This window comes from Pseudomonas sp. GCM10022186, from assembly GCF_042656385.1.
Taxonomy (GTDB): domain Bacteria; phylum Pseudomonadota; class Gammaproteobacteria; order Pseudomonadales; family Pseudomonadaceae; genus Metapseudomonas.
Genome location: NZ_JBHSOU010000009.1, coordinates 1 through 56,462, shown reverse-complemented (window position 1 = coordinate 56,462; position 56,462 = coordinate 1). Strand labels below are relative to the sequence as shown.

Annotated in this window: 50 protein-coding genes and 5 tRNA genes; 9 read left to right on the top strand and 46 right to left on the bottom strand. The window is 66.5% G+C overall.

What is annotated here, in order from left to right; genetic code table 11:
• Positions 1-362: 362 nt before the first annotated feature.
• The 6 genes from pepN to ACFPU0_RS06060 form a co-directional block, all read right to left on the bottom strand.
• Positions 363-3,020, bottom strand: coding sequence for an aminopeptidase N (pepN, locus tag ACFPU0_RS06085; protein WP_377691911.1), 2,658 nt, complete (start codon positions 3,018-3,020; stop codon positions 363-365).
• A 105-nt stretch (positions 3,021-3,125) separates the two neighbouring features.
• Entirely contained in the window at positions 3,126-3,956 is an 831-nt protein-coding gene (locus ACFPU0_RS06080) for a DUF2797 domain-containing protein (RefSeq protein ID WP_377691910.1), read from the bottom strand.
• The gene (locus tag ACFPU0_RS06075; RefSeq protein ID WP_377691909.1) at positions 3,956-4,216 is read right to left on the bottom strand and encodes a YeaC family protein; all 261 of its coding nucleotides are present in this window, start codon (positions 4,214-4,216) and stop codon (positions 3,956-3,958) included. Before ACFPU0_RS06075 ends, ACFPU0_RS06080 begins: the two co-directional genes overlap by 1 nt.
• Before the next feature lie 36 nt (positions 4,217-4,252).
• Positions 4,253-5,119, bottom strand: coding sequence for a rhomboid family intramembrane serine protease (locus tag ACFPU0_RS06070; RefSeq protein ID WP_377691907.1), 867 nt, complete (start codon positions 5,117-5,119; stop codon positions 4,253-4,255).
• Positions 5,116-6,090: a metallophosphoesterase gene (locus tag ACFPU0_RS06065; RefSeq protein ID WP_377691906.1), complete on the bottom strand. Its 975-nt coding sequence runs from the start codon at positions 6,088-6,090 to the stop codon at positions 5,116-5,118. Before ACFPU0_RS06065 ends, ACFPU0_RS06070 begins: the two co-directional genes overlap by 4 nt.
• A complete protein-coding gene (locus ACFPU0_RS06060; RefSeq protein ID WP_377691904.1) occupies positions 6,090-6,977 on the bottom strand; it encodes an NAD(+) kinase in 888 nt (295 codons plus the stop codon). The genes ACFPU0_RS06065 and ACFPU0_RS06060 overlap by 1 nt, the downstream gene beginning before the upstream one ends.
• Positions 6,978-7,070: 93 nt before the next feature.
• Between ACFPU0_RS06060 and ACFPU0_RS06055 the strand changes: the two genes are divergently transcribed.
• Positions 7,071-8,021: a DUF1853 family protein gene (locus tag ACFPU0_RS06055; RefSeq protein WP_377691903.1), complete on the top strand. Its 951-nt coding sequence runs from the start codon at positions 7,071-7,073 to the stop codon at positions 8,019-8,021.
• 30 nt (positions 8,022-8,051) lie between these two features.
• On the opposite strand, the gene ACFPU0_RS06050 is transcribed toward ACFPU0_RS06055, so the two are convergent.
• The 4 genes from ACFPU0_RS06050 to ACFPU0_RS06035 all read right to left on the bottom strand — a co-directional run bounded on the left by ACFPU0_RS06050 (position 8,052) and on the right by ACFPU0_RS06035 (position 13,855).
• The gene (locus ACFPU0_RS06050) at positions 8,052-9,158 is read right to left on the bottom strand and encodes a cyclic nucleotide-binding domain-containing protein (RefSeq protein ID WP_377691902.1); all 1,107 of its coding nucleotides are present in this window, start codon (positions 9,156-9,158) and stop codon (positions 8,052-8,054) included.
• A gap of 4 nt (positions 9,159-9,162) precedes the next feature.
• Positions 9,163-10,134, bottom strand: coding sequence for a 1-aminocyclopropane-1-carboxylate deaminase/D-cysteine desulfhydrase (locus ACFPU0_RS06045; RefSeq protein WP_377691901.1), 972 nt, complete (start codon positions 10,132-10,134; stop codon positions 9,163-9,165).
• A 66-nt stretch (positions 10,135-10,200) separates the two neighbouring features.
• Positions 10,201-11,571: a chromosome partitioning protein ParA gene (locus ACFPU0_RS06040; RefSeq protein WP_377691900.1), complete on the bottom strand. Its 1,371-nt coding sequence runs from the start codon at positions 11,569-11,571 to the stop codon at positions 10,201-10,203.
• 247 nt (positions 11,572-11,818) lie between these two features.
• Complete coding sequence (locus ACFPU0_RS06035) at positions 11,819-13,855, bottom strand: FAD-dependent oxidoreductase (protein WP_377691898.1); 2,037 nt, start codon at positions 13,853-13,855, stop codon at positions 11,819-11,821.
• 201 nt (positions 13,856-14,056) lie between these two features.
• Here ACFPU0_RS06035 and ACFPU0_RS06030 point away from each other — a divergent pair, with 201 nt between their 5' ends.
• Both ACFPU0_RS06030 and ACFPU0_RS06025 read left to right on the top strand, forming a co-directional pair.
• On the top strand, positions 14,057-14,989 hold the full coding sequence (locus ACFPU0_RS06030) for a hydrolase (RefSeq protein ID WP_377691897.1): 933 nt from the start codon (positions 14,057-14,059) through the stop codon (positions 14,987-14,989).
• Positions 14,986-16,023 carry an AraC family transcriptional regulator gene (locus ACFPU0_RS06025; RefSeq protein ID WP_377691895.1) on the top strand — a complete coding sequence of 346 codons (1,038 nt, stop codon included), beginning with the start codon at positions 14,986-14,988 and terminating at the stop codon, positions 16,021-16,023. Before ACFPU0_RS06030 ends, ACFPU0_RS06025 begins: the two co-directional genes overlap by 4 nt.
• A gap of 334 nt (positions 16,024-16,357) precedes the next feature.
• Here the strand turns inward: ACFPU0_RS06025 and ACFPU0_RS06020 are convergent.
• From ACFPU0_RS06020 to gspE, 12 genes are all read right to left on the bottom strand, one after another.
• Positions 16,358-16,434, bottom strand: a tRNA-Asp gene (locus tag ACFPU0_RS06020).
• A 102-nt stretch (positions 16,435-16,536) separates the two neighbouring features.
• A tRNA-Asp gene (locus tag ACFPU0_RS06015) sits at positions 16,537-16,613 on the bottom strand.
• A gap of 38 nt (positions 16,614-16,651) precedes the next feature.
• Positions 16,652-16,727, bottom strand: a tRNA-Val gene (locus tag ACFPU0_RS06010).
• 140 nt (positions 16,728-16,867) lie between these two features.
• Positions 16,868-17,386, bottom strand: coding sequence for a type II secretion system protein M (locus ACFPU0_RS06005; RefSeq protein ID WP_377691893.1), 519 nt, complete (start codon positions 17,384-17,386; stop codon positions 16,868-16,870).
• A gap of 2 nt (positions 17,387-17,388) precedes the next feature.
• Positions 17,389-18,531 carry a type II secretion system protein GspL gene (gene gspL / locus ACFPU0_RS06000; RefSeq protein ID WP_377691892.1) on the bottom strand — a complete coding sequence of 381 codons (1,143 nt, stop codon included), beginning with the start codon at positions 18,529-18,531 and terminating at the stop codon, positions 17,389-17,391.
• Entirely contained in the window at positions 18,528-19,499 is a 972-nt protein-coding gene (gspK, locus tag ACFPU0_RS05995; protein WP_377691890.1) for a type II secretion system minor pseudopilin GspK, read from the bottom strand. The genes gspL and gspK overlap by 4 nt, the downstream gene beginning before the upstream one ends.
• Entirely contained in the window at positions 19,496-20,194 is a 699-nt protein-coding gene (gene gspJ / locus ACFPU0_RS05990) for a type II secretion system minor pseudopilin GspJ (protein WP_377691889.1), read from the bottom strand. Before gspJ ends, gspK begins: the two co-directional genes overlap by 4 nt.
• Positions 20,191-20,580, bottom strand: coding sequence for a type II secretion system minor pseudopilin GspI (gspI, locus tag ACFPU0_RS05985; RefSeq protein ID WP_377691888.1), 390 nt, complete (start codon positions 20,578-20,580; stop codon positions 20,191-20,193). Before gspI ends, gspJ begins: the two co-directional genes overlap by 4 nt.
• The gene (gene gspH / locus ACFPU0_RS05980; RefSeq protein ID WP_377691887.1) at positions 20,577-21,158 is read right to left on the bottom strand and encodes a type II secretion system minor pseudopilin GspH; all 582 of its coding nucleotides are present in this window, start codon (positions 21,156-21,158) and stop codon (positions 20,577-20,579) included. The genes gspI and gspH overlap by 4 nt, the downstream gene beginning before the upstream one ends.
• Positions 21,158-21,544 (bottom strand): type II secretion system major pseudopilin GspG, encoded by a 387-nt coding sequence (gene gspG, locus ACFPU0_RS05975; RefSeq protein ID WP_377692005.1) that lies wholly within the window; start codon positions 21,542-21,544, stop codon positions 21,158-21,160. The genes gspH and gspG overlap by 1 nt, the downstream gene beginning before the upstream one ends.
• A 49-nt stretch (positions 21,545-21,593) precedes the next feature.
• On the bottom strand, positions 21,594-22,808 hold the full coding sequence (gene xcpS, locus ACFPU0_RS05970; protein WP_377691886.1) for a GspF family T2SS innner membrane protein variant XcpS: 1,215 nt from the start codon (positions 22,806-22,808) through the stop codon (positions 21,594-21,596).
• Positions 22,808-24,295 (bottom strand): type II secretion system ATPase GspE, encoded by a 1,488-nt coding sequence (gspE, locus tag ACFPU0_RS05965; RefSeq protein ID WP_377691885.1) that lies wholly within the window; start codon positions 24,293-24,295, stop codon positions 22,808-22,810. The genes xcpS and gspE overlap by 1 nt, the downstream gene beginning before the upstream one ends.
• Positions 24,296-24,560: 265 nt before the next feature.
• On the opposite strand from gspE, the gene ACFPU0_RS05960 reads away from it, so the two are divergent.
• Both ACFPU0_RS05960 and gspD read left to right on the top strand, forming a co-directional pair.
• A complete protein-coding gene (locus ACFPU0_RS05960; RefSeq protein ID WP_377691884.1) occupies positions 24,561-25,205 on the top strand; it encodes a type II secretion system protein N in 645 nt (214 codons plus the stop codon).
• A gap of 4 nt (positions 25,206-25,209) precedes the next feature.
• Positions 25,210-27,177: a type II secretion system secretin GspD gene (gene gspD / locus ACFPU0_RS05955; RefSeq protein ID WP_377691883.1), complete on the top strand. Its 1,968-nt coding sequence runs from the start codon at positions 25,210-25,212 to the stop codon at positions 27,175-27,177.
• A 132-nt stretch (positions 27,178-27,309) separates the two neighbouring features.
• Here gspD and ACFPU0_RS05950 read toward each other — a convergent pair whose 3' ends face one another.
• The 16 genes from ACFPU0_RS05950 to leuC form a co-directional block, all read right to left on the bottom strand.
• Positions 27,310-28,074, bottom strand: coding sequence for an SDR family oxidoreductase (locus ACFPU0_RS05950; protein WP_377692004.1), 765 nt, complete (start codon positions 28,072-28,074; stop codon positions 27,310-27,312).
• 11 nt (positions 28,075-28,085) lie between these two features.
• The gene (locus tag ACFPU0_RS05945) at positions 28,086-29,297 is read right to left on the bottom strand and encodes an O-succinylhomoserine sulfhydrylase (RefSeq protein WP_377691882.1); all 1,212 of its coding nucleotides are present in this window, start codon (positions 29,295-29,297) and stop codon (positions 28,086-28,088) included.
• 70 nt (positions 29,298-29,367) lie between these two features.
• Positions 29,368-30,873 (bottom strand): amidophosphoribosyltransferase, encoded by a 1,506-nt coding sequence (purF, locus tag ACFPU0_RS05940; RefSeq protein WP_377691881.1) that lies wholly within the window; start codon positions 30,871-30,873, stop codon positions 29,368-29,370.
• Between the two features lie 89 nt (positions 30,874-30,962).
• Positions 30,963-31,475 carry a CvpA family protein gene (locus ACFPU0_RS05935; RefSeq protein WP_077525450.1) on the bottom strand — a complete coding sequence of 171 codons (513 nt, stop codon included), beginning with the start codon at positions 31,473-31,475 and terminating at the stop codon, positions 30,963-30,965.
• Positions 31,476-31,570: 95 nt separating this feature from the next.
• Positions 31,571-32,266, bottom strand: a complete 696-nt coding sequence (locus ACFPU0_RS05930) for an SPOR domain-containing protein (RefSeq protein WP_377691880.1) — start codon at positions 32,264-32,266, stop codon at positions 31,571-31,573.
• Between the two features lie 5 nt (positions 32,267-32,271).
• The gene (folC, locus tag ACFPU0_RS05925) at positions 32,272-33,558 is read right to left on the bottom strand and encodes a bifunctional tetrahydrofolate synthase/dihydrofolate synthase (RefSeq protein ID WP_377691879.1); all 1,287 of its coding nucleotides are present in this window, start codon (positions 33,556-33,558) and stop codon (positions 32,272-32,274) included.
• Positions 33,555-34,427, bottom strand: a complete 873-nt coding sequence (gene accD, locus ACFPU0_RS05920; protein ID WP_377691878.1) for an acetyl-CoA carboxylase, carboxyltransferase subunit beta — start codon at positions 34,425-34,427, stop codon at positions 33,555-33,557. The genes folC and accD overlap by 4 nt, the downstream gene beginning before the upstream one ends.
• 302 nt (positions 34,428-34,729) lie before the next feature.
• Complete coding sequence (locus ACFPU0_RS05915; RefSeq protein ID WP_377691877.1) at positions 34,730-35,347, bottom strand: phosphoribosylanthranilate isomerase; 618 nt, start codon at positions 35,345-35,347, stop codon at positions 34,730-34,732.
• Between the two features lie 56 nt (positions 35,348-35,403).
• Positions 35,404-36,264: a tRNA pseudouridine(38-40) synthase TruA gene (gene truA, locus ACFPU0_RS05910; protein WP_377691876.1), complete on the bottom strand. Its 861-nt coding sequence runs from the start codon at positions 36,262-36,264 to the stop codon at positions 35,404-35,406.
• 3 nt (positions 36,265-36,267) lie between these two features.
• Positions 36,268-39,171: a FimV/HubP family polar landmark protein gene (locus ACFPU0_RS05905; RefSeq protein ID WP_377691874.1), complete on the bottom strand. Its 2,904-nt coding sequence runs from the start codon at positions 39,169-39,171 to the stop codon at positions 36,268-36,270.
• Between the two features lie 133 nt (positions 39,172-39,304).
• A complete protein-coding gene (locus ACFPU0_RS05900) occupies positions 39,305-40,330 on the bottom strand; it encodes an aspartate-semialdehyde dehydrogenase (RefSeq protein WP_377691873.1) in 1,026 nt (341 codons plus the stop codon).
• Between the two features lie 110 nt (positions 40,331-40,440).
• The gene (gene asd / locus ACFPU0_RS05895) at positions 40,441-41,553 is read right to left on the bottom strand and encodes an aspartate-semialdehyde dehydrogenase (RefSeq protein WP_377691871.1); all 1,113 of its coding nucleotides are present in this window, start codon (positions 41,551-41,553) and stop codon (positions 40,441-40,443) included.
• A gap of 57 nt (positions 41,554-41,610) precedes the next feature.
• Positions 41,611-42,693, bottom strand: coding sequence for a 3-isopropylmalate dehydrogenase (gene leuB, locus ACFPU0_RS05890; protein ID WP_377691870.1), 1,083 nt, complete (start codon positions 42,691-42,693; stop codon positions 41,611-41,613).
• A gap of 42 nt (positions 42,694-42,735) precedes the next feature.
• On the bottom strand, positions 42,736-43,500 hold the full coding sequence (locus ACFPU0_RS05885; RefSeq protein WP_377691869.1) for a class I SAM-dependent methyltransferase: 765 nt from the start codon (positions 43,498-43,500) through the stop codon (positions 42,736-42,738).
• 18 nt (positions 43,501-43,518) lie between these two features.
• A complete protein-coding gene (leuD, locus tag ACFPU0_RS05880; protein WP_377691868.1) occupies positions 43,519-44,163 on the bottom strand; it encodes a 3-isopropylmalate dehydratase small subunit in 645 nt (214 codons plus the stop codon).
• Between the two features lie 15 nt (positions 44,164-44,178).
• The gene (gene leuC / locus ACFPU0_RS05875; RefSeq protein WP_377691867.1) at positions 44,179-45,603 is read right to left on the bottom strand and encodes a 3-isopropylmalate dehydratase large subunit; all 1,425 of its coding nucleotides are present in this window, start codon (positions 45,601-45,603) and stop codon (positions 44,179-44,181) included.
• Positions 45,604-45,822: 219 nt separating this feature from the next.
• Between leuC and ACFPU0_RS05870 the strand changes: the two genes are divergently transcribed.
• Together ACFPU0_RS05870 and ACFPU0_RS05865 are read left to right on the top strand one after the other, a co-directional pair.
• Positions 45,823-46,710: a LysR family transcriptional regulator gene (locus ACFPU0_RS05870; RefSeq protein WP_377691866.1), complete on the top strand. Its 888-nt coding sequence runs from the start codon at positions 45,823-45,825 to the stop codon at positions 46,708-46,710.
• Positions 46,711-46,822: 112 nt separating this feature from the next.
• On the top strand, positions 46,823-50,503 hold the full coding sequence (locus ACFPU0_RS05865; RefSeq protein WP_377691865.1) for an EAL and GGDEF domain-containing protein: 3,681 nt from the start codon (positions 46,823-46,825) through the stop codon (positions 50,501-50,503).
• A gap of 148 nt (positions 50,504-50,651) precedes the next feature.
• On the opposite strand, the gene ACFPU0_RS05860 is transcribed toward ACFPU0_RS05865, so the two are convergent.
• A complete protein-coding gene (locus ACFPU0_RS05860; RefSeq protein WP_377691863.1) occupies positions 50,652-51,098 on the bottom strand; it encodes an Hsp20 family protein in 447 nt (148 codons plus the stop codon).
• A gap of 112 nt (positions 51,099-51,210) precedes the next feature.
• Between ACFPU0_RS05860 and ACFPU0_RS05855 the strand changes: the two genes are divergently transcribed.
• Positions 51,211-51,957 carry an SDR family oxidoreductase gene (locus ACFPU0_RS05855; RefSeq protein ID WP_377691862.1) on the top strand — a complete coding sequence of 249 codons (747 nt, stop codon included), beginning with the start codon at positions 51,211-51,213 and terminating at the stop codon, positions 51,955-51,957.
• A gap of 21 nt (positions 51,958-51,978) precedes the next feature.
• Here ACFPU0_RS05855 and ACFPU0_RS05850 read toward each other — a convergent pair whose 3' ends face one another.
• On the bottom strand, positions 51,979-52,953 hold the full coding sequence (locus ACFPU0_RS05850) for a tRNA dihydrouridine synthase (protein ID WP_377691861.1): 975 nt from the start codon (positions 52,951-52,953) through the stop codon (positions 51,979-51,981).
• 127 nt (positions 52,954-53,080) lie between these two features.
• On the opposite strand from ACFPU0_RS05850, the gene ACFPU0_RS05845 reads away from it, so the two are divergent.
• Entirely contained in the window at positions 53,081-53,473 is a 393-nt protein-coding gene (locus ACFPU0_RS05845) for a hypothetical protein (RefSeq protein ID WP_377691860.1), read from the top strand.
• A gap of 3 nt (positions 53,474-53,476) precedes the next feature.
• Here ACFPU0_RS05845 and ACFPU0_RS05840 read toward each other — a convergent pair whose 3' ends face one another.
• From ACFPU0_RS05840 to ACFPU0_RS05815, 6 genes are all read right to left on the bottom strand, one after another.
• Complete coding sequence (locus ACFPU0_RS05840) at positions 53,477-53,926, bottom strand: acyl-CoA thioesterase (protein WP_377691858.1); 450 nt, start codon at positions 53,924-53,926, stop codon at positions 53,477-53,479.
• Entirely contained in the window at positions 53,923-54,573 is a 651-nt protein-coding gene (locus tag ACFPU0_RS05835) for a bifunctional 4-hydroxy-2-oxoglutarate aldolase/2-dehydro-3-deoxy-phosphogluconate aldolase (RefSeq protein ID WP_377691857.1), read from the bottom strand. The genes ACFPU0_RS05840 and ACFPU0_RS05835 overlap by 4 nt, the downstream gene beginning before the upstream one ends.
• Before the next feature lie 100 nt (positions 54,574-54,673).
• Positions 54,674-55,516, bottom strand: coding sequence for an alpha/beta hydrolase (locus ACFPU0_RS05830; RefSeq protein WP_377691856.1), 843 nt, complete (start codon positions 55,514-55,516; stop codon positions 54,674-54,676).
• An 11-nt stretch (positions 55,517-55,527) separates the two neighbouring features.
• Positions 55,528-56,067, bottom strand: a complete 540-nt coding sequence (locus ACFPU0_RS05825; RefSeq protein WP_377691855.1) for a TetR/AcrR family transcriptional regulator — start codon at positions 56,065-56,067, stop codon at positions 55,528-55,530.
• 169 nt (positions 56,068-56,236) lie between these two features.
• Positions 56,237-56,312 (bottom strand) — tRNA-Glu (locus ACFPU0_RS05820).
• A gap of 61 nt (positions 56,313-56,373) precedes the next feature.
• A tRNA-Ala gene (locus ACFPU0_RS05815) sits at positions 56,374-56,449 on the bottom strand.
• Positions 56,450-56,462: the final 13 nt, after the last annotated feature.

The window sequence follows — 56,462 nt, the reverse complement described above, 5'->3', positions numbered from 1 at the left end:
GCGTTGCAACCATGGTGCCAATTCGGAACTGAGCGTCAGAAAAATCCGAGGGACTGCGTGACGGAAAATTGTCAAACAAGTGACTGATCATCCACTGATCATTTTCAATTTTTCTGTCCGATCTTGTCGGACGATCTGGCTCGATTTGTCACTCAAGATCACACTTTCCGGGTATGCACGCTCATACCAAAAGCTGTCTAGTCAAGCCTTTTCTGGGCTATCAAGACTTTTCGCGCATAAAGGCAGCCACGATTATTTCTTTGAGTAACAAAAAAGTGTTACCAGAACTAACCGGTAACACTTGATGAAGGGAGGAATCTCGGAGGGATGACAGCCCGCCCGCGCGGGCTGTCGGAGGGGACTCAGGCGAGGCTCTTGCTGACCACCTCGAAAACATCGCTGGACAGCTCGCCGGAGGCGAGGATCCGCTCCAGCTCGGCCTTCATCAGCGCCTGGCGCGCCGCGTCGTACTTGCGCCAGCGGGTGAGCGGCGCCAGCTGGCGCGAGGCGATCTGCGGGTTGAGGGCATTCAGGGTGATCACGTGGTCGGCGAGGAAGCGATAGCCCGCGCCGTCCGCCCGGTGGAAGTTGATCAGGTTCTGGTTGGCGAAGGCGCCGATCAGCGCGCGCACCTTGTTCGGGTTCTTCAGGGTGAAGGCCGAATGCTGCATCAGCGCCTGGACCCGCTCCAGCCCGCCCGGCAGGCCGCAGCCGGCCTGCACGCTGAACCACTGGTCCATCACCAGCGGGTCGTCCTTGAAGTACTCGGCGAATCGCGCGAGGGCGTCGGCCTTTTCCTTCTCGAAGCCGGAATTCACCAGCACCGCCAGGGCCGACAGGCGTTCGGTCATGTTGTCGCAGTCGTTGAACTGCTCCAGGCAGGCCTCCAGCACTTCAGCCTTGCCGCTCTGCATCAGGTAGGACAGGGCGATGTTCTGCAGGGTGCGGCGGGCGATGTGCGCGGCCTCGGCCACATAGGCGGTCTCGCGGGAGGCCGCGCGGTTGGCCTGGTAGCGCGCCAGCAGCTGCTGGAACAGGGATTCGCCGATGGTCTGGCGGGCGAATTCGCGAGCGGCATGGATGGCGTCCACATCGGCCACCTCGCTGATCTCGGTGAGGTAGGCCTCGCTCGGCAGCGACAGCATCTCGGCGACCATGGCCTGGTCCAGCGACTCGTCCTCCAGCAGGGTGCGGAAGGCCTGGATCAGGCGCGGGTCCAGTACCAGTTGCTCACCGCGCTGGCGCTGGCCGATCAGCTCCTGCAGCACCTGCACCGACAGCTGCTGGCCGGCTTCCCAGCGGTTGAAGCCGTCGGAGTCGTGCTGCATGAGGAACATCAGCTGGTCGCGGCTGTAGGGGAAGCTCAGCTTCACCGGCGCCGAGAAGCCGCGCAGCAGCGAGGGCAGCGGGCGCTCGGGGATGTCGACGAAGGTGAAGGTCTGCTCCGCTTCGGTCAGGGCCAGCACGCGGCTGCCGCCCTGGGCCGCCGCCTCGCCCGAGAGGCGCAGCGGCAGTTCGCGGCCCTGGGCATCCAGCAAGCCCAGGGCCACGGGAATGACGAAGGGCTGCTTGTCCTTCTGGCCCGGGGTGGGCGGGCAGCTCTGGCGGAAGGTCAGGCTATAGGTCTTCGCCCCGGCATCGTAGCTGTCTTCCACGGCAAGGCGGGGCGTACCGCCCTGGCTGTACCAGCGCTTGAACTGGCTCAGGTCGACGCCGTTGGCGTCCTCCATGGCCTTGACGAAGTCGTCGCAGGTCACGGCCTGGCCGTCATGGCGCTCGAAGTAGAGGTCGGTGCCCTTGCGGAAGCCCTCGGCGCCCAGCAGGGTATGGATCATGCGCACCACTTCCGAGCCCTTCTCGTAGACGGTCAGGGTGTAGAAGTTGGAAATCTCGATGAAGGAGTCCGGGCGCACCGGGTGGGCCATGGGGCCGGCGTCCTCGGCGAACTGGTTGGTGCGCAGGAAGGCCACGTCCTCGACGCGCTTGACGGTGCGCGAGTTCATGTCGGCGGAGAACTCGGCGTCGCGGAAAACGGTGAAGCCTTCCTTGAGGGACAGCTGGAACCAGTCGCGGCAGGTCACGCGGTTGCCCGACCAGTTGTGGAAGTACTCGTGGGCCACCACCGCCTCGACCCGCTGGTGGGCGGCGTCGGTCGCGGTCTCGGCCTTGGCCAGCACGCAGCTGGAGTTGAAGATGTTGAGCCCCTTGTTCTCCATGGCGCCCATGTTGAAGTCGTTCACCGCGACGATCATGAAGATGTCCAGGTCGTACTCGCGGCCATAGACCTCCTCGTCCCAGCGCATGGACTTCTTCAGGCTGTCCATGGCGTGCTGGACCTTGTCGATGTTCTCCGGCTCGACGTAGATGCGCAGCGCCACCTCGCGCTGGGCCATGGTGGTGAAGCTGTCCTCCACGCACCAGAGGTCACCGGCCACCAGGGCGAACAAGTAGGCGGGCTTCTTGAACGGGTCCTCCCAGGTGGCCCAGTGCCGACCACCCTCCTCCGCCCCGCTGGCCACCGGGTTGCCGTTGGACAGCAGCACCGGGTAGCGGTGCTGCTCGGCGCTCACCGTGGTGGTGAACCTGCTCATCACGTCCGGGCGGTCGAGGTAGTAGGTGATCTTGCGGAAGCCCTCGGCCTCGCACTGGGTGCAGAACATCTTGCCGGACTTGTACAGGCCTTCCAGCGCGGTGTTGCTTTCCGGATGGATGCGCACGGTGCTGTCGAGGGTGAAAGATTTAGCCAGCGGCTGCAGGGTCAGGTGGCTGTCGTCCAGTTGGTAGTCGGAGGCGGTCAGCGCGCGGTCGTCCATGGACAGCGACAGCAGCTCCAGCTGCTGGCCGTCCAGTACCAGGGGCGGCAGGCCCTCGCCGCGCTGCGGATTGCGACGCATGACCAGCTGGGCATGGACCAGGGTGTGATCCTCGTACAGCTCGAAGGTCAGGTTGGTCTCGTCGATCAGGTAGTCAGGGGCCTGATAGTCCTTGAGGTAGATGACTTTCGGTTGCTCGGTGCGCATGGTCGTCTCTTCGATTGCGAGGCGGCCCCGAAACCCTGGGCCGCTCCAGATGAATGGGTCAAGGTCGGAGTATGGACTATTCCCCAGCCGACCTGACGGATTGGGCTACGCGGCGCTGATGGCCAACTGGTAGGCAGTGTACTTGCGCAGGTTGATCACGCCGGTGTCGAGGATCAGGTACTGACCCTTGATGCCCCGCAGCGTACCCTCGACCACCGGCGTCTTGTCCAGATCGAAGCTGACGACCTTGGTCGGATAGGCATCCACCGGGTAGCTGATCTCGATGGGCGCGAGGTCGGTGACCGGCTGGATCGCCTGCAGGCCGAATCGGTCCTGCAGGGCGCGCATGCCCTCGGCGCAGGTGTCGAACAGCTCGTCGCGGATGGCCGCCAGGTCCAGTGGCGGCGCCTCGCCTTTCAGCATGGCGCGCCAGTTGGTGCGGTCCGCCACCTGGCTGCGCAGCAGGTCTTCGACGAAGCCGGATTGCTGGCGGGTGGCCACGCGCACGATCGGCAGCGCCTGGCTGGCGCCCTGGTCGATCCAGCGGGTCGGTACCTGGCTGGCACGGGTGATGCCGACCTTGATGCCGGAGGAATTGGCCAGGTAGACGACGTGGTCGGTCATGCAGAAACGCTCGCCCCACTCGGGCTCGCGGCAGGTGCCCTGGTCGTAGTGGCATTTTTCCGGGCTGACGATGCAGCTGTCGCATTGCGCCAGCTTGGTGAAGCACGGGTAGCAGTAGCCCTGGCTGAAGCTCTTCTTCGTCTTGCGCCCGCAGTGGATGCAATGGATGGCGCCGAGGAATTCGAGGCGCAGCGGTTTGCCGATCAGCGGATTGGCCGGCACCTCGGTCTCGCCGAGGCGAAAGCTGTACTGCACGGGAGCTTCAAGGCGCACCGACATCTTCGACAGTGTGCCGCGACCTAATTCCAGCATCAGTGAACCGAATTCGACTTGAACAGGAGGTTGGGGATGGGTTCGGACTTGGAGCTGCACTCCTGCGGGCCCATGTAGCCGGTGCGCTCTTCCTCGGGCAGGTTCTTCAGCTCCCAGGCGATCACCGCCTGCAGCGACAGCTCCTTCTGCTCCTGGGTCAGCTTGCGGCCGTCCGGCCACTTGCCGATCTCCACGGCGAGCTTGAGGCTCTCGTAGACATCCTGGGTGATGTTGCTGATCAGATGGGCAAAAGACGACATGGGCCACTCACCGGGAATTGAGACAAGCTGCGCATTCTAGCGGCGCAGACGGGATAGGGCACCCCCAATCAGTCCAGTGGTGCAACCCGCCACCAGGCCACCGACATGGGCGCCATTGGCGATGGCGCCGAACCCCAGGGCCGTAATCAGCCCCGACAGGCACACCAGCAGCCAGATCAGCATCATCGCCATCACCCCCGACGGCAGCCGGTAGGCCGGGCACGGTGCCAGGCGCTGGAACACCCAGCAGTGGCCGAGCAGGCCGTAGAGCACCCCGGAGAGCCCGCCGAACAGCGAAGCCCCGCTACTGAAATACTGGGCGAAATCCGACACCAGGCTGAAGCCCAGGGTCAGCACCAGCAGCATGGGCCCGCCCTGGCGCGACTCGATGCGCCGCCCCAGCTCCCAGAACCACATGCCATTCATCGCCAGGTGGAGGATGCCGAAGTGGATCAGCATGGGCGTTACCAGCCGCCACCACTGCCCTGCCTCCAGGCCCTCGGCCAAGGGCGAGAAATAGATGTAATCGCCTTCGATCTGGAAGTCCTGGAAACTCAGCCAGCGAATGACCGAAAAGTTGTCCCCCAGGTTGGTGAGCGCGGCCACCACCAGGGTCACCAAGAGCACCAGGCTGGTGATGCGGCTGTCCTTGAGCTGGTCCAGGAAGCCGGCGCGCGGAGCCTCCCGGGGCGTCTCCTGCTGCAGCTGGAAATTCGGGTCGCCGTCGGGGAAGCGCTGGTAGAGCCCGCGCACCTGCTCGGCCAGTTGCGGACCGGGCACCCAGAGCACCTGCTCGCCGGACTCTTCGCTGACCCTATAGGGCACTTCGAGCCGCTGCAGCAGGGCAATGAAGCCGGAGAGGTCCACGGTCAGCGGCAGGCGCAGTACTTCAACGGGACTCATCGGGACTCCTCGGGGCGTTCCACGTCGACCCAGACGAACTTGTCCGGGTCCAGCCGGTTTTCCTGGTCGAGCCGGTAGGCAACCAGCTTGCCGTACATCACCGCGCTGTAGTCCAGGCAAGCCAGGTTGCCGCGGATCGGCGCCGGACGGCCGCGCCGCCAGTAGTGGCCAACGAAGAGAATGGGCTCCTGCGGGCCATAGCTGAGCAGGCGCGACTTGTGCGCCTTGGACAGGGGCGCGCTGGCTACCTGCTCGGGCAGGGCATCGGGCTGGAACACCACGTCGCCGTACGTCTGCGGGTCTTCGGCCCAGAACTTGGTGCGGAACACCGAACGGGTGAAGCCGTCGCTGCCGGTCAGGGTCATGCCACCCGGCAGAGGCAGGTCGGTGCCGCGCAGCAGGCGGTCGAAAACCCGGCAGGCGAAGCTGGACGGGTCGGCCGCAGCCTTGAGGAACGCCTCGTTGATCCGCCCATCGGGATGCATGTCGCGCAGGGCGTCGATCAGCTCGCCGTCCCAGCAGGCGTGGACCATGCGGAAGTGGCCCCCGTCGAGGAACAGCGGCAGCTCATAGAACCAGCCGAGGAAATCCCGCCAGTCCGCCGGATGGCCTTCGAACTGTTCCAGGGTTTCCTTGATCAACCGGGCATGGCGCGGCGTGTGCTCGCGGACGAAGTGGCGCCCGCTGCCGGGCGGCGCGGGGGTGCTCCAGCCCAGGGCATTGAACTCGTGGTTGCCCATGATGCACCGGGCCTGGCCGGCTTCCACCATGGCGTGGACCAGATGCAGCGCCTCGCGGATGCGCGGACCGCGGTCGATGATGTCACCGAGGAACAGCGCCATGCGCTGCGGATGCTGCCAGACGTCGCCATGCTTGCGGTAACCCAGGCGATCGAGCAGGCGCTCGAGGGTATGCGCGCAGCCGTGGACGTCGCCGATCAGGTCGTAGCCACGGGCGGGATCGAGGCTCATCAGTCGCCTCCGCCGAGTCGGCTGCCCCAGCCCAGCTTGGTCCGGCAGACCTCGTAGTAGTTGTGGTCCAGGGGGTGGATCAGACGCAACTTCTGCGGTTTCTTGGACACCGTGATGGTGTCGCCGGGGGCGCAGGTGAAATGGTTCTGTCCGTCGCAGGAAACCAGCGGGTAGATCTGCAGGTTGGGCGAAACCACTATCTTCAGCTCGCTGGTGCTGTCGACGACTATGGGCCGGCTGGACAGGGTATGCGGGTACATGGGCACGACGACTATGGCATCGAGCTTGGGATGCATGATCGGCCCACCTGCGGACAGGGCGTACGCCGTGGAGCCGGTGGGCGTGGCGATGATCAGGCCGTCGGCCTTCTGGCTGCAGACGAACTGGCCGTCGATATGCAGTTCGAACTCGATCATCCGCGTCGACTTGCCGGGATGCAGCACCACATCGTTGAGCGCATCGCCCTGGCCGATGGCCTCGCCATGGCGTCGTACCTCGGCCTCCAGCAGGAAGCGGCTCTCGACGCTGTACTGGCCGTCCAGCACCTCGGCCACCTTCACCTCGAGCTCGTCGGGGCGGATATCGGTGAGAAAGCCCAGGCTGCCGCGGTTGATTCCCAGCACTGGCACGTTGTGCCGTGCCAGGGCACGCGCGGCACCCAGCATGCTGCCGTCGCCGCCGACCACGATCACCAGGTCGCAGACCTCGCCGAGGATCTTCCGCGAAGAGGTCTGCAGGCCGTGGCCGGGCAGCACTTCGGCGATGGTGTCCTCGAGGATCACGTGCAGATGGCGGTCCAGCAGGAATCTCTTCAGGCGGCGGATGGTGTCGAGCACATGGGAACTGCCCAGGCGACCGATGATGCCGATATTGCGGAATTGCTCCATGGGGCTCCAGGACGGCATAGCAGGGAGAGGAATGGCGGAATTATGGGGGATAGCGACGGACAGCGGCAAACCGCCGTCGGCTATGCTCGCAAGATGCAAGCCTTCGAATCGCTGACCGACCTGCCCCGCCAATTGCGCCACCCCGGTGTGCGCGACCTGGCGTGGGCCCTCCTGTCGCCGCCGCTGCTCAGCCAGCCGCCGTGGCGCCAGCGCCACCCCTTGAGCGCCAGCGGCTGGGCCAGCCATCCCGAGCGCCTGGCGGACTGGTTGCGCCGTCTCGACCTGCAACCCGAGCCCCTCGAACGGTGGCTCGCACAGGGTTCCAACCGCCGCCTCGGCCTCTACTACGAGCGCCTCTGGCAGTTCGCCCTGGACCAGGCGCCGGATGTGGATCTGCTGGCGGCTAACCTGCCGATCCGCATCGCCGGGCAGACCCTCGGCGAGCTCGACCTGCTGCTGCGCGATGCCGAAGGCGTCCACCACCTGGAGCTGGCGATCAAGCTCTACCTGGGACCGCGCCACGGCGATGGCAGCAATCCTTCGGAGTGGCTCGGGCCCGGCAGCCACGACCGCCTCGACCGCAAGCTGGAACACCTCAGCCAGCACCAGCTGCCGCTGTCCGCCAGCCCGGAGAGCCGCCAGGTGCTGGACCAGTTGGACGCCCAGCCGGCCAGCGCCGAACTCTGGCTGGGCGGCTATCTCTTCTACCCCTGGCCCGGCAACTGCACGGCGCCCCAGGGCGCCAACCCGGCGCACCTGCGGGGCCTCTGGTTGCGGCACAACGAACTGGACGATTTCCTCGGCCAGGCCGCCAACGGCAGCTGGCAACCGCTACCCCGACAGTCATGGCTCGCCCCGGCGGCCTGCGAGGCCGACGAGCACTGGAGTGCGGAACGCTTCGGCCAATGGCGCGAACAGCTGGCGCCGGACAGCCCCGCGCGCCTGCTGGTGCGCCTGGCACCAGACGGGAATGGACGCTGGAAGGAGGCCGAACGGGCGTTCCTGGTCAGCGATCGCTGGCCGCTGGAGCCGTTGCAGGGCTAGGCCCGAGCGCTCCTTGCCGTGGCCGGTGCCTCAGCGGCTGCGTTCGATCCGGCCTCCAGAACGCACCAGGTAGCCGGCACCGGCCTCGCTGACCAGTGCGTCCCGCTGCACGGCCGGCAGGGCATCCAGGCCGTCGCGCAGCGCATAGGCGCGGTAGCCCAGCTGGGAGAGCAGGAATACCGCGCTGGCACTGCGCTTGCCGCTGTCGCAGTAACAGAGATAGGTCGTGCCCCGGTCCAGCAGACGGGCCTTGAGACGCAACAGATGCAACGGCATGTTCAGCGCCTGGGGCGCATGGGCGCGCTCGTACTCCTCCTGCAGGCGCACGTCGAGCCACTGGCCGCCGTTGCCCAGCAGGCGCACCGCTTCGCCCAGGCCGACCTGGTCCACCACCGGCGCCTTGAGCAGTTCGAGGAAGTCGGCCCGGTCCAGGCGCTGCAACACGCTGTCCTCCAGCAGGGTCACGCTGGCGTTGCGCGCGCAATCCCCGAGCAGCGCCTCCTCGCCGAAGCAGGCACCCACCTCCAGTTCGGCGAGCAGTTGCCGATCGCTGCCGCCACCTCGAATCACCTCGGCGCGGCCGGATTGCAGGAAATAGCAGCAGTCGCCCGCCTCCCCTTCGTTCACGACCTGACTGCCCGCCGCAAACTCCACCCGCTGCAGGCGCTCCAGCATGCTGCGCACGTTGGCCGGCGGCACCCTGCCCAGCAGCGGGCTGGCCAGCAGGGACTCGAGCCAGTCGTGCCCCTCCTCCTGCGCCAGTTCCAGCAACAGATCCTGGTGGGCGGAGCGCCAGGTCAGCTGGTGCGCGAGGGTGGCGCTATCGATGGCCAGCAGCGCGCAATCGCGCAGGGCCCTGGCTTCGTGCAGGCGCGGCAGGCTGGGGGAGATCGGGTGGCAACTGGTTTCGCTGCCGGCCTCCAGGCGGCTCTCGACGCCCTCGGCGTCGCGCAGGAGCAGTTCACCGGACAGTAGGTAGAAGGTCAGGCGCGCCTGGTCGCCGCGGCGAAACAGCAACTGGCCAGCCAGCAGCGGCTGTGGCAGCAGCTGCGGGCGCAGTTCACGCCACTGCTCCTCGGACAACGCGTTCAGCGGAACCAGGCTACGCAACTGCTGGGGTTTGAGGGGTTCGCCCATGGAGTCATCCTTGTACTTCCACTGCCTGGTCAGTGTAGCCGGCCAGTTGCATCAGGCTGGCCTGCATTGCCCGGCGCCCCTGCAGGCCGCCGGTATGCAGCAGCACCAGCCGGCTGCCCGCGGGGATGCGGCCGGCCCGTGCTTCATCCCGGATGGCCAGCAGGGCCTTGGCGGTATAGAGGGGCTCGAGGGCCAGGCCGCCCTGTTGTTCGCTATCCAGGAGAAAGCGCGCGAGTTCGGCGTCCAGCCGGGCAAAGCCGCCACGGCTGGCATCGATCAAGCGGTATCCACGGTCCGCGCGGCCGGCCTTCGCGAGTAGGGTCCTAACCTGTTCGGCAACGCCGTGGTCCGGCGGCACCGCCAGGGCGCCCATCACCGGGTGCCGACCGTCCTCCCCCAGCACCAGGCCCGCCAGGGTGGTGCCGGTGCCGGCGGCGGTCCAGAGGCTGTGATAGTCGTCCCAGCCAAGACCGGCGAGTTGCCGGCGGACCATCCCCACCAGTTCCGCGCAGCCTTCCGCCCCCGGCAGGCCGCCAGCGCCCTCGGGCACGGGCAGCAAGCGCGGATAGCGTTGTCGCCAGGGTTCCCAGAAGCCCGGCTGATGGCGGGCGCGATAACCGCCGTAGCCCAGCCAGTGCAGGGCCATGCCGAAGCGCTGGAGGTCGCGCACCGTCGGGGAATCCACGGGCTCTCCGCGCAGCAGGCCGACCGTGGGAAAGCCGAAACGCATGCCTGCCGCGGCCAGGGCGTGCAGGTGATTGGAATGGGCGCCGCCGAGACTCATGATCCCCTCGGCACCCTCGCTGGCGGCCTGCGCGAGATAGGGCGCCAGCTTGAACCACTTGTTGCCCGACACCAGGGGGTCGAGGGCATCCAGGCGCAATACGGCGAGCTCCAGCCCGGCGGCGGTCAGCCAGGGCAGGTACAGGGGTTCGAGCGCGGCGCAGGGGGTCCAGTCAGGCGGGGTCAGGGGCAAGGTCGGGTCCGTTGGCGTCCGATCGAAGGGTCGCAAGGATAAATCAGGTGCACGCCAGCTTGCCGGTCAACCAGCGGTGCGCAAACGTCCTCCCGCACGGTGCCGGGGGCAGCAGTTGGACTCCCCGACCACGAAGCGGCTGGGTGCCTCGACCCGGTCGATGGGCATGCTGCAGCGCTCACCGTTGGCCAGGCTGGCCTCGCAGGTGGGCTGCTGGTAGTGGGCCAGCCACTGGCGGTACTGGACTTCGGACACGAAGCACTTGGCGGCGGCGTAGGCCAGGGGGTTTTCCTGGTAGCGGGCTATGTCGGCAAGCGGAATGGTCAGGTGGCCGGCGCCGGGATGGTAGACCACGAATACCACGCCCAATTGCGCCAGATCTTCCAGCAGTTGCGGTCCGGACTGCCCCTCCAGGGCCTCGCATTCCTGGCGCAGCCGGCTGATCTCGCCCTGCAACTGGGCATCCACCTGATCGCGGTAGGCCAGTTCGACATCGCGAATGGCGAGCTGCTCGCGATACTCGGCCACGGCGGCGACAACCCGCGTCTGGAGTTCGCCTTCGAACTGTGCACGGAGAATGTCCGCCTCGGTGCGCCCATGACGCTCCAGGGCTCGCAGCTGCAGACTCATTTCCTCGCGGTCGGCCTGATGCCGTTCCGACACAGTGGCGAGCTGCTCCTGCAGGGCGGCATTGGCCTCCTCCTGCTGGCGCAGGGCCTGCTGCAGGGCGCGGATCTGTTCCTGCAACGCCGAATTGCTCTGGTCGGCAGCCTGGCGCACCCGCGCCATGGCCTCTTCGTTCTGCTGGCTGAGGGAGCTGAGTCGCAGGCGCTGCTGGCGAACCAGCTGGGCCGTCTTCAGGCGATGCTCCCTCTCCATCTTTTCCGCCAGTTGCTCGGCCATTTCCTTGGTGATTTCCGGCGGCGCGTACCAGCTGTCCTCCTGGGCCACCTGCAGCCGCTCGGCGTCCAGCACCTGGGGCACCTCCTCCTCTATCAGGATGCCGAGGTTGTTGCCCTTGATGGCGTCCCGCAGCAGCGTCAGATCGTTGCAATCGGCGTTGAGGCTAGGATCCCAGAGGTGCATCTGCTGCCAGGACACCGGGCACTGGCTGCGGCAGGCCAGGCGGATCGGGCCGGCACCGAGGTCGGGGCCACGCCCCGCACGTTCGGCCAATTGCCGCAGGGGCAGGTTCCAGCCGGTGTCGGCGCGGCCGTCTTCGTCGAAATCGAGGTAGAAGAAGACCACCGCACGCACCTGCAGGCGCGGGTTGATCATCACGTAGGCCAGACGCATCTGGCAGTCGGAGAACTCCGGCAGACCCACTACGCCATCGAGGATGGCTTCGAACTCCGAGTAGAGCATCTGCTTGCAAATGCCGCGGTCGTTGAAGAACACGACGGCTTCCACCTGTTGCGGCTTCTTCAGCATGCTCATCGCTCTACCTCTGGCTCTACGCGGCGAATCGCGGCGGGCGTTGTCGGGGGGTTGGCGGTGGGCGGATTTCGACCGCACACACTGATCCGGACTTTAGAAAAGTCTAGGGGATAATAGCCGCCGAGCAATGTGACTGGGTTGGCAGTCGCCCACCAGCGGGGCCAGTCGGACCAGCGGCAAGGCGAAAATGTGACGTGGTTGGAATCGCGGTACCGCCGCCCGGCGCCTGGCCGGGCGGCGGACCGTATCAGAGCTCCGCGGCCAGGCGCGAGCCCTGGTTGATGGCACGCTTGGCGTCCAGCTCGGCGGCCACATCGGCACCGCCGATCAGGTGCACGCTCTGGCCGGCGTCCACCAGGCCCTGGTGCAGCTCACGCAGCGGATCCTGGCCGGCACAGACGATCACGGTGTCCACCGCCAGCACCTGCGGCTCGCCTTCGGCGATGCGGATATGCAGGCCGGCGTCATCCACCTTGAGGTACTCCACCGAATTGAGCATCTGCACCCGCTTGTTCTTCAGGCCGGTGCGATGGATCCAGCCGGTGGTCTTGCCCAGACCGTCGCCCACCTTGGACTTCTTGCGCTGCAGCAGGAACACCTGGCGCGCCGGCGCATGGGGGCGGGCCTGGATGCCGGCGATGCCGCCACGGGCCTCCAGTGCGCCATCGATACCCCACTCCTTCCAGAAGGCGTCGCGGCTGAGGCTGGTGGATTCACCCCTGTGGGTGATGAACTCGGACACGTCGAAGCCGATGCCGCCGGCGCCGATCACCGCCACGCTCTGCCCTACCGGCTTGCGCTCGAGGATGGCGTCCAGGTAACCGATCACCTTCGGGTGGTCGATGCCGGGGATTTCCGGAGTGCGCGGGGCGATACCGGTGGCGAGGATGATCTCGTCGAAGCCGCCCTTGGCCAGGTCGTCGGCGGAAACGCGGGTGTTGAGGCGCAGGTCGACGCCGGTGGTCTCCAGCTTGCGCTTGAAGTAGCGCAGGGTTTCGAAGAACTCCTCCTTGCCCGGCACGCGCTTGGCCACGTTGAACTGGCCGCCGATCTCGGCGGCGGCGTCGAACAGGGTCACGCTATGGCCACGCTCGGCGGCGACCGTGGCGGCCGCCAGGCCCGCCGGGCCGGCACCGACCACGGCGATCTTCTTCGCCCGGGCGACCGGGATGTAGTTCAGCTCGGTCTCGTGGCAGGCACGGGGGTTGACCAGGCAGCTGGTCAGCTTGCCGCCGAAGGTGTGGTCGAGGCAGGCCTGGTTGCAGCCGATGCACGTGTTGATCTCGTCACTGCGGCCCTCGGCGGCCTTGTTGACGAAGTCCGGGTCGGCCAGGAAGGGGCGCGCCATGGAAACCATGTCGGCGTCGCCTTCGGCCAGGACCTGCTCGGCCACTTCCGGGGTGTTGATGCGGTTGGTGGTGATCAGCGGGATCTTCACCTCGCCCTTGAGCTTGGCGGTGACCTTGGTGAAGGCCGCGCGCGGCACCTTGGTGGCGATGGTGGGGATGCGCGCCTCGTGCCAGCCGATGCCGGTGTTGATAATGGTGGCGCCGGCCGCCTCGATGGCCTTGGCCAGGGTGACGATCTCGTCCCAGGTGCTGCCGCCTTCCACCAGGTCGAGCATGGACAGGCGGAAGATGATGATGAAATTCGGGCCCACCGCCTCACGCACGCGGCGGACGATCTCCACCGCCAGGCGCATGCGGTTCTCGTAACTGCCGCCCCAGCGGTCGGTGCGCTGGTTGGTATGGGCGGCGAGGAACTGGTTGATGAAGTAGCCCTCCGAACCCATGATCTCGACGCCGTCGTACTCGGCCTGCTGGGCCAGCTGCGAGCAGGTGACGAAGTCCTGGATCTGCTTCTCGATGCCCGCCTCATCCAGCTCATTGGGCTTGAAGGGGTTGATCGGCGCCTGGATGGCCGAGGGCGCCACCTGTTTGGGGTTGTAGGCGTAACGGCCGGCGTGGAGGATCTGCATGCAGATCTTGCCGCCCGCCTCATGCACCGCGCGGGTGACGACGCGGTGCTTCTCGGCCTCTTCCACGGTGGTCAGCTTGGCCGCCCCCGCATACACACCGCCTTCGGCGTTCGGGCCGATGCCACCGGTGACCATCAGGCCGACACCGCCGCGGGCGCGCTCGGCGAAGTAGGCGGCCATGCGCTCGAATCCGTTGGGCTTCTCTTCCAGGCCGGTGTGCATGGAACCCATCAGGGTGCGGTTCTTCAGGGTGGTGAAGCCCAGGTCGAGCGGGGCCAGCAGATGCGGGTAACGGGCTGCGGTCATGGTTCCTCCACAACAGGCGGTGCTATTCACGAAATGCTCCGCCCTGAGGGGTGGAGTCGGTTATGGGGCAGACGATAAAGAGCGCACTCAGCCGGCTCAATGATCAGAAGTGACAAGTTACTGATCCAAACTGACAGCCGCCCTTGGCAATCGACGGTGCGTCCCCTACCCTGATCGGCATTCCCCCGGCCCGGACATTCCATGCGCAAACTGCTGACGCCCCTGATCGTCGCCATCCTGGTGAGCTGCCTGACCGCCTATGGGGTCTGGACTGGCGAGCGGCCACGCGCCCACTACCTGTCCGACCTGCGTGCCAGCCTGGCCAGCGATGTCGGAACGGCGGGCAGCAGCGGCAACCTGCTGGCGATCCGTCCGGCGCTCTACCCCAGCGACTACCGCGACCCCGACCTGTTGCGCATGAAGCTGGCCGCGGCCCTGGACCAGGCTCGGGCCAAGGGGTTGCTGAACGAGCAAACCGTGGTGGCCCTGCCCGACCACATCGGCACCTGGCTGCTGCTGAAGGACGAAAAGTACAAGCTCTACCAGGCCCGCTCCTTCGCCGAGGGTGGCCGGCTGCTGACCCTCAGCCATCCGACTCTGCTCGGCCGCCTGTTCCTCCAGGGCCAGGACCTCGAGGAAGCCCTGCTACGTGCCAAGGCGCGGCGCATGGCCCGGGACTACCAGAAACTCTTCAGCCGCCTGGCCAGCGAATACCGCGTGACCATCCTCGCGGGCTCCATCCTGCTGCCCTCGCCCTACTTCAAGGACGGCAAGCTGCGCAGTGGCCACGGCAATCTCTACAACCTGGCCCTGGCCTTCTCCCCGGACGGCCTGCTGCTGGGCGAACCCTTCAGCCAGCCCTGGCCGCAGAGCGCGCGCGGTGAATCCCGGCAGAGCCTGCAGACCGCCGGCGGCCTGGTGACCATCACCCGCAGTTGGAGCCCTGGCTATCCGCAGAGCCGGGTAACCCTGAGCGACGGCCAATCCAGTGCGAGCGAATCGCTCTTCCTGCGCGGTCGCCTCTGGCCGCTGCACAACGCCCCGGCCGGCAGCCAACTCACCCCGGTCGACGCACCGCAGGCCAGCCAGGCGCCGGGCAGCCACCTGCTGAACGCCTGGCTGGGCGCACGATGAAGCCGCAACGCATCAAGCTGGGCGACCTTTCCGTGGGCTTCGTCCACAGCCTGGCGGCGGCCCTGGAACAGGCCGGGCAATCCCCCGTGGAACTGCTGGAACGCTTCGGCCTGGATGCCGCACGCGTCAACGAACCCCAGGCACGCCTGTCGATTCCGCGCTACATGCGCCTCGGCCATGCGGCGATCCAGCAGAGCGGCGATCCGGCCCTGGGCCTGTCCATGGGGCGTCTCAGCCGGCTGAGCCAATTGGGCCTGGCGGGCGTCTGCGCAGCCCAGGCGCCGAACCTACGGGAGGCCGCCCGCGCACTGACCCGCTTCGAACGCCTCTACGCCAGCAATTACCGCGGCCAGTCGAGCTTTCACGAAGACAGCAAGGGCGCCTGGCTGCGCTTCTATTCCATCAGCCCGTACAACGCCTACAACCGCTTCGTGGTGGATTCGGTGCTGGCGGGCTGGCAAAGCCACCTGAGCCAGTTGGCCGGCGCCGGCATTCGCGTGGAGAAGGTGGAAATCGAATTCCCGGCGCCGGACTACGCCGAACGCTATGCCGAACATTTCGGTTGCCCGGTGGAGTTCGAGGCCGGCGCCAACCAGTTGCGCCTGGCGCTGGATACCCTGGCGCTGCGCGGCCGCGAGCACTGCCCGAGCACCTGGAGGCAATTGCTGGATATCTGTGAACGGGAACTGCAGCAACTGACGCGCACCCGCAGCCTGCGCGAGCGCATCACCCAGTTGCTGGGACCGCTGCTGCACGGGCGGGAACCGGATCTGGAAGAAGTGGCCGCGCGCCTGCAGATGCCCAGCTGGACCCTGCGTCGCAAACTGGCCGAAGAAGGCACGCAATTCCGCGCGATCCTCAATGAGACCCGCCGCGACCTGGCCATGGCCTATATCCGCGATACCGAACTGGCCTTCGGCGAAATCGCCTATCTGCTCGGCTTCGCTTCGGCCGAAGCCTTCCAGCGCGCCTTCAAGCGCTGGAGTGGCAGCACCCCGGGCGAATTCCGCCGCGCCCAGCGCCAGGCCGGCTGATCACATCTCGGTGGCGTCCTCGGCGGGCTCCTCCGAGTCCTGCTCGGCGGCGTGGAAATCGAGAATCTCTTCCTGGTAATCGTCCATCGATGGTTCCTCCTGGTGTCGATACCGGTCATGTAGACAAAGACCATGCCAACAGGCTAAGGATTCCAGGTGACGGGAAAATGACCCCAGGAAGGGGCAAGGAAGGAGTGACGCCTTGCAGGGTGCGCTACGCGCACCGGAACTCCCGCACGGACTGCCTGGTGCGCACGGCGCACCCTACGATCGGCCCTGGAGATCAGGCAAAAGAAAAAGCCCCCAGGTATCGCTACCTGAGGGCTTCTCTGTATGGCGCAGCGGACGGGACTCGAACCCGCGACCCCCGGCGTGACAGGCCGGTATTCTAACCGACTGAACTACCGCTGCGTGTCGGCTTGGACTTGCGTCCGGTACAACGAACTTGCTTCTGGCGCAGCAGCATCGATGCTTCTGCCGCCTCATGCCCGAGTATCTCGAACATGGATAATATGGCGCAGCGGACGGGACTCGAACCCGCGACCCCCGGCGTGACAGGCCGGTATTCTAACCGACTGAACTACCGCTGCGCGTCGGCCGGACTTGCGTCCGTATATCTCACAAGATTTGGTGGGTGGTGACGGGATCGAACCGCCGACCCTCTGCTTGTAAGGCAGATGCTCTCCCGGCTGAGCTAACCACCCATCGCCTTGCGAGGCGCGCAATTTACGCAGAGGCCTTGGCTAAGTCAATACCCTGTATGGAATTTTCCTTCAGGCAAGTCGCCTGGACTGCCCTGGGTGGACGCACCAGCTTGGGACGCCCGCACCAGTTCGAGGCGAACTCAGCCCCCCACCTTGAGGGACACCCGCGCCGTCACCCGGCCGTCCTCGTTGCGGTCCAGCCCGGCTTCGTCGATACGCACCCCCTGCCCTTCCAGCACGCCGAACCAGCGCAGCAGGTTGGGAAAGGCCGCCGGCTGCAGGTTGACCTGCACCGCCCCCGGCGCGTCGCTGTCGATGCGTTCGACGGCCAGCCCCTGCGCGGCGGCAGTGGCAGTGACCAGCCCCTGCAGCCGCTCCGGGTCCACCTGCCCCTGCGGTCGACTCTGCATCGCCCGCGCCCTGGGCGCATGGACCTGCAGGTAGCTGTGCAGGCCGCGCTGGGTCTCGAAATGTTCGCGGGCGCTGGCCAGCCTGCGCTCGGCGGGCAGCCAGAGCAGCAGGTAGAGCAGCACGAGAACGAGGAACAGGCCCAGCCCCGCCAGGGCGACGCGATCCCGTTGCGGCAACGCCCGCCAGCGCGCGCCAAGGGCAGAGGCCTGCCATTGCGCCTGCAGCGGCGCCCTGACTGAGTCGAGCATCTTCATCCTCCTATCACCAGTCGTGCACTGACGCCGCTGTCATCGCGACTGGCCGACCCCATCTGTACCGACAAACCGCCACCGATCAGTCGCTCGCGCAGCCGTTCCAGGGCTTCGAAGCCCGGAGCCTGCACCTGCAACGCGAGGTCGCCGCGGGCCTCGCTGAAGTCCAGTTGCTGCACGCGCACCTGGGCACCTTCGGCGATCAGCGCCTGGGCGGCCTGGCCAAGCAGCGCCAGCATGCGGCTCTGGCCAGCGCCCGAGCCCTCGGCCAGGTGCTGGTCGAACTGCGCGCGCAAATTCACCAGCTTGTTGTCCTCGGGGAAGAGTTCGCGATAGAGGGCGGTATTGGCCTCGGCGTAGGTATCGCCCTGGCGCTGCAACTGCCAGGCCTGGACCAGGTTGAAGCCCCACTGCAGCACCAGCCAGAGCCCCACCAGGCCCAGCAGCGGTTTCCAGCGTGACCAGCGCTGACGCTCGTCCTTGAGGGCGAATTCGCCCTGGGCCAGGTCGCTGCCCTTCTGCGCGGCCAGCCAGCCGTAGGGGTCGCTTTCCTCGCGCCAGTCGTCCACCCCCTCCAGGACCTGCCGCGGGCCCGGTGCATGGCCGCCGCGCGGCAACGGACAGGACTCGCGCAGGTATGGCCAGTCCTGCTCCTCGAAGGCGAGCCGGACGCTGCCCTCGCCCCCCAGCAGCCAGCGCTGGTCCAGCCAGAGCAACTGGCTGCCCTGCTCCGGCAACAGGTCCGCGTCGATCTGAATGGCAGCGGGCGCCGGACCGAGCTTGCCGGCCAGTTCCAGCCAGCCCGCCAGCCAGTTGCGCCGCACGGCGAACACCCGATGGCGGCCATCGGCCAGGCCGGCCCCCAGGCCCAGATGGAACGCTTCCACATCCTCGGCCAGCAGCTCCTCCACCGCAAAGGGCAGCGCCTGGCGCAACCAGCGGCCCTTCTGGGTCGGCAGGCGGACGGCGCAACAGGTCGCCGCCTCTACCGGCAGGACCAGGCGCCAGGGCGGCGCCACCTCTTCCAGGGCCCTGGCGAACGGCAATTGGCGGCTGCTACCGCCCTGCCAGAGCACCACCTCCAGTTCGGCGTCCAGCTGGTTGCAGGCGGCCACCGGGAGGAAGATGCAAGCCTGTGTCATGACTGCGGCTCCTTGACGGGCGCCGGCGGCAAGCCGCCCTGCCCGAGATCGCGAGAGAGAACCCGCACCTTGCCGTCGCTTCCGCGCTGCAGGGTACTGAGCAGAACCTGGCGGCGACCGGCGAGACGCACTTCGCTGATCACCTGGAAATACTGGCTGCCGACCGCCAACCCCTGGGCCTCCAGCCCCATCCCGGCCAGAGCCGGCTGGCCGAGGAAGGCGTCCAGGCTGCGGAAGCCGGTGGCGCCGCGTGCCGCCGCCAGCAGCCCGCCACTATCGGCATCGAGGTTGTCCGCCAGGGTAGAGAGCACCAGGGCATTGGCGGTATTGACGTTGAGCGTGGCATCCGGCGGCAGCACGGTGACGAAGGGCAGCAGCTTGCGATAATCCAGCTCCGTCATGCCTAACACCAGGCGCAACTCGGAAACATCGCTCATGGCGTGATTGGCCGTGCGGTATGGCGGCTGCAGCAACAGATACTGGTTGTCCTCGGCGCCGTTGGGGCCGAAGGGTTCCTGGTCGGGGTCGAGCCAGTCCACCAGGCGCTCGGTATAGGGCGCCGCTATCCCCAGGCGCAGCAGGAGGCGGCGGAACTGGCGGATGCCCTGCTCGTTCAACTGGCCATCGCGCACCAGGCTGTTGAGGTTGAAGCGGCCGCTGGGGTCCTCGATGCGCACACTGAGGGAACCGCCATCGTCGAGCGTGAAGGTGCTCAGCGGTTGCGCCCAGGCTTCCCCCAGGTGATCCACTGGCGTGCGCGGGTCACCCTGGCGCAGGTCGCGGACGAGTATCGCTTCTGCGAGGGCTTCGCCGCCGAAGGCGTACTGGGCCACCTGGCGGGTGTGCAGTTCATTGCCACTTGAACGGATGGCCAGTTGGGTGCGGGCGATCAAGCCGGCGCAAACCACCGTCACCACCGCCACCACCAGCAGCACCGTGAGCAGCGCAACCCCCGCCTGCCGCCTCATTGCGCCTGCTCCTCGCCATTGGCCGGCGGGGTTTCGGGCTCGCCATCGGGCTGGTCCGCGCCCGCCTGCGGAGGTTGCCGGGGCGGCGTATCCACCAGGCGCAGCACCCGGCGCAGCTCGCCATAGCGACGATGTTCCAGGGTCAGCTCCAGCGCGCGCGGCAGGCGTTCCAGGCGCTCGTCCTCGGGCAGGCCGGCAGCTGGCCAGCTGTCCTGCCAGCCGCCATTGTCGTCCATGTAGCGCAGCCTCAGGGCCATGACGCCCTCCAGCGCGTCCTGCACCTGCGGCAGACTGTCCTGGGCCTGGTCCAGCACGGTCCAGTAACGCCGCTCCAGGCGTTCGCCGGAGAGTTGCCAGCGCACCCGTTGCAAGCGCGAGCGCTGGGCGCCGGTGGGATTGCGCCAGCCGCCGCGGGTGAGTTCGAGGGCATCGTCGTCGCCCTGGCGTTCGCCCAGCAACGCGGCGCGTGGTTCGCCATAGGCATCCCGGACCGGCCGTGCGATGACCTGACGGATATCCCGCTCGAAAGCGGAGATGGCGCGCACCAGTTCGCGCAGCTGCTGCTCCTGGGCGCGGGTCGCTTCATCGCTGTCGAGCACCGCGCCAAGCATGCGCCAGGCCCCTATGGCCAGCAGCGCGAAGATGGCGATGGCGATCAGCAGTTCCAGCAGGGTGAATCCGGCTGCGCGCTTCATGGCGCGCCCTCGAGAAAGCCCACCAGACGCACGGTGGCGCGTTCCTCCAGCTTGCCACCGACGCCGCGAAGGGGTTTGGGCACCACCCAGAGGGTGACCCGCCGCAGCGCCGGGTCACTGGTGCCCTCGACCTGGCTCTGCCACTCCCAGCGCCGCCCGCCGTAGTCCAGCTCACCCTGGTCGCGGCCGTTGCCCGGCGGCGTCTCGCGCAACTGGAGATCGGTCAGGCGGTTGTCGGCAATCCACATCGCCAGAGTCTTGTCTTCCAGCCGCGAGGCGATCTGCAGGCTGCGCGCGCTGGCGGTGAGCACGCTGGCAGCGACCACGGCGAAGATCGCCAGGGCCACCAGCACTTCGATCAGGGTGAAGCCACGGCAAGCCCTCATCCGGCGCGCCCCTTGCCGCCCAGGGTGTCCACCCTGGGCAGGCGGAAGCCATCGCTGGAGAGCTGCAGGCGCAGCCCGTCCTTGCGCCGTTCGCCCAGTTCCAGGCGGAAGGGGCTGAGTTCGCCACTGGAGAGGATGATCAGTTGCGGCAGCGGCGGCCGGGCATCCTTGGACTGCTGCTCGTCCCTGGCGGGCGCCGGCAGCACCAGCGGCTCGCCTTCCAGCTCGAAGCTCAGCTCGGCCCATTCCGGCAACTGGCGCGCGCCATCGGACAGCGCCTGCCAGCGGCCGCCGGTTTCGTCGTAGAAGTACACCTGATAGCCGTCACGCTCCAGGCGCAGGCCATACTCGCGGTTGTCCAGCACGGCCTCGTCGGCCAGCACGCCGATCAGGCCGGCCAGGCGGTCGGCTTCACTGCGCAGTTCGCGGGAGGGGCCGGCGATACCGGAGCTGATCACCGCCAGCCCGGCAAGGCAGCCGATGATCACCATGACCACCAGTACTTCGATCAGGGTGAAGCCCGCGCATGCGAAGGCGCCAGGTGCCCGGTCGACGCCGCCCTGCCGCCTGCGTTCCATCAGTTGTCCCAGTTGGCGATGTCGGCGTCGTTGTCGCTGCCGCCTTCCTTGCCGTCGGCCCCGAGAGAATAGAGGTCGTAGGTGCCCTTGCTGCCAGGCGACAGGTACTGGTAGGGGTTGCCCCAGGGGTCCACCGGCAGCTTCTTCAGGTAGCCGTCCTTGTTCCAGTTCTTCGCCGGCGGGTTGCCGGACGGGCGGCTCACCAGGGCCTCCAGGCCTTGCTGGGTGCTGGGATAGGCGAAGTTGTCGAGCTTGTACATGTCCAGCGCGGCGCCGATGGCCTTGATGTCACCCTTGGCCACCGTGACCTTGGCCTGGTCGGGCCGGTTCATCACCTGCGGCACCACCAGGGCGGCGAGGATGCCGAGGATGACCACCACCACCATGATTTCGATGAGCGTAAAGCCCGACTGTGTACGGCGCAGTTTCACGCGATTACCCCACGAGTTGATTGAGAGAAAGGATAGGCAGCAGGATGGCGAGGACGATCACCAGCACCACCGCGCCCATGACCACCAGCATGAACGGCTCGAAAAGGCCGACCAGCAGGGCGATCTGCGCGGCCAGGTCGTTCTCCTGGTTGCGCGCGGTGCGGGCGAGCATCTGGTCCAGCTCGCCGGAGCGTTCGCCACTGGCGATCATGTGCAGCATCATCGGCGGGAACTGCCCGCTGCCCTCCAGGGCGCGGGTCAGGCTACCGCCTTCACGGACCTTCTGCGCGGCCACCACCACGTGACCACGGATCACCCGGTTGGCGATCACTTCGGCGCCGATGCCGAGGGCCTCCACCAGCGGCACGCCGCTGCGGGTGAGGATCGCCAGGGTCGAAGCGAAGCGCGCGGTGTCGGTGGCGCGCACCAGCCGGCCGACCAGGGGAATGCGCAGCATGACGCCGTGCCAGCGCTGGCGGATATTCGGGTCGCGCAGGGCCCAGCGGGCACCGCCGAAGGCGCCGACCAGCACCAGCAGGATCAGCCAGCCCCAATGCTTGACCAGGTCGCTCAGGGCGATCAGGCCACGGGTGAGCAGCGGCAGGGTCTGCCCGGAATCGATGAACACCTTGACCACGTCCGGCACCACGAAGCCGAGCAGGAAGGCGACTATGGCCAGCGACGCGCACATCAGGATCACCGGGTAGAGCAGCGCCAGCTGGATCTTCTGCCGCGACTGCTGGCGCTGTTCGGTGTAGTCGGCCAGTTGTTCCAGCACCGGCCCCAGATGGCCGGCATGCTCGCCGGCGGCCACCGTGGCACGGTAGAGCTCGGGAAAGGCCGAGGGAAATTCACGCAGGCTGCTGGCCAGGCTGTGGCCCTCCAGCACCCGCGCGCGCACCGCCAGGAGCATCGATTGGATACGCGAACTGCTCGACTGCGCCGCCGCCGCCCGCAGTGCCTCCTCGATGGGCAAGGCGGCCTGGACCAGGGTGGCGAGCTGGCGCGTCACCAGTGCCAGGTCCCGCGCGGAGAGGCCGCGCGCCAGGCTGAAGCGCCCCCGCTCGGCCTGCTCGCGGACGCGGGTCGCCCGCACTTCCAGCGGCGCCAGCTGACGCTCGCGCAGCAACTGGCGCACCTGGCGGGCACTATCCGCCTCGAGCACGCCCTTCTGCTGGCGGCCCTTGGCGTCGAGGGCGAGGTATTCGAATGCGGCCATTACTCTTCCTGGGTGACCCGCAGCACTTCTTCCACCGTGGTGACGCCCTGCAGCACCTTGCGCCGGCCGTCATCGCGGATGCTCGGGCTGGACAGCCGCGCATGGCGGATCATCTCCTGCTCCGAGGCGACGCTGTGGATCAGGCTGCGCATGTGGTCGTCGAACACCACGAGCTCATAGATGCCGGTGCGTCCGCGGTAGCCCTGCTGGTGGCATTCGCCGCAGCCGCGAGCGCGATAGAGGGTAGGCGCATCGTCCACCGGCACGCCCAGCAGCTGGCATTCGGCGGCGTCGGCGCGGTAAGCCTCCTTGCAGTGCGGGCAGAGTACCCGGACCAGGCGCTGGGCCAGCACGCCGAGCAAGGACGAGGACAGCAGGAAGGGTTCGACCCCCATGTCCACCAGGCGGGTGATGGCGCCGATGGCGCTGTTGGTGTGCAGGGTGGACAGCACCAGGTGCCCGGTCAGCGAAGCCTGGACGGCGATCTCGGCGGTTTCCTGGTCGCGGATCTCGCCCACCATCACCACGTCCGGGTCCTGGCGCAGGATGGCGCGCAGGCCGCGGGCGAAGGTCATGTCCACCTTGGGGTTGACCTGGGTCTGGCCGATGCCTTCGATGTGGTACTCGATCGGGTCTTCGACGGTAAGGATGTTGCGCGTGCGGTCGTTGAGGGTGGTCAGGCTGGCATAGAGGGTGGTGGTCTTGCCCGAGCCGGTGGGGCCGGTCACCAGGAGGATGCCATGGGGGCGACGCACGGTGTCCTCCAGCTGGTGGCGGTCGCGCTCGCTCATGCCCAGGTGCTGGAGCGTCAGGCGGCCGGCCTGCTTGTCCAGCAGGCGCAGCACCACGCGCTCGCCGTTGGCCGACGGCAAGGTGGAAACGCGGATGTCCACTTCGCGCCCGGCCACCCGCAGGGAGATACGACCGTCCTGGGGGATGCGCTTTTCGGCGATATCCAGGCGCGCCATGACCTTGATCCGCGACACCAGCAGCGCCGCCAGCTCGCGCTTGGGTTCCAGCACTTCGCGGAGGATGCCGTCGACGCGAAAACGCACCACCAGGCGCTTCTCGAAGGTCTCCAGGTGGATGTCCGAGGCATTTTCCTTGATCGCCTCGCCGAGGATGGCGTTGATCAGGCGGATGATCGGCGCGTCGTCCTCCTGCTCCAGGAGGTCCTCGGTCTCCGGGATCTGCTCGGCCAGGGCAGCGAGGTCCAGGCTGCCACCCAGGTCCTCGGCCAGTTGCATCGCGGCGGAGGAGTCATGCTGGTAGGCCTGGGCCAGGGCCTGTTCGAAGGCATCGAGGCTGAGCGGCCGCAGGGGCAGGCTGCGTCCGGCGAAGCGTCTCGCCTCGGCCAGGGCCACCAGCTCCACGCCGGGCCGGTGCGCCAGGCAGGGCTCCGCGCCATCGAGCAGCAAGACGCCATGCCGCTTGGCGAAACCGAAGGGGAGCCGGCGCAAGGGGGCTTCAACGAGTGGAGGGTTCATCTAGGGGCGCCTGTTCGAGGTGGGTCCTGGGAGAAGTATTGCAGCGCAATCTGACGATTGTGCAGAGCCGCTGCCCGAATCTTGAGATGAGTGTGAACAAAACCACCTAAAGCCGTAAAAATTCAACGATATCTTTAGCACAGCGACTGCGTCCCAACATCATCCGAGCGGCCGAGCATGGCACTCTTCCGCGCTGCTATGATCAAAGCAGTTCTGCCAAGACATAAGACCAGAAAAACGACACTGCATTAGGAGTTGGACCCACTTGCGAGCTCCGGATTCCGCGCACTGGCTGCAACGCCACGCGCCGGCCCTTGTCGGTGCGCTGCTGGTATTGGCCATGGCCACCAGCTTCGCCTGGCAGACCCGGGCGTGGCTGCAGCTGGTCGACGCCGAGGCCAAGGCCCCCGAGCAAGGGGGAGCGCCGCTCGCCACCGCCCAGCCCCTGCAGAACCTCGAGCCCCTGTTCGGCCCCGCTCCGGCCACCCAGGCCAGCGGGCCGCTACCCAGTACCAATCTGCGCCTGACCCTGCTCGGGAGTTTCGTGCATGCCGGGCCGGACAAGTCCATCGCCATCATCCAGTACGAAGGCGGAAAACCACGCCGCTTCACCGTCGGTGACGAGATCACCGGTGGCGTGAAGGTGCACGCGGTGTACCGCAACCGTGTCGAGATCGAGCGCAATGGCCGCCTCGAAAGCCTCAGCTTCCCGGCACCGCGCTCACGCTTCACCCCCGTGGGCAGCGCCGCCGAAGAACCGGCTGCGGGAGTGATCGACGACCTCAGTGGCCTGCAGGAAGACAACGCCGCCGAACTGCGCGAGCGCATGGAGAAGCTGCGCCAACAAATGGAAGACCCGGACAGCGTGCCTGCCGAGGCTTCCCCCGAACAGCCCCAGGAAAGCGAATGACACGATGACCCCGACTTTCTCGCGCCTCACGCTCGCCCTGCTCGCCGCCGGGCTCCTGGCCGCGCCCCTGCCGCTGCTGGCCGCCCAGCCGGCCGCCGCGCCGGGCGATGCGCAGCAACAGCAGCAGGATGGCTGGACCATCAATCTCAAGGATGCCGACATCCGCGAATTCATCGACCAGATCGCCGACATCACCGGTGAGACCTTCATCGTCGATCCCCGGGTGAAGGGCCAGGTCAGCGTGGTGTCCAAGGCGCCGCTGGGCCTCAACGAGGTCTACCAGCTGTTCCTCTCGGTGATGGCGACCCATGGCTACACAGTGGTAGCCCAGGGCGACCAGGCGCGCATCATCCCCAATGCCGAGGCCAAGGCCGAGGCCGGCAGCAGCCGGGCCGGCGCCGAAAGCCTGGAAACCCGCGTGATCCAGGTGCAGCACACGCCGGTGACGGAACTCATCCCGCTGATTCGACCGCTGGTCCCACAGTACGGCCACCTCGCCGCCGTGACCTCCGCCAATGCCCTGATCATCAGCGACCGCGCCGCCAACATCGCGCGTATCGAAGACCTGATGCGCCAGCTCGACCAGAAGGGCGACCGCGACTACACCGTGCTGAACCTGCGGTACGCCTGGGTGATGGACGCCGCCGAAGTGCTCAATGCCTCCCTGAACCGCGGCCAGTCCAAGGGCACCTCCGGCACCCAGGTGATCGCCGACGCCCGTACCAACCGCCTGATCATCCTCGGCCCGCCGTCCGCCCGCGCGAAACTGGCGGCCCTGGCGCAATCCCTCGACACCCCCACTTCGCGCTCGGCCAATACCCGGGTGATCCGCTTGCGCCACAACGACGCCAAGAGCCTGGCCGAAACCCTCGGCGAAATCTCCGAGGGCCTGAAGGCCGAGGAAGGCGGCGGCGGCGAACCGGGCGCGCCCGGCGGAGGCGGCGGCAAACCGCAGAACATCCTGATCCGCGCCGACGAGAGCCTGAACGCACTGGTGATGTTGGCCGAACCGGACGTGGTCACCGCCATGGAAGACATCGTCCGCCAGCTCGATGTGCCCCGCGCCCAGGTGATGGTGGAGGCGGCCATCGTGGAAATCTCCGGCGACATCACCGATGCGCTCGGCGTGCAATGGGCGGTGGACGCCCGCGGCAATACCGGCGGCCTGGGCGGGGTCAACTTCGGCAATACCGGACTCTCGGTGGGCACGGTGCTCAATGCCATCCGCGACGAGGAAATCCCCGACGTCCTGCCCGACGGCGCCATCATCGGCATCGGCACCGACAACTTCGCCGCCCTCATCACCGCGCTGTCGGCCAACAGCAAGAGCAACCTGCTGTCCACACCCAGCCTGCTTACCCTGGACAACCAGAAAGCGGAAATCCTCGTGGGCCAGAACGTGCCCTTCCAGACCGGCACTTTCACCACCGATGCCTCGGGGGCCAACAACCCCTTCACCACCATCGAGCGCCAGGACATCGGCGTGACCCTGAAGGTGACCCCGCACATCAACGAAGGCGCCACCCTGCGCCTGGAGATCGAACAGGAAATCTCCTCCATCGCCCCCACGGCCACCCTGACCGCCCAGGCGGTGGACCTGATCACCAACAAGCGCTCGATCAAGAGCACCATCCTCGCCGAGGACGGCCAGGTGATAGTGCTCGGCGGCCTGATCCAGGACGACATCACCCAGACCGACTCCAAGGTGCCGCTGCTGGGCGACATCCCGATCCTCGGACGGCTGTTCCGCTCCACCAAGGACACCCACGTGAAGCGCAACCTGATGGTGTTCCTGCGGCCGACCGTGGTACGCGACCGCGCCGGCCTCGCCGCGCTGTCCGGGAAGAAGTACAACGACATCCGCATCGTCGGCGAGCACAACAAGGAAGGCCGGCCGGCCATCCTGCCGCGCAAGCCGGTGGAACTGTTCGACGGCCAGCAGACGCCGGAGATCGATCTGCGCAAGCCTTGAGGCGGCATTGGTGGATAAGGCCAAGCCTTATCCACCCTACGCATGCCCTTCGCCGTAGAGCGGATTTCCACCAGGCAGAAGAAAGAGCGGCGCCCCTCGCGATGACGCCGCCCTGCCCTCCCCGAGCGGAATTCAGTCGAGATAGATCATCTTGCGGGTCATGCCGCCGTCGACCACGAATTCCTGTCCGGTAATGAAACCGGCGTTATCCGAGAGCAGCCAGGCCACCTGGGCCGCCACGTCCTCCACCAGGCCGACACGGCCAAGCGGGTGCTGGTCATGGTCCAGTTCGGAAAGCGGCGCTTCTTTGCGCGCGGACAGGTCGCGGGCGTCGATCCAGCCGGGCGTGACAGCGTTCACCCGGATTTCCGGCGCCAGGCTCATGGCCAGGGCGTGGGTCAGCGCCAGCAGGCCGCCCTTGCTGGCCGCATAGGCCTCGCTGTCAGGCTCGGACTGGTGGGCACGGGTGGAGGCGACAGTGACTATGGCGCCACGGTGGGCCCGCAGGTAAGGCGCGCAGTGCTTGGCCAGCAGCATGGTGCCGGTGAGGTTCACCGCCAGGACGCGGTTCCAGCGAGCCAGTTCCAGGCTTTCCAGCGGCGGGTTGTGCGGATCGGCGATGGCAGCGTTGCTGACCAGGGCGTCAAGGCGGCCGAATTGCCCGAGCACTTCGGCCACACCCACGGCGACCTGGCTTTCATGGGCCACGTCCATGCCGATGAACCAGGCGTTCTCGCCCAGCGCCTTGGCCACCCGGGAACCCCGGGCGCGGTCGATGTCGGCGAGCACCACCTGCCAGCCTTCGGCGATCAGCCAGGCGGCGACGCCAAGGCCGATGCCGCGGGACGCGCCGGTGACCAGCGCGACCTTGCCGTTGTTCGCGCCGGCCGCCTGCAGGGTCCAGTCGATCACAGCGCCGCGAGCCCGCGCTCCAGGTCGGCCTTGAGATCGGCGATGTCTTCCAGGCCGATGGCCAGGCGGATCAGGCTGTCGCTGATGCCGGCATTGGCGCGCTCCTGGGGCGACAGGCGGCCGTGGGAGGTGGTGGCCGGGTGGGCGATGGTGGTCTTGGTATCACCCAGGTTGGTGGTGATGGAGATCATCCGGGTGGCGTCGATGAAACGCCAGGCTGCTTCCTTGCCACCCTTGACCTCGAAGCTGACCACCGCACCGAAGCCTTTCTGCTGACGCTTGGCCAGCTCGTGCTGCGGGTGGCTTTCCAGGCCGGCGTAGTAGACGCGCTCGACGCCGGGCTGCTGCTCCAGCCAGCGGGCGATTTCCAGGGCGCTGGCGCAATGGGCCTGCATGCGCACGCGCAGGGTTTCCAGGCCCTTGATCATCACCCAGGCGTTGAAGGGGCTGAGGGTCGGGCCGGCGGTACGCAGGAACCCCACCACTTCCTTCATGTGCTCGGCACGGCCGGCCACCACGCCGCCCATGGTGCGACCCTGGCCGTCGATGTACTTGGTAGCCGAGTGCATGACGATATCCGCCCCCAGCTTCAGCGGCTGCTGCAGGGCCGGGGTGCAGAAGCAGTTGTCCACCACCAGCAGGGCGCCCTTGGCATGGGCGATCTCGGCCAGGGCGGCGATGTCCACCAGCTCGGCCAGCGGGTTGGACGGCGACTCGACGAACAGCAGCCTGGTGTTCGGCCTGATCGCCGCTTCCCAGCCGGCCAGGTCGGACAGCGCCGGGTAGTCGACCTCGATGCCGAAGCGCTTGAGGTACTTCTCGAACAGGCTGATGGTGGAGCCGAACACGCTGCGCGAGACCAGCACATGGTCGCCGCCGCTGCACAGGCTCATGGCGATGGCGAGGATCGCCGACATGCCGGAGGCAGTGGCCACGGCCTGCTCGGCGCCTTCCAGGGCGGCGATGCGCTCCTCGAAGGTGCGTACGGTCGGGTTGGTGTAGCGCGAATAGACGTTGCCCGGCACTTCGCCGGCGAAGCGCGCGGCGGCGTCGGCGGCGGTGCGGAACACGTAGCTGGAAGTCAGGAACATCGCCTCGCCGTGCTCGCCTTCCGGCGAACGGCGCTGGCCGGCGCGTACTGCCAGGGTTTCGAAGGCGGCGCCTTCCAGGTCACTGTCCAGCCTTCCGGCTTCCCATTCCTGTGTCATATCCCTACCTCCTCAGAAACGAAGCCCGGAGCGAATCCGGGCTTGCAGCTTGCGGCTTGGAGCTTGTCGCTCAATTGTTGTACAGATCGATGATGGCGCTGACCGCGTGGGCCTTGGCCTTGCTGGCGTCGTTGCGTGCCTGCTCGATCTTGTTCAGGTAATGCTCGTCCACATCGCCGGTGATGTACTGGCCGTCGAACACCGCACAATCGAAGTGATCGATCTTCACCTTGCCGCCGCCAACCGCTTCGATCAGGTCCGGCAGATCCTGGTAGACCAGCCAGTCGGCGCCGATCAGTTCGGCCACTTCCTCGGTGGAGCGGTTGTGGGCGATCAGCTCGTGGGCGCTGGGCATGTCGATGCCGTACACGTTCGGGTAGCGCACCGCCGGGGCGGCCGAGCAGAAGTAGACGTTCTTGGCGCCGGCTTCGCGGGCCATCTGGATGATCTGCTTGCAGGTGGTGCCGCGCACGATGGAGTCGTCCACCAGCATCACGTTCTTGCCGCGGAACTCCAGCTCGATGGCGTTGAGCTTCTGGCGCACGGATTTCTTGCGCGCAGCCTGGCCAGGCATGATGAAGGTCCGGCCGATGTAGCGGTTCTTCACGAAGCCTTCGCGGAACTTCACGCCCAGGTGGTTGGCCAGCTCCAGGGCCGCGGTGCGGCTGGTATCCGGGATCGGGATGACCACGTCGATGTCATGGTCGGGACGCTCGCGCTGGATCTTCTCGGCCAGCTTCTCGCCCATGCGCAGGCGCGCCTTGTAGACCGAGACGCCGTCCATGATCGAATCCGGGCGCGCCAGGTAGACGTGCTCGAAGATGCAGGGGGCGTATTGCGGGTTGGCGGCGCACTGGCGGGTGAACAGCTTGCCTTCTTCGGTGATGTACACCGCTTCGCCCGGGGCCAGGTCGCGAATCAGGGTGAAGCCGAGGACGTCGAGGGCGACGCTCTCGGAGGCGATCATGTACTCCACGCCTTCATCGGTGTGGCGCTGGCCGAAGACGATCGGGCGGATGGCATGGGGGTCGCGGAAACCGACGATGCCGTAGCCGGTGATCATCGCCACCACGGCGTAGCCGCCCTTGCAGCGCTCGTGAACGCCGGAAACGGCGGCGAACACGTCTTCTTCGGTGGGCTGCAGCTTGCCGCGGTGGGCCAGTTCGTGGGCGAACACGTTGAGCAGCACTTCCGAGTCGGAGTTGGTGTTCACGTGACGCAGGTCGGACTCGTAGATCTCCTTGGCCAGCTGCTCGACGTTGGTCAGGTTGCCGTTGTGCGCCAGGGTGATGCCGTAGGGCGAGTTGACGTAGAACGGCTGGGCCTCGGCGGAGCTGGAGGAGCCGGCGGTGGGATAGCGCACGTGGCCGATGCCCATGCTGCCCACCAGGCGCTGCATGTGGCGCTGCTGGAAGACGTCGCGGACCAGGCCGTTGTCCTTGCGCAGGAAGAGCCGGCCGTCATGGCTGGTCACAATACCGGCAGCGTCCTGGCCGCGATGCTGAAGGACGGTAAGCGCGTCATACAGCGCCTGATTGACATTCGACTTACCGACGATACCGACGATGCCACACATGTGACGCAACCCCTGCTAGTAGTTCAGGCTAATCAAGTACCCGTCCAGGCCGTTTGGGCATGGTTGGGCATTCTTCCGGGTGCGGCGCATCAGCTGGGTGAGCTGATGCCGCTCGCGAGCCACTGACTGGTGAAGCCCAGTATGAGGTTCTTCGACCAGTCGGCGACCATGAGAAAATGCGGCAACAGCGTCGATTGCTGCCACCAGGGATCCTGTTGCACCGGGGCCAGGCTGAGCAGGCCGACCAGCAGCACCACCAGCAGCGCGCCACGGGCGGCGCCGAAGGCCATGCCCAGCACGCGGTCGGTGCCGTCCATACCGGTGACCCTGACCAGTTCGCCGATCAGGAAATTGATCAGGGCGCCCACCAGCAGGGTCGCGATGAAGAGAATGGCGCAGGCGGCGATGATGCGCGCCGAAGGCATTTCGATGAATTCCGTGAGGTGCAGCGACAGTGCGCCACCGAAGGTCCAGGCGACTACGCCTGCGACTATCCAGGTGAGCAGCGAGAGAGCCTCCTTGACGAAGCCCCGACTCAAACTGACCAGACTGGAAACGGCGATGATGGCGATGATCGTCCAATCGACCCAGGTGAATGCCACGATGCAGCCCACGAACGGAAAAGGCGCTGCATTTTAGCAGAGCCCTTCAACTCCGGTAACCCGCGAAGCTGAAAGGGCTCAATTATCCTGGACTATCAACCCTTTTCCGGCTGGAAACGGACGACGAAGCCATTCAGCTTCTGCTGACGACTGAGCTGGTCGCGCAGGCGATTGGCTTCGGCACGCTCGATCACCGGACCGACGAAGACCCGGTTCATGCCTTCGACACTGCGGATATAGGCGTTGTAGCCCTGGGTCCGCAGGTTCTTCTGCAGGTTCTCGGCACTGGCACGGCTGGACAGGCTGGCAAGCTGGATCGACCAGCTCACCGGCAGGCCATTGACATCCAGGCGCTTCTCCTCGGCCTTGACTTCGGCTACCGGGGCAGCCGGAGCGGGTGCGGGTGCCTTGGCCTGCGCCTGGGGCTGGGCCGGCGCGGGGGCCGGAACGACCGGTGCGGCGGGCTGAACGGATTGGGCAGGTTGTACCGGCTGCGCGGGAGCTGCCGGAGCGGCTTCCTGGGCAGGCGGCACACTGGATGCCAACGCCTCGCCGGCGGGCTCCAGCGGCGGCACCGGCTCCTGGGGCAGCGCCTGGGGTTCCGGTACCTGGACCTGTTCCAGCTCGGCCGGCGGGATCTCCGGCGCCTTCGGCATCGGCGGTGCCTCGACCACCACCTGGCGCAGTTCATCCTCGCGACTGAACAGCATGGGCAGGAAGATCACCGCCAGCGCCACCAGCACGAGCGCGCCGACGATACGTTGCCTGAACCCCTTGTCCATTACTGCCATTTCCCCTACTCCTCAGTGGCCTGGCCTTCCAGCCAGCTTAGTGCCTCGGCCACGCTATAGAACGATCCGAACACCAGGATCTCGTCGTCCGCTGTCGCCCGCTCACACTGCGCTTCGAGTGCGGCGGCGATATTTTGGTGGACACTGACGCTTGCGCGAAGGTTCGTCAATGCCGCCTGCAGCTCGGCGGCGGGACGACTGCGCGGCGTCGGCAAGGGTGCGACGGCCCAATGGTCGAACCGGCCCTGCAAGGCATGCAGGACACCCTGGAGATCCTTGTCGGCGAGCAGGCCGAATACGGCCAGCCGGCGTCCCGCCAGAGGTTGGCCAGCCAGCCTGGCCGCGAGGAATTCGGCCGCATGGGGGTTGTGGCCGACATCCAGCAGCAGGGAAACCCTCTTGCCGCGCCAGTCGAGGCGGCGGCGATCCAGCCGGCCGGTGACCCGCGTGCCCAGCAGGGCCGCTTGCAGGGCATCGGGTTGCCAGGGCATGCCGAGCAGCGCATAGGCCTGCAGCGCCAGGGCGGCATTCTCCATGGGCAGGTCGAGCAGCGGCAGGTCGTGCAGTTCCAGCACCTGTCCGGAGGCACCGACGCCCCGCCAGTGCCAGCCATCCTCTCCCACCGCCAGGTCGAAGTCGCGCCCACGCAGGAACAGCGGTGCGGACAGTGCGCCCGCCTGCTCCAGCAGCGGTTGCGGCGGGTCGAGATCGCCGCAGAGGGCGGGCTTGCCGGCGCGGAAGATCCCGGCCTTTTCGAAGGCTACGCTCTCGCGGGTGTCACCCAGCCAATCGGCGTGATCGAGGCCGATGCTGGTGACCAGCGCCAGATCCGCATCCACCAGGTTGACGGCGTCCAGGCGCCCGCCGAGACCGACTTCCAGCACCACGGCGTCGAGGCCGGCCCGCTGGAACAACCAGAAGGCCGCCAGGGTACCCATTTCGAAATAGGTCAGGGAAATCTCGCCCCGCGCCGCCTCTACCGCGGAGAAGGCGTCACAGAGCGACTGGTCGGTGGCTTCCAGGCCATTCAGCTGCACGCGCTCGTTGTAGCGCAGCAGGTGCGGCGAGCTGTAGACGCCGACCTTCAGCCCCTGGGCGCGCAGCAGCGCGGCCAGGAAGGCGCAGGTGGAACCCTTGCCGTTGGTGCCGGTGACGGTGATCACCTTCGGCGCCGGTCGGCCCAGGCCGAGCCGGCTGGCGACTTCGCGGCTGCGCTCCAGCCCCATGTCGATCGCCGTGGGGTGGAGCTGTTCAAGGTAGGAAAGCCAGTCGGCAAGGGTTCTCTGGGTCATGCGATAGCCGGGGAAGGAAGGCGCATCATCTGCGCCAGCAGCCGACCAAGGCGCTCACGCAGTTCCGCGCGGGGAATGATCATGTCGATGGCGCCGTGCTCCAGCAGGAATTCGCTGCGCTGGAAGCCTTCGGGCAGCTTCTCGCGCACGGTCTGCTCGATCACGCGCGGACCGGCGAAGCCCACCAGGGCGCGCGGCTCGCCGACGATCACGTCGCCGAGCATGGCCAGGCTGGCGGAAACACCACCGTAGACCGGGTCGGTCAGCACGGAAATGAAGGGGATGCCTTCTTCGCGCAGGCGCGCCAGGGCAGCCGAGGTCTTGGCCATCTGCATCAGGGAGATCAGGGCTTCCTGCATGCGCGCGCCGCCGGAGGCGGAGAAGCAGACCAGCGGGCAGCGCTGTTCCAGGGCAACGTTGGCGGCACGGACGAAGCGCTCACCGACGATGGCGCCCATGGAGCCGCCCATGAAGGAGAACTCGAAGGCACAGGCCACGATCGGCATCTTGTGCAGGGTGCCGCGCATGGCGATCAGGGCATCCTTCTCGCCGGTTTCCTTCTGCGCACCGGCAAGGCGGTCCTTGTACTTCTTGCTGTCGCGGAACTTCAGGCGATCCACCGGCTCGAGGTCGGCGCCGATTTCCTCGCGTCCTTCAGCATCCAGGAAGATGTCGAGGCGGGTGCGCGCACCAATGCGCATGTGGTGGTTGCATTTCGGGCAGACGTCCAGCGTCTTTTCCAGTTCCGGCTTGTAAAGCACCGCGTCACAGGACGGGCACTTGTGCCAGAGGCCTTCCGGTACCGAGCTCTTCTTCACCTCGGAACGCATGATCGAAGGGATCAGCTTGTCTACCAGCCAGTTGCTCATGCTCTAGTTCTCCACAGCTTTCAGGCCCGAACACGCGCTAGCGGTTCATTGCCCCGCGCATGTCCTTGAGCGAATTCATCATTGCGACCCCGGCAGTCATGGAATTCCCGGGAGTCACCCCGGCGATGGCTTCACCATCGCCCTTGTAAGAAACAGGCCCGTTCGTCGCAGCCTTGCCACGCGACCCGACAGGCTTCGCCTGCCCGGGCAACTCGCTTATGGACGGCAGCGAAACGCCGTCCGTCACATATGCAGGAGACGCGCCAGGGCGCCGCGCGGTGAAAGTTACCGCGAAATACATTTCAGGAACGTGCCCGCTGGATGAAGGCCTGGATCTTCGCCGGATCCTTGATGCCCTTGCCGGCTTCGACGCCGCCGCTCACATCCACCGCGTAGGGACGCACCCGGCGCACCGCATCAGCCACATTCTCCGGGGTGAGGCCGCCGGCCAGCACCAGCGGCTTTGCCGCATCCTGGGGCACCAGGTCCCAATCGAAGGCCTCACCCGTGCCGCCCGGGGTGCCCGGGACGTAGGTGTCCAGCAGAATGCCGGCGGCTTCGGGATAGGCGGCGATGGCGGCGGCGATATCGTCCCCCGGCTTGACCCGCAGCGCCTTGATGTAGGGACGACCGTGGCCGCTGCAGTCTTCGGGGGTTTCGTCGCCGTGGAACTGCAGCAGATCAAGCGGCACCTCGGCCAGGACCTGTTGCAGCTCCTCCCTGGGCATGTCGACGAAGAGCCCGACACTGGTCACGAAGGGGGGCAGCGCCGCGACTATGGCCTTGGCCTGGGCCGGGGTCACCGCCCGCGGGCTCCCGGGGTAGAACACCAGGCCTATGGCATCAGCGCCGGCGGCGACCGCCGCCAGGGCGTCTTCGATTCGGGTGATGCCACAGATTTTGATGCGAACAGCTGACAAGATGCGGACACCTGCAGGGGAAAGACCAAGGATGTTAGCAAAGGCCCGGAGCAGCGTCAGCCCACTGCTTCCGGCAAGCCGGAAAGAAAGTGCGGGCCCAGGTAACGCTGCGGGATCTCGAATTCTTCCGGGTATTCCACCCGCACCAGATAGAGCCCGTAAGGATGCGCGGTGACCCCGCCCTCCCGCCGGATACGCCCGTCCAGGACCTGCCTGGCCCACTCCACCGGCTGCTCGCCGGCACCGATGGTCATCAATACCCCGGCGATGTTGCGCACCATGTGGTGGAGGAAGGCGTTGGCGCGGATATCCAGGACGATCAGGCGCCCATGCTCGATCAGTTCCAGGTGATGCACCGTCTTGATCGGCGATTTCGCCTGGCACTGGGTCGCGCGGTATGCACTGAAGTCATGGGTGCCCACCAGGCAGCGAGCCGCTTCGCGCATCCGCTGCAGATCCAGGGGACGATGGTTCCAGGTCACTTCCTCGGCCATATGCGCCGGACGGATCGCGTCGTTGTAGATCACGTAGCGGTAACGCCGGGCCATGGCACTGAAACGGGCGTCGAAGCTCGCCGGCATCTCCTTGGCCCAGGTCACGCTGATATCCGGTGGCAGGTTGGCGTTGGCGCCCATTATCCAGGCGTGCTCGGTCCTCGCGACCGGGGTATCGAAGTGCACCACCTGCCCACTGGCATGAACCATGGCGTCGGTACGGCCGGCGCAGGTGATGGCTACGGGCACGCCGCCCGCCACCCGGGTAAGTGCCTTCTCGAGGGCCCCCTGGATCGAGGGCACACCCGCGGCCTGGCGCTGGAAGCCACGATAGCGGGAACCCTTGTATTCGACGCCGAGGGCGATTCTGTAAATGCCAGCGGCAGCCTCAGGGGCTGCCGCTGCGGGTACTGCTTCTGTCATCTATCAGCTGAGTCGTGCGATCAGTTCGCGCGCTTCCTGTTGCTGGGTGTCGTTCCCCTCGGACATCACTTCGTCGAGGATGTCGCGAGCACCTTCGGTGTCACCCATGTCGATATAGGCGCGAGCCAGGTCCAGTTTGGTCGCGGTTTCGTCGGTACCGGAGAGGAAATCGAAATCGTCTTCCTCACCCAGGTCCTGTTCCACCCTCTCGGCTGCCAGCACGGCAACCGGCTCCGCCTGCTGCTGGAGGCTGCCGGAAAGCTGGTCCAGCTCGGCACTGACCTCATCCAGCTGGGCCGCGAAGCTGTCATTGTCGGCCAGCGGCTCGGCGACCGGCTCGTCGGGCAGGGACAGATCGAAGTCCGCCGGCAGGTCCAGCAGGCCGGCGCCGGTTGCCTCGGCTGCCGGTGCGACAGGCTCCTCCACGGCCAGCGGCATATCGAGGTCGCTGTCCAGGCTGAGCAGGAACTCGTCCTCATCGGCGCTTGCCGGTTGGGCGACAGGCTCCAGATCAAGGCTGAAATCCGCGAGGTCGTCGCTGAGCCCCAAAGGCTCGCCGCCGCTCGACAGCTCGTCAGCGGAACCGATGTCCAGGTCGAAATCCAGGTCGTCGGCGGCCTTGGCCGGTTCGGCCAGGTCGTCGAATTCCAGATCGTCCAGGCTCAGTTCATTCACCGGAGCCGCGGCAGGCTGGATCGCCGCGGGCTTCTCGTCGACCAGATCCAGACCCAGGTCGGAATCGAGGTCGTCGAGACTCAGGTCGAAGGCGTCGTCCTGGTCCGCGCCAGCGGCTGCGGGAGCGGCCTGCGGAGCATCGTCCAGAGTCAGATCGTCGAGACTGAAGCTGTCGAGGTCATCGGCCGCTGCCAGGCCCACGGCGGTGGCCGCGACGGCCGCTGCTGCCATGGCCGGGTACTTGCCTTTCAGTTGCTCGACCTCGCCGGCGTCGCCGCCGATTTCGCGAAGCTCGTGTTCCTGGCGGGCGAAGCCTTCCCGGTCGCCCAGCTCGGCATGGACTTCCATGAGTTTCAGGCGCAGGTCGCTGCGGTGGGGCTCTTCATTGATGGCGCCTTGCAGCAGTTCGGCAGCCTGGTTGAAGCGGCCGTAGGCGATATAGATGTCGGCCTCGCTGATCACATCGCTGGTCTGCGCGGTGACTTGCTCGTCTGCCTTGGCCGGGGCGGCCTCCGGGGTATCGGCCACGGCGACATCCAGAACGGAACTGTCGAAGGCGGAGAAGCTGTCGTCCTTGAGATCGAGGTCGCTGTCGAGGCTGTTCTCGTCATCCTGCGCCGCCAGGCTGTTCTGCAGCTCGCTCTCCTTCAGCGCGTTGCGGCGGGATATCACCATCAGCAGAACCAGCAGAGCCACCAGCGCGCTGCCGCCGGCGAGCAGGAGCAGCATCGGATTGGCCAGCACATCGTCGATGATGCTGGACTGCGGCGGCTCGGCCACTGGCGCGGCCGGAGCGGTCTGAACCGGTTCGGTGGGCGCGGCGGGCTGCGCGGCAGCCGGCGCCTCGGGCTGGGCAGGCACTTCAGGTTGCGCCGGGGCTGCGACTTCCGCCGGGGCAGTCGATTGAACGGGTGCCGCGGGCTGGGCAGGTGCCTGGGCTTCCGCGGCGGGGGCCTGGGCCGCTTCCGCGGCGGCAGGGGCGCTCGGGGCGGCAGGAGCCGGTTGTGCGGGAGCCTCGGCGACCTGGGTGGATTCCTCAGGCGCAGTTGCAGCCGGTGCCTGTTGGCCCTGCGCGGTCATATTGGACTGGAGGCGGGCGAGCTGATCGTCCTTGAGCTGGATCAGGCGTTGCAGCTTGTCCATCTGGCTTTGCAGGTCATCCAGGCGACTCTTCAGCTCGTCATTCTCACGACGGGTCGAATCCAGGCTTTCCTGGGTCACCGCCAGCTTGTCGCTGAGCGCCTTGCTTTCGCCATTGACGCCCTTGTCGCTACCACTGGAGGCTTTGCCGTTGCTGGCGGACACCAGGCGCAGGCTGTCCTGTGTTTCAACTTTCTCGGGAGCGGCGTCGGCAGTGCTGCGCTTGGTGGCATCGAGCTGACGCTTGCCCTCCCCGGCCAGGCTGCGACCTTCGCGCCAGGCCGTGTTCTGCGCCTGGACCTGGGCAATGGCTTCGGCCTGGCTACGGCTGGCGATCTGGCTTTCATCGGGAAGGCGGAGAACCTGGCCGCTCTTCAGGCGATTGATATTGCCGTCGACGAAGGCATCGGGGTTCAGGTCCTGGATCGCCAGCATGGCCTGGTGCACCGAGCCGCTGGCACGGGTGCGCTCGGCGATTTCCCAGAGGGTGTCGCGGGAGCTGGTACGGTACTGGTCATCCCGCGCCTTGGGTGCCGCAGCGGGAGCGGGTGCACTCGGGCGCGGCGCAGCGGCGGGAGCGGCCGGAGCGCTGCGAACCGGGGCGGCGGACTGGGCGACGGAAGGACGCGGCGCCTGGGCGGGCGCGGCGACGGGAACCTGGGGCACAGCGGCTGCCGCGGCCTGGGGCGAGTAGAGCGGCGGGTCGAGAAGCAGCGTGTATTCGCGCAGCAGGCGGCCACTGGGCCAGAGCACCTCGACCAGGAAGTTCAGATAGGGTTCGCGGATCGGTTTGCTCGAAGTCACCCGGATGACGCTGCGGCCGTTGGCCTTGACCACGGGGGTGAACTTGAGGTCCTGCAGGAAGTACTGGCGGTCGACTCCGGCCTTGGAGAACTCTTCCGGCGGCGCCAGGCTCGGCTTGACTTCGGCCGAAGCCAGGTCGCGCACCTCGAGCAGCTCGATCTCCGCATCCAGGGGCTGGTTCAAGGAAGAGCGCAGCGTGACTTCGCCGAGCCCGAGGGCGTTGGCCATGCCCGAAGTCAGCGCGGATGCAGCCGCGATTGCCAGCACAAGTTTGCGAACCCGAACCATAGAGTGATTCCCTTGTTTTATCTTTTTCTCGCAGCGCGAGAGGAGGGTCTTTAGTCGCTGCCTGCGCACGCCTGAACGGCGGCTCCCCATCAACCAAGCCAGTATTGTCAAGCTAGAATAGCTCTACAAATTTTCAGGTAAGTATCTTTGACAGATAGTGTTTTATCAACAACTCGGCCGACTGCACAGCATTGAGCGCAGCGCCTTTTCTTGCATTATCTGAAGCAATCCACAAATTGAGTTCGCAAGGGTCATCCACCCCACCTCGGACTCGCCCCACATATACCGAATCCTGCCCCACGGCGTCGCCGACAGCGGTCGGATAGTCGCCCTCCTCCACCAATTCGACACCCGGCGCCTGCGCCAGATGTGCGCGAACGGCAGCGAGGTCCACTTCGTCATCGGCCACGAGGGACACCGCCAGGCTGTCGCCGAAGAACACCGGCGCCAGGGCACAGGTGGCGGCGACGCGCAACGCGGGCGCACCGAGCAGTTGCTTGATCTCCCCCGCCAGGCGGCGCTCCAGGGCGATGTGCCCGTCGGCATCCGGCGTGCCGGCCTGGGCCAGGATATTGAAGGCTATCTGGCGATCGAAGAAGCGCGGCTCCAGCGGCCGTGCATTGAGCAGCTCGGCGGTCTGGCGGGCCAGTTCGGTCACACCTTCGCGACCTCGGCTGGAGACCGCGAGGCTGGCCATCACGCTGAGACGCCGGGGCTCGAGCAGATCCTTGAGAGGTGCCAGCACACAGGCCAGCGCCACGGCGGAAGCACTGGGACTGGTCAGCCGATAGGGCGCGGCCAGGCCTTGCAGCAGCTGGGGGTTGGCCTCGGGCACCAGGCTCGGCGCCTCGCTCGCGTCGAGGGCGCCGGACAGGTCGATCAGCGAACAGCCCGCGGCGGTTGCGCGCGAGGCGAAGCTGCGAGTCACCGACTCGCCAGCGGCGAAGAAGGCCAGTTTCACCTGGGAAAAATCGAAGTCGGCCACGTCCCGCACCCGCAGGTTGCGCCCCTTGAAGGGCACCGAGGCGCCGGCGGATTCGCCACTGGCGAGCAGATGCAGGGTACCGACCGGGAACTCCCGCTCTTCGAGGAGCTGGACGAGGGTCTCGCCAACGGTGCCGGTGGCGCCGATAACGGCGATGTCGAGGGGCTGGCTCATGGGGAATTACTTCTGGCAGTGCGGGGAGCGGCACTTTAACCGCCACTCCCGCGCCCAGGCAATCGAAGCTCAGGAAGCGCCGACGAGCCTTGTCGACGCCCCGCGAACCATCAGCGCTCCAGCAGGATGCGCAGCATGCGGCGCAGCGGTTCGGCGGCGCCCCAGAGGAGCTGGTCGCCGACAGTGAAGGCGCCGAGGTACTGCGAACCCATGTTGAGCTTGCGCAGACGGCCGACCGGAACGCTCAGGGTGCCGGTCACGGCGGTCGGAGTCAGCTCGCGCATGCTGATCTCGCGCTGGTTCGGCACCAGTTTCACCCAGGGGTTGTGCTGGCTGATCATGCCTTCGATGTCGGCGATCGGCACATCCTTGTTCAGCTTGATGGTCAGCGCCTGGCTGTGGCAGCGCATGGCGCCGATGCGCACGCAGATGCCATCCACCGGGATCGGGCTCTTGAAGCGACCCAGGATCTTGTTGGTCTCGGCCTGGCCCTTCCACTCTTCGCGGCTCTGGCCGTTGGGCAGTTCCTTGTCGATCCAGGGGATCAGGCTGCCAGCCAGCGGCACACCGAAGTTCTCGGTGGGGAAGTCTTCGCCGCGCATGGCTTCGGCCACCTTGCGGTCGATGTCGAGGATGGCGCTGGCCGGGTTGGCCAGGTCGTCCGCCACCGCACCGTTGATGGCACCCATCTGCTTGATCAGCTCACGCATGTTCTGCGCGCCGGCGCCGGAGGCCGCCTGGTAGGTCATGGCGCTCATCCACTCCACCAGGCCGGCTTCGAACAGGCCGCCCAGGGCCATCAGCATCAGGCTGACGGTGCAGTTGCCGCCGATGTAGTTCTTGGTGCCCGCATCCAGTTGCTGGTCGATGACCTTGCGGTTCACCGGATCGAGGACGATCACCGCGTCATCCTGCATGCGCAGGCTGGAGGCGGCATCGATCCAGTAACCCTGCCAACCGGCTTCACGCAGCTTGGGGAACACCTCGTTGGTGTAGTCGCCGCCCTGGCAGGTCAGGATCACATCGAGGCTCTTCAGCTCGTCGATGCTGTAGGCATCCTTCAACGGGGCGATGTCCTTGCCGACCGCGGGCCCCTGGCCACCGACATTGGAAGTGGTGAAGAACACCGGCTCGATCAGGTCGAAGTCCCGCTCTTCCAGCATTCGCTGCATGAGCACGGAACCCACCATGCCGCGCCAACCGATCAGACCTACACGCTTCATGACAACTACACCTTTCTTGAAAAAGTGGGCCGCTGGAGCACCAGCGGGCCCGACAGATTACAGATTCCGCAGGGCCGCGACCACTGCATCGCCCATTTCGCGAGTACCGACCTTGGTCGCACCGGCGGAGTGGATATCGCCGGTCCGCAGCCCCTGGTCCAGCACCAGGCTGACGGCCTTCTCGATGGCGTCGGCGGCAGCGGTCTGGTTGAAGCTGTAGCGCAGCATCATCGATACAGAGAGTATGGTCGCCAACGGGTTGGCGATGCCCTGTCCGGCGATGTCCGGCGCCGAGCCGTGGCAGGGTTCGTACATACCCTTGTTGTTCGAATCCAGCGAGGCCGAAGGCAGCATGCCGATGGAACCGGTGAGCATGGAAGCCTCATCCGACAGGATGTCGCCGAACATGTTGTCGGTGACCATCACGTCGAACTGCTTGGGCGCGCGGACCAGTTGCATGGCGGCGTTGTCGACGTACATGTGGCTGAGCTCGACGTCCGGATAATCCTTGGCCACCTCTTCCACCACTTCGCGCCACAGCTGGCTGGAGGCGAGGACGTTGGCCTTGTCCACCGAGCACAGCTTCTTGTTGCGCACGCGAGCCATGTCGAAGCCGACGCGGGCGATGCGGCGGATTTCGCTCTCGCTGTACGGCAGGGTGTCATAGGCCTGGCGCTCGCCGTTCTCCAGCACGCGCTGCTCGCGGGGCTGGCCGAAGTAGATGCCGCCGGTCAGCTCGCGGACGATGAGGATATCCAGGCCGGCCACCACTTCCGGCTTGAGGCTGGAAGCCTCGGCTAGTTGCGGATAGAGGATGGCCGGGCGCAGGTTGGCGAACAGGCCCAGCTGCGAACGGATCTTCAGCAGGCCGCGCTCGGGGCGGATGTCGCGCTCGATCTTGTCCCACTTCGGGCCACCCACGGCGCCCAGCAGCACGGCATCGGCCTTGCGCGCGCGCTCCAGCGTTTCATCGGCCAGGGGCACGCCATGCTTGTCGATGGCGGCGCCGCCGATGACGTCCTCGACCAGTTCGAGGCCGAGCTGGAACTTGTCGTTGGCCAGCTCCAGCACCTTGACCGCCTCGGCCATGATCTCCGGACCGATACCGTCACCGGGGAGAACCAGAATCTGCTTGCTCATGCTTTCCTCATCCATTAATAGGCGCCGCGGCGCCGTCAATTCTCAGCGTTCGGCCCAGAGCACCAGAACATCGGTGCTGAAGGAACCGTCCGCGGCAATCTCGAAATAATCCCGTACTTCCTCGCCCACCGCGCTCTGCAGGGCGAGGATGGCATCGCGGAAGACTTCCGGGGTGCGCATGCGCGCAATCCAGGAGGCGAACTCCAGGCGCAGGCGCTGACGCGTGTGGCGGGTGACGAACAGGCCCGCCTCGCTGACCTGCTGCAGCCATTCGGTCGCGGAATAATCGCGCACATGGCTGGTGTCGCGCAGCACTTCCACCGTTTGCAGATGGGTGTCGAGCAGCGGGCTGCCGGGCGAGGCCACGTCGATGAAAGCCGCCACGCCGCCCGGTTTCAGTACCCGGCGCACTTCGCGCAGGGCGAGGCCGAGGTCGCTCCAGTGGTGCGCCGAATAGCGGCTGAAGACGAAATCGAAGCTGGCGTCGGCAAAGGGCAAGCGTTCGGCCGCCCCGCGCTCGGTACGCACGTTGGCCAGGCCGCGCTCGGCGGCGGCCGTGGCCACCACCTCGAGCATCTGTTCGGACAGGTCATAGGCCACCACTTCGCCGACCAGCGGTGCGACGTGGAAGCTGACATGCCCGGCGCCGCAACCGAGGTCGAGCACGCGCGCGTCGCCACGGCCTTCGACCGCCGCCTGCAGCAGCGAGAATTCCACGCCCTGGGCGTGCACGGCGCTGCTCAGGTAGGCATTGGCCTGCTCGCCGAACTGGCGCTGTACCACCTGCTCGTGGGCTTTGTCGCTCATGTCGGTTCCGCCCCTGCTTCAGGCGTCGCGGAACAGCCAGGGGCTGTTCTGGCGGTACTTGGTTTCGAAGGCCTTGATCGCCTCGGCGTCCTGCAGGGTCAGGCCGATGTCGTCCAGGCCATTGAGCAGGCAGTGCTTGCGGAAGGCGTCCACTTCGAAGCCGTACTGTTTGCCGTCCGGACGGGTCACGGTCTGCGCCGCGAGGTCGACGGTCAGTTGGTAGCCCTCGGTGGCTTCGCACTGCTTGAACAGCTCGTCGACTTCCTCGTCCTTCAGGATGATCGGCAGCAGGCCGTTCTTGAAGCTGTTGTTGAAGAAGATGTCGGCGTAGCTCGGCGCGATGATGGCGCGAAAACCGTACTCGTCCAGGGCCCAGGGTGCGTGCTCGCGGCTGGAGCCGCAGCCGAAGTTCTCGCGGGCGAGCAGCACGCTGGCGCCCTGGTAGCGCGGGAAGTTCAGCACGAAATCCTGGTTCAGCGGACGCTTGGAGTTGTCCTGGTTCGGCTGGCCGACATCCAGGTAGCGCCACTCGTCGAACAGGTTGGGGCCGAAGCCGGTGCGCTTGATGGATTTCAGGAATTGCTTGGGAATGATCTGGTCGGTGTCGACGTTGGCGCGATCCAGCGGAGCGACGAGACCGGTGTGTTGGGTAAAGGCTTTCATCTCGACTCTCCTTCCTTACTTGAGCAACTCGCGAACATCGACGAAACGACCGGTCACCGCGGCGGCGGCGGCCATGGCCGGGCTGACCAGGTGGGTACGGCCACCGGCGCCCTGGCGCCCCTCGAAGTTGCGGTTGGAGGTGGACGCGCAATGCTCGCCGCTCTCCAGGCGATCCGGGTTCATCGCCAGGCACATGGAGCAGCCCGGCTCACGCCATTCGAAGCCGGCCTCGATGAAGATCTTGTCCAGGCCTTCCTTCTCGGCCTGCTGCTTGACCAGGCCCGAGCCCGGCACCACCAGCGCCTGTTTGACGGTCGCGGCGACCTTGCGGCCCTTGGCCACCTCGGCGGCGGCGCGCAGGTCTTCGATGCGCGAGTTGGTGCAGGAGCCGATGAACACGCGGTCCAGCTGGATATCGGTGATCGCCTGGTTGGCGGTCAGGCCCATGTACTTCAGGGCGCGCTCGATGGAGCCGCGCTTGACCGGGTCGGCCTCGGCGGCCGGGTCCGGCACGCGCTGATCGACCGGCAGCACCATCTCGGGCGAGGTACCCCAGCTGACCTGGGGAATGATGTCTTCCGCGCGCAGTTCGACCACGGTATCGAAATGCGCGTCGGCGTCGGACACCAGGTCGCGCCAGGCGGCCACGGCCTTGTCCCAGTCGGCGCCCTTGGGCGCGAAGGGGCGGCCTTCGACATAGGCGATGGTCTTCTCGTCCACCGCCACCAGGCCGACGCGGGCACCGGCCTCGATGGCCATGTTGCAGATGGTCATGCGGCCTTCGACGGACAGCTCGCGGATGGCGCTGCCGGCGAACTCCAGGGCATGGCCGTTGCCACCCGCGGTACCGATCTTGCCGATCACCGCGAGCACTATGTCCTTGGCGGTGACGCCGGTGGGCAGCTTGCCCTCCACGCGCACCTGCATGTTCTTCATCTTCTTCGCCACCAGGCACTGGGTGGCCAGCACGTGTTCGACCTCGGAGGTGCCGATGCCGTGGGCCAGGGCACCGAAGGCGCCATGGGTGGAGGTGTGGGAGTCGCCGCAGACCACGGTCATGCCCGGCAGGGTGGCGCCCTGCTCCGGGCCCACCACGTGGACGATGCCCTGGCGCACGTCGTTCATCTTGAACTCGAGGATGCCGAAGTCATCGCAGTTCTCGTCCAGGGTCTTGACCTGGATGCGCGAGACTTCGTCGGCGATGGCCTCGAGGCCGCCCTGGCGCTCGGCACGGGTGGTCGGCACGTTGTGGTCCGGGGTGGCGATGTTGGCATCGACGCGCCAGGGCTTGCGCCCGGCCAGGCGCAGCCCTTCGAAGGCCTGCGGCGAGGTCACTTCGTGGAGGATGTGTCGGTCGATGTAGATCAGCGACGAACCATCGTCGCGGCGCTTCACCTCGTGAGCATCCCAGAGCTTGTCGTAGAGCGTCTTGCCGGCCATCTTCAGGTCCTCATCAGCTTGCTTCGTTGCGCAGGGGTCGAATGCCCCTTTTGCTTGTGGGGTCGATCCTAGGGGCTTGCATCGAATAACTCAAATTCATATTTTTTATCCAAAGGATTCCATTCTGGAATAGAAATAAGCTACAACCTTCACGCCGTGAGCAAGCCTCCCTACCGCCCCGCTTGCGGCTTGAAAACCTGCCGCCTGGAGCTCAAGAAATTGGATCTCGCCAGCCTCAACGCCTTCATCGCCATCGCCGAAACCGGCAGCTTCTCCGAAGCGGGGGAACGCCTGCACCTGACCCAACCAGCGGTGAGCAAGCGCATAGCCTCCCTCGAGCAGCAGCTCAGCGTGCGGCTGTTCGACCGCCTCGGCCGCGAGGTGAGCCTGACCGAAGCCGGGCGCGCCCTGCTCCCCCGGGCCTATCAGATCCTCAATGTGCTGGACGACACACGCAGGGCCCTGAGCAACCTTTCCGGCGACATCAGCGGCCGCCTGACCCTGGCCACCAGCCACCACATCGGCCTGCACCGCCTGCCGCCGCTGTTGCGCGCGTTCACCAAGGCCTACCCGCAGGTGGCGCTGGACATCCAGTTCCTCGATTCGGAAGTGGCCTACGAGGAGATCCTGCATGGCCGTGTCGAACTGGCGGTGATCACCCTGGCCCCGGAAACCGCGCTGCCGGTGCAGGCGGTGCCGGTATGGAACGACCCGCTGGACTTCGTCGCCGCGCCGGAACACCCCCTGGCCCGCGACAAGACCATCTTCCTGCCCGACGTGGCGCGGCATCCGGCGGTCTTCCCCGGCGGCAACACCTTCACCCACCACATCGTCCGCCGCATGTTCGAGGCCGAGGGCCTGACACCGAACATCGCCATGAGCACCAACTACATGGAAACCATCAAGATGATGGTCTCCATCGGCATCGCCTGGAGCGTGCTGCCGCGCACCATGCTCGACGACTCGGTGGTGCGCCTGCCGTTGCAGGACATCCAGCTGTCCCGCCAGCTCGGCTACATCCTGCACACCGAACGCACCCTGTCCAACGCCGCCAAGGCCTTCATGGCCCTGCTCGACGCCCAGCGCGACAACCTTGCGTACCTGTAACGGCAAAGGCTAAGTTCAGGCGCACTGCATAAATACAGGGTCGGGAAGACGCCGGCAGCGGTCCGTCATTCACCGACCCGATCATCTGCCCGATCGCCGGAAAGGGGCGCGCATGCGCAAAGCCAGTGACCCGAATCCTCCGCTTCCCCATATCCCCGCCCTCGACCCCATCGCCTTCGAGCAATCCTGGCAGGACGCTCCCAGCCTGCTGGCCGCACTGAACGGCGCACGGCTGGGTGCCTGGTCCTGGGATATCGACAGTGGCCGGGTCAGCTGGTCCCGCGGCGCCCAGGCACTTTTCGGCCTCGACCCGCACCAGTCGCTGAGCGAAGCGGTCGACTACATCCAGCTGATTCCGGAAGACGATCGCGGCGAAGTGCTGCGGCAGTTTCGGGAAGCCCTGGCCGGGCGCCAGGCCGAGCGCGCATTGCGCCACCGCATCCGCTGGCCGGACGGCAGCCTGCGCTGGCTGGAAGTCAGCGGCAGCCTGCAGCCGCAGGCCGGCGGCAGGCAACAGATGATCGGGGTGATACGCGACGTCACCACGCAACAGCAACGCGCCCAGGATCTCGCCAGTTCCCAACGGCGCTACTCCAGCCTGTTTCACCTGAGCCCCGACGTGGTACTGCTGGTTCGCCTCAGCGACAGCCTGATAGTCGAAGCCAACCAGCATTTCGAAAACCTGCTCGGCTGGCCGGTTTCCGAAACCATCGGCCGCACCACCCTCGAACTGGGTATCTGGCACGACCTCGGCCAGCGCGAATGGCTGCACCGCAATGCCCGCGGCAGCAGCGCTCCGCTCTGCCAGGAAGTGAAACTGCGCACCCGCGCCGGCGGCGTTCTCGACGGCGTGCTGTCCAGCCAGTACATCGAACTGGAAGGCCAGCCCTACCTGATCAGCACCTTCCTCGACACCACCGAACGCAAGCGCGCCGAGCATGCCCTGCGCATCAGCGAAGAGAAGTTCGCCAAGGCCTTCCGCAGCACTCCGGACGCGGTGGTGATCACCGATCGCGCCAGCGGTCGCTTCATCGAGGTGAATGCCGGCTTCGAGCGCCAGTTCGGCTGGAGCAAGGACGAAACCATTGGCCGCAGCTCCCTGGAGCTGGGCATCTGGGAAGACCCGGCGCAACGCCAGGTGATGCTCGACACCCTCCAGCGGGACGGCAGCCTCAGGGATCTGGAAGTCAAGCTGAAACACCGCGACGGCCAGCTCGGCATCTGCTTGCTCTACGGCGAGGAGATCGAACTGGACGGCCGCACCTGCCTGGTGTTGACGGCCCGCGACATCACGCGGCAACGCGCCCAGGAAAAGGCCCTGGACGAAAGCCGGGAACGTCTGACCCTGGCCCTGGAGTCCGCCGAACTCGGCACCTGGGACTGGCATATCGCCGATGGCATGCTCTATGGCTCCGCCCGCGCCTCGGCCCTGCATGGTCTGGACGAGAAGCCTTTCGAAGGGGAGTTCCGCGAGTTTTTCGTCTGCGTGCCGGAGGAGGACCGCCAGAGCATGCGGCGCGCCTACCAGGAACTGCTGGAGGGGCGTGGCAACGAATACCAGGTGACCTATCGCAGCCGCTTCAGCGATGGCGAGGTGCACTACCTGGAAAGCACCGCCAGGCTCTACCGCGACGAGTCAGGTCTTCCCTTGCGCATGACCGGCATCCTCATGGACATCAGCGAGCGGGTGCGCCGCGAACAGCGCCTGGCGGCCTCGGAGGAGAAATTCGCCACCCTGTTCCAGGCAAGCCCGGACCCTATCTGCGTCTCGCGCATCCGCGACGGTGTATTCATCGAAATCAACCCCAGCTTCAGCGAAGTGTTCGGCTGGCAACCGGAGCAGATCATCGGCCGCAGCGGCCGCGAGGCGAATTTCTGGGCCGAGCCCGAGCAGCGCAAGCAGCTGTTCGGCGAGCTGCTGCGCGACCAGGGCCTGGACAATGTCGAGGCGCGCTTCCTGACCCGTGGCGGCCGCGTGCTGACCTGCGTGGTATCCAGCCGCTTCATCCGCGTCGAGCGCCAACTCTGCATCACCACCACCTTCCGCGACATCACCGCGCGCCAGCAGGCCGAAGCTGCCCTCAAGGCCAGCCAGGAGAAGTTCGCCAAGGCATTCCACTCCAGCCCCGACGCCATCACCATCACCGAGCGCGATACCGGCCGCTACATCGAGGTCAACGAGGGCTTCTGCCGCCTGACCGGCTACCGCGCGGAAGAGGTGCTGGGTCGCACCGCCGGCGAGATGAAGATCTGGGCACGACCGCAGGAACGGGACCAGATGATCGAACTGCTCCAGCGCAATGGCCGGGTGCACCACCTGGAGATGCTCGGCCAGCACCGCGACGGCAGCCAGAAGGTAGTGGAGGTCTCGGTGGAGCAGATCGACCTCGAGGGTACGCCCTGCCTGCTACTCACCGCCCGCGACGTCAGCGCCCTGAAGGACGCCCAGGCGCAGATCCGCCACCTGGCCTACCACGACCCGCTGACCAACCTGCCCAACCGCGCCCTGCTGACCGACCGCCTGACACAGCAGATCGCCCTGCTGCAACGCCACCATATGCGCGGCGCCCTGCTCTTCCTCGACCTCGACCACTTCAAGCACATCAACGACTCCCTCGGCCATCCCCTGGGCGATGCGGTGCTGCAAATGGTCACCGCCCGCCTGGAGGCCAGCGTGCGGCTGGAAGACACGGTTGCGCGCCTGGGCGGCGACGAGTTCGTGGTACTGCTCACCGGCCTGGAGGGCAGACGCTCCGAGGTCACCCGCCAGGTTCGCGTGATCGCCGACAAACTGCGCCAGCTACTGGCCGAACCCATGCTGCTGGACGGCCACCGCCTGCAGGTCACGCCGAGCATCGGCATCGCCCTGATCCCTGACCACGGCGCCAGCCCGGCGGACCTGCTCAAGCGCGCCGACATCGCCCTGTACCGCGCCAAGGACTCCGGCCGCAACGCCATCCAGATTTTCCGCAGCACCATGCAGGACGCCGCCAGCGAGCGCCTGCGACTGGAGAGCGACCTGCGCCTGGCGCTGGCCCGTGGCGAGTTCGAGCTGCACTTCCAGCCCCAGGTGGATGCCCGCGACAACCGCGTGGTCGGCGCCGAGGCCCTGCTCCGCTGGCAGCACCCCACCCTCGGCGCGCAATCGCCGGCGCAGTTCATCCGGGTGCTGGAAGAGAGCGGGCTGATCCTGGATGTGGGTGCCTGGGTGCTGGCCGAGGCCTGCAACGCCTGCGAACAACTGGTGGCCGAGGAACTGGCCGATGCCAGCGACTTCAGCCTGTGCGTGAACATCAGCCCCCGCCAGTTCCGCCAGAGCGACTTCGTCGAACGGGTCGAGCGCAGCCTTGAACGGGTCCGCCTGCCGGCACGGATGCTGAAGCTGGAAATCACCGAAGGTGTCGTCATCCAGAACCTGGACGACACCGTCGGCAAGATGCGTCGCCTGAAGAAGCTGGGGGTGAGCTTCGCCATGGACGATTTCGGCACCGGCTACTCGTCGCTGACCTATCTCAAACGCCTGCCGGTGGACGCCCTGAAGATCGACCAATCCTTCGTCCGCGAGGCCAGCAAGGACCCCAACGATGCCGAGATCATCCGCGCCATAGTGGCCATGGCCCGCAGCCTGGGGCTGGAAACCATAGCCGAGGGCGTGGAGCGCGTCGACCAACTGGCCTTTCTCGAGCAGCAGGGCTGCCACCTCTACCAGGGCTACCTGTACAGCAAGCCGCTGCCCCTGGCCGAGTTCCGCGCCCTGCTGGCCCACAGCCTGCAGCGGTCAACGCCAGTCTGAAACCCTTGATGGTGCGCATGGCGCACCCTACGCCAAGGTCGTGCCCGACAGGGTGCGCCGTGCGCACCGAAACCCGGGTGCCGAGGCGAAACACGCCAATGAAAAAGGGCGCCCGCAGGCGCCCTCTTCCGGTTTCAGTGGGTGACCATCAGTTTTCCAGCACGGCGCGCTGCCCGTTGATCGGGATGCGCTTGGCCTTGGCCTCTTCCGGTACCACGCGCACCAGGTCGATGTTCAGCAGGCCATTCTGCAAGGCGGCACCCCTGACCTCGATATGGTCGGCCAGGCGGAAGGACAGCTTGAACGCGCGCTGGGCGATGCCGTGGTGCAGGTAGGTGACGGCGTCGTCGGTCTTCTCGCGCTTGCCGCCGCTGACCGCCAGCACGCCACGCTCGACCTGCAGGTCCAGGTCTTCTTCCTGGAAGCCGGCCACGGCTATGACGATGCGGTACTGGTCGTCGCCATGCTTCTCGACGTTGTAGGGCGGATAGGTGCTGCCGGACTCATTGCGCAGGGCCGACTCGAACAGGTCGTTGAAGCGGTCGAAGCCCACGGAATGACGGAACAGGGGGGCGAGAGAGAATGCAGTGCTCATGATGATCTCCTGAATAATCAGCAAGTGTTTCGATCGCGGGACCCGACTTCGGCATCCCGCAGTAACCTAGATAGGGACGCCCGAACGCAATTCAAGTCTTCGAGGACATTTCATGCAGAAAGTCATGCTGATCACCGGTGCCAGTCGCGGCATCGGTGCCGCCACCGCCCGGCTCGCCGCACAGCGCGGCTACGCCCTGGGCATCAATTACCGCCAACAGCGGGAGGCGGCCCTGGCACTGGTGCGCGAGATCGAGGGGGCGGGCGGCCGCGCCCTGGCCCTATGTGCCGATGTCGGCGACGAAGCCCAGGTAGTGGCGATGTTCGAACGCCTGGACCGGGAATTCGGCAGGCTGGATGTGCTGGTGAACAACGCCGGCATGCTGGAACGGCAGATGCGCCTGGAAGACATGGATGCCGCCCGCTTCGAGCGCGTGCTGAGGGCCAATGTGATCGGCAGCTTCCTCTGCGCCCGGGAAGCCATCAAGCGTATGTCCACGCGCCATGGCGGCCCGGGTGGCGCCATCGTCAACCTGTCCTCCATCGCCGCCCGCATCGGCGCGCCCAACGAATACATCGACTACGCAGCCGCCAAGGGCGCCGTCGACAGCATGACCCTGGGCCTGGCCAAGGAACTGGCCAGCGAGGGGATTCGCGTCAATGCCGTGCGGCCGGGGGTGATTCGCACCGAAATCCATGCCAGCGGTGGCGAACCGGACCGGGTCGAGCGGGTGCGCCAGGCCGTGCCCATGGGACGCGGTGGCGAGGCGGAGGAAGTGGCCAGCGCGATTCTCTGGCTGGCCAGCGAAGAGGCCTCCTATACCAGCGGAGCCTTACTTGATGTGGCGGGCGGGCGCTGACCCCCTGCCCTCACAAGCGCCTCAGACGGCCTCGGCCCATTCCCGCTCCAGGTGCGGCACCCCGAGCAGCCCATCGATCCGCGCGCAGTCGTTCTCCCGGCGCACCTCGGCGAACAGCGCCACCGCCTCGGGATAGCTACGGGTGAGCATGCCCAGCCATTGCTTCAGGCGCCCCGGCGCATAGCGCGGCGCCAGCTTGCGCCGGGCCTGGCGCCAGAAGTCCTGGAGCAGCGGCCGGAGCTCGCCCCAGGTCATTTCCCGCACCGGCTCGCCCGAGCGCGCAGCGGCGATCTGCCGCGCCAGGTCGGGGCGCGAGACCAGGCCGCGGCCAAGCATGATGTCTTCCACGCCGCTCACCTCGCGGCAGCGACGCCAGTCGTCCAGGGTCCAGACCTCGCCATTGGCGAAAACCGGCACCTTGACCGCTTCCTGCACCCGCGCCACCCACTCCCAGTGCGCCGGCGGCTTGTAGCCCTCGACCTTGGTCCGCGCATGCACCACGATCTGCTGCGCGCCTCCTTCGGCCAGGGCCCGTGCGCAGTCCAGGGCGCCATCCGGGCTGTCGAAACCGAGACGCATCTTCGCTGTCACCGGGATGCCCGCCGGCACCGCACGGCGCACCTCGCAAACGATGGCATGCAGCAGTTCCGGCTCCTTGAGCAACACGGCGCCGCCACGGGACTTGTTCACCGTCTTCGCCGGGCAGCCGAAGTTGAGGTCGATCACAGGGGCGCCCAGTTCACAGGCGAAGGCAGCGTTATCGCCGAGGCAGACCGGGTCGGAACCCAACAGTTGCACACGCATCGGCGTACCGGCGCGGGTGCGCGCGCCCTCGGCCAGTTCCGGGGCCAGCTTCTCGAAGGTGCTGGCCGCCAGCAGGCGGTCGCAGACCCGGATGAATTCGGTCACGCACCAGTCGATGCCGCCGACACGGGTCAGCACATCACGTAGGATCTCGTCGACCAGCCCCTCCATCGGGGCCAGGGCGATTTGCATGGATGACAGGCTCGCAGGAAAAAAGGCGCGTAGTTTACGCAGCATGACGGACGGCGAATATCCCGGGGAGCATCCGGCGGGACTGGCGGTCGAATTCTCACCGATTCGGCGCAGGAGAACTGCCAGGATGAATTCCCTCGTACCCGTCCTTGCCGCGCTTACACTGGCCACCACAGCGGTATTCGCCGCCAGCGAAGCGATCATGTCGCCCCCGCTGCAACCGGCGCCGGACGCCTTTGGCGAACTGCTGGTCAGCCGCGATGAGAACGCCCCGAACGCCTGCGACATCGACCTTTACGTACAGGACGAGCTGGTGGCGCAAATAGCCCCCGGCCAGTCGGTGAGCATTCCCGTGCTCGCCGGCGAGGTGACCCTGCGGGTCAGCCCGAAGGGCTCGGGCCATTGCACGGATCAGCCCGACAGCGGCGCACAGTCGGCCATCATCCAACCCGGCGAGATCCGCCACCTGCGCATCGTGCAGAACGAGGGCGAGGTATTCCTCGCACCGGCGGCGGACTGAGCCTCAGAGCTCCAGCGGGAACGGCGGTTGCACGGCCCGCCCATAGCCTTCGATGAACTCCACCGGCATACGCTTGGGCCTGCCACTGGAGAGTTCGATGCAGACGAAGGTGGTCCTGGCCCGCAGCAGGGTTGTGCCATCTCCCGGGCGCAGCAGCTGGAAACGCCGGTCCATCTTCAGGCGCTGGTCCGATTCGACGATCCAGGTGGCCATCTGCAGCTCCTGATCCTCGTAGGCCGCGGCCAGGTAGTCGATTTCATGCCGCAACACGGCCATGGCGCGGTCCAGGCGGCGGTATTCGGCCAGGTCCAGGCCCAGGCTCTGGGAATGGCGCCAGGCGCAGCGCTCCAGCCAGCTGACGTAGACCGCATTGTTGGCGTGGCCGAGACCGTCGATGTCCTCCGCGACAACCTTGATATCGATGACGAAAGGATCGGGCATATCCCAGTTCATGAATGGAGCTCCAGGCTGCTGGCCAGTTCGCGGGCTTCGGCGGCGAGTTGGGTGATCTGGTCCCAAGCGCGGGCGCGAATCAGGCTGGACGGCGCGATCCAGGTGCCACCGACGCAGACCACGTTGGGCAGGCGCAGGAAGCTCAGCAGGTTGTCCGGAGTCACACCGCCAGTGGGGCAGAAACGGATGCCGGTGAAGGGGCCCTTGAGGCTTTTCAGCATCTTCACGCTGCCATTGCCATTGGCCGGGAACAGTTTCAGCGAGCGGTAGCCGTACTCCAGCGCCAGCAGGACCTCGGACGGCGTTATCACGCCGGGCAGGTAAGGCAGGCCGGAGTCCTCGGCAGCCGCCGCGAGGCGTTCGGTGCAGCCCGGGCTGACGGCGAAATGCGCTCCGGCGTCGCGCGCCTCGATAAATTGTTCGGTGTGGATCAGGGTGCCCGCCCCCACCAGCAGGTCCGGGAACTCCTTGCGGATCGCCGCCAGCGCATCCAGCGCGCGCGGCGTACGCAGGGTCACTTCCAGCACTTCCACGCCCCCAGCGCTCAGCGCCCCCGCGAGGTCCAGGGCGAGCCCGGTATCCTCGATCACCAGCACGGGCAGAACCGGTCGCGCCCGCTGCAGCACCACATCCATCGTCAGGCTCATCTCAGCTCTCCCATTGCAATGTTCCCGACCCCGTGTCCCGGGTCAGCGAACCTGGGAAGTAGAGCACTGACGGCAGGTCACCTGCCAGCCCCACCGAGGCTCAACGCAGGACGTCCATCGCGATGCGGGGCTCACCAACCTGTGCCAGCAACCCGAGCACCGCCGCGATCAGCCGGGCGTCGGCCAGCAGACGCTGATGGCCGCCCTGCTCCAGGCGCAGCAATTGGCTGTCGAACCAGGCATCGTGGATTACCCGGGCATCACCCACCGGAACCACCGGGTCATCCTCGGCATGAACCACCAGGCCGGGAATGTCCAGCTGATAGCGCTGTACATCCAGCTGCGCCGCCAGAATACCCGCATGGCTTTCCACCTGACTGACGAAATGCGCCCTCGCCCTGGGCGGCAGCCCCATGAAGCTGGCGAAGCTCCGCAACGGCCCCAGAATGCGGCTTGGCGCGGAAATGCTCACCAGGGCCCTGGCACGCAGCCCCATCTGGCTGGCCAGCAAGACGCTCGCGCCGCCCATGGAATGCCCGATCACCGCCTGCAATGGCGGCAGCTCGCCGGCGGCCTCCAGCAAGGCCCGGGCGAAGAGCACCACATTGGCTTCGCGCCCCGGCGAGCGGCCATGGGCAGGAGCATCCAGCGCCACCACGCCGTAGCCCGCCCCGACCAGGGCCTCGATCAGGCTGGCGAATTGGGTGGGACGTCCTTCCCAGCCATGCATCAACAGTACGGTCGGACCACTGCCCCAGCGCAAGGCGGACAGGCCGAAGCGCAGGGTTATCCGCTCGGAGCTGCCGAGCAGCGGCATTTCCCAGTCCCGCGGGGGCAGGTTGCGCGGCGTCATGAACTGGCGGCGCATGCGCCGGGCGATAGTCTTCGGCGCCAGGCGGCCCAAAGTGGCATGGAGTCCGCGGATCAGGCTCAGGTTGTTCATGGTTCCGTTCCTCAGATGACCGCCGACTTGGCGGCACGCAGTACTCGATCGGACAGCTCGCTCTCACCCAGGGCTCGAGCCAGGGCCATGCCACCCACCATCAGGACGATGTCGGCAAGAGCCTTGTCGACCTCCTCGGGGCGCTCGCACATCTGGGCACTGAGCAGCTCCAGATGCTCCGCCAGCAGCTCCCTGTATGCTCCCGGCAGCTGCGGCACCGCACTCAAGGAACTGGGCAGCGGGCAGCCTGTGCGATTGGCGTCCCGGTGCTTGCGCGACAAGTAGAAGCCAGCGGCCAGCGCGCGCCGTTCCTTGCCGGGAAGACGCGGGTCGACCAGCGCCATCAGGTCGCGGCGCTTGCGCAGCAGCTGCTCGAAGACTTCCAGCATCAGCGCATCCTTGCTGCCGAAATGGGCGTAGAAGCCACCCACCGTAAGCCCGGCGGCGGCCATCACATCCGCTACGCCGGGCTCCTGCGGGCCGTGCTGCAACAAGGCTGAAGCGGCAGCCTGCAGAATGCGCTCACGGGTCTGGGCCTTTTTGTCACTCATGACGACCTCCCATAAAATTACACATATAATATTATATGCGTAATTCAAACTGACAAGCCGGCTGCTGCACCATTCGTCGGCGTCGATTTTTTCAAGGGAGGGAAAAACAAAAGGGCCATCCCAAGCTGGAATGACCCTTGAAAAGCCCGCAGTGCGGGAAACTTGAAAGTGGCGTCCCCTAGGGGACTCGAACCCCTGTTACCGCCGTGAAAGGGCGGTGTCCTAGGCCACTAGACGAAGGGGACAGAACCTTCGAACAGCAGGGCCAGCACCAGGCTGACCCTGAGCGATGCATGCGCATCGAATTGGTGGAGCTAGACGGGATCGAACCGTCGACCTCTTGCATGCCATGCAAGCGCTCTCCCAGCTGAGCTATAGCCCCGAATCGCTTCGGC

Coding starts and splice junctions, on each gene's coding strand:
- pepN (WP_377691911.1), bottom strand. CDS start 3,020: ATGCGCACCGAGCAACCGAAAGTCATCTACCTCAAGGACTATCAGGCC.
- ACFPU0_RS06080 (WP_377691910.1), bottom strand. CDS start 3,956: ATGCTGGAATTAGGTCGCGGCACACTGTCGAAGATGTCGGTGCGCCTT.
- ACFPU0_RS06075 (WP_377691909.1), bottom strand. CDS start 4,216: ATGTCGTCTTTTGCCCATCTGATCAGCAACATCACCCAGGATGTCTAC.
- ACFPU0_RS06070 (WP_377691907.1), bottom strand. CDS start 5,119: ATGAGTCCCGTTGAAGTACTGCGCCTGCCGCTGACCGTGGACCTCTCC.
- ACFPU0_RS06065 (WP_377691906.1), bottom strand. CDS start 6,090: ATGAGCCTCGATCCCGCCCGTGGCTACGACCTGATCGGCGACGTCCAC.
- ACFPU0_RS06060 (WP_377691904.1), bottom strand. CDS start 6,977: ATGGAGCAATTCCGCAATATCGGCATCATCGGTCGCCTGGGCAGTTCC.
- ACFPU0_RS06055 (WP_377691903.1), top strand. CDS start 7,071: ATGCAAGCCTTCGAATCGCTGACCGACCTGCCCCGCCAATTGCGCCAC.
- ACFPU0_RS06050 (WP_377691902.1), bottom strand. CDS start 9,158: ATGGGCGAACCCCTCAAACCCCAGCAGTTGCGTAGCCTGGTTCCGCTG.
- ACFPU0_RS06040 (WP_377691900.1), bottom strand. CDS start 11,571: ATGAGCATGCTGAAGAAGCCGCAACAGGTGGAAGCCGTCGTGTTCTTC.
- ACFPU0_RS06035 (WP_377691898.1), bottom strand. CDS start 13,855: ATGACCGCAGCCCGTTACCCGCATCTGCTGGCCCCGCTCGACCTGGGC.
- ACFPU0_RS06030 (WP_377691897.1), top strand. CDS start 14,057: ATGCGCAAACTGCTGACGCCCCTGATCGTCGCCATCCTGGTGAGCTGC.
- ACFPU0_RS06025 (WP_377691895.1), top strand. CDS start 14,986: ATGAAGCCGCAACGCATCAAGCTGGGCGACCTTTCCGTGGGCTTCGTC.
- ACFPU0_RS06005 (WP_377691893.1), bottom strand. CDS start 17,386: ATGCTCGACTCAGTCAGGGCGCCGCTGCAGGCGCAATGGCAGGCCTCT.
- gspL (WP_377691892.1), bottom strand. CDS start 18,531: ATGACACAGGCTTGCATCTTCCTCCCGGTGGCCGCCTGCAACCAGCTG.
- gspK (WP_377691890.1), bottom strand. CDS start 19,499: ATGAGGCGGCAGGCGGGGGTTGCGCTGCTCACGGTGCTGCTGGTGGTG.
- gspJ (WP_377691889.1), bottom strand. CDS start 20,194: ATGAAGCGCGCAGCCGGATTCACCCTGCTGGAACTGCTGATCGCCATC.
- gspI (WP_377691888.1), bottom strand. CDS start 20,580: ATGAGGGCTTGCCGTGGCTTCACCCTGATCGAAGTGCTGGTGGCCCTG.
- gspH (WP_377691887.1), bottom strand. CDS start 21,158: ATGGAACGCAGGCGGCAGGGCGGCGTCGACCGGGCACCTGGCGCCTTC.
- gspG (WP_377692005.1), bottom strand. CDS start 21,544: ATGGTGGTGGTGGTCATCCTCGGCATCCTCGCCGCCCTGGTGGTGCCG.
- xcpS (WP_377691886.1), bottom strand. CDS start 22,808: ATGGCCGCATTCGAATACCTCGCCCTCGACGCCAAGGGCCGCCAGCAG.
- gspE (WP_377691885.1), bottom strand. CDS start 24,295: ATGAACCCTCCACTCGTTGAAGCCCCCTTGCGCCGGCTCCCCTTCGGT.
- gspD (WP_377691883.1), top strand. CDS start 25,210: ATGACCCCGACTTTCTCGCGCCTCACGCTCGCCCTGCTCGCCGCCGGG.
- ACFPU0_RS05945 (WP_377691882.1), bottom strand. CDS start 29,297: ATGACACAGGAATGGGAAGCCGGAAGGCTGGACAGTGACCTGGAAGGC.
- purF (WP_377691881.1), bottom strand. CDS start 30,873: ATGTGTGGCATCGTCGGTATCGTCGGTAAGTCGAATGTCAATCAGGCG.
- ACFPU0_RS05930 (WP_377691880.1), bottom strand. CDS start 32,266: ATGGCAGTAATGGACAAGGGGTTCAGGCAACGTATCGTCGGCGCGCTC.
- folC (WP_377691879.1), bottom strand. CDS start 33,558: ATGACCCAGAGAACCCTTGCCGACTGGCTTTCCTACCTTGAACAGCTC.
- accD (WP_377691878.1), bottom strand. CDS start 34,427: ATGAGCAACTGGCTGGTAGACAAGCTGATCCCTTCGATCATGCGTTCC.
- truA (WP_377691876.1), bottom strand. CDS start 36,264: ATGACAGAAGCAGTACCCGCAGCGGCAGCCCCTGAGGCTGCCGCTGGC.
- ACFPU0_RS05905 (WP_377691874.1), bottom strand. CDS start 39,171: ATGGTTCGGGTTCGCAAACTTGTGCTGGCAATCGCGGCTGCATCCGCG.
- ACFPU0_RS05900 (WP_377691873.1), bottom strand. CDS start 40,330: ATGAGCCAGCCCCTCGACATCGCCGTTATCGGCGCCACCGGCACCGTT.
- asd (WP_377691871.1), bottom strand. CDS start 41,553: ATGAAGCGTGTAGGTCTGATCGGTTGGCGCGGCATGGTGGGTTCCGTG.
- leuB (WP_377691870.1), bottom strand. CDS start 42,693: ATGAGCAAGCAGATTCTGGTTCTCCCCGGTGACGGTATCGGTCCGGAG.
- ACFPU0_RS05885 (WP_377691869.1), bottom strand. CDS start 43,500: ATGAGCGACAAAGCCCACGAGCAGGTGGTACAGCGCCAGTTCGGCGAG.
- leuD (WP_377691868.1), bottom strand. CDS start 44,163: ATGAAAGCCTTTACCCAACACACCGGTCTCGTCGCTCCGCTGGATCGC.
- leuC (WP_377691867.1), bottom strand. CDS start 45,603: ATGGCCGGCAAGACGCTCTACGACAAGCTCTGGGATGCTCACGAGGTG.
- ACFPU0_RS05865 (WP_377691865.1), top strand. CDS start 46,823: ATGCGCAAAGCCAGTGACCCGAATCCTCCGCTTCCCCATATCCCCGCC.
- ACFPU0_RS05860 (WP_377691863.1), bottom strand. CDS start 51,098: ATGAGCACTGCATTCTCTCTCGCCCCCCTGTTCCGTCATTCCGTGGGC.
- ACFPU0_RS05855 (WP_377691862.1), top strand. CDS start 51,211: ATGCAGAAAGTCATGCTGATCACCGGTGCCAGTCGCGGCATCGGTGCC.
- ACFPU0_RS05850 (WP_377691861.1), bottom strand. CDS start 52,953: ATGCAAATCGCCCTGGCCCCGATGGAGGGGCTGGTCGACGAGATCCTA.
- ACFPU0_RS05845 (WP_377691860.1), top strand. CDS start 53,081: ATGAATTCCCTCGTACCCGTCCTTGCCGCGCTTACACTGGCCACCACA.
- ACFPU0_RS05840 (WP_377691858.1), bottom strand. CDS start 53,926: ATGAACTGGGATATGCCCGATCCTTTCGTCATCGATATCAAGGTTGTC.
- ACFPU0_RS05835 (WP_377691857.1), bottom strand. CDS start 54,573: ATGAGCCTGACGATGGATGTGGTGCTGCAGCGGGCGCGACCGGTTCTG.
- ACFPU0_RS05830 (WP_377691856.1), bottom strand. CDS start 55,516: ATGAACAACCTGAGCCTGATCCGCGGACTCCATGCCACTTTGGGCCGC.
- ACFPU0_RS05825 (WP_377691855.1), bottom strand. CDS start 56,067: ATGAGTGACAAAAAGGCCCAGACCCGTGAGCGCATTCTGCAGGCTGCC.